Origin of the sequence: Sphingomonas sp. BK069, from assembly GCF_014193405.1 — a bacterium.
In the GTDB taxonomy this organism is placed as follows: domain Bacteria; phylum Pseudomonadota; class Alphaproteobacteria; order Sphingomonadales; family Sphingomonadaceae; genus Sphingomonas.
On record NZ_JACHZH010000008.1, the window covers coordinates 1 to 56,577 of the forward strand.

Genomic DNA, 56,577 nt, shown 5'->3' on the forward strand with positions numbered 1-56,577 from the left:
GATGCTGCCAGGCGGGTTGTGCAACACCGCCCCGAGGGGCACCATAATAGCCCCGGACTCCAGTTATGACTGGTAGAGCTTTGGGGAGCACGTCAATGGGGAAACGGGAATGGTTGGGCTGAACCAATGGCCGATTTCGGGAAAACAGGTTGCCTGCCTGAGCGTCTAAGTTTGGGCGTAACGGTCCCTGGCAGCGGGAATCGCTCGGGTTAGCTGTCGTTCGCGGATAGGTCGGCGTTCGTGGGAACGGGCGGCGAGGCGGGCGATCGGCGAAGCCGCTTCGCTACTCGATCTGAACGGATCGTCGAAAAATAGCCGAGTCCAGCCATTCCGCGGACGTGTATCCAGACCATCAACGCGAGATACGCGAGAAAGCCGGCCAGAAGGAGCGCAGCGCTTGTCCTATAAGACCGCTGCTCCACCAGGGTGGCTGGAATCAGCAAGATCGCCGCAGGCGTGAACGCGATCAGATGATGCCGTAGCGTCGGCCTCCCAGCCCAACCGACCCGGATCCAGTCCCTGTCGATGATCCGGCGCAGACGGTGACCCAGCGTTGCCATCTCACAACCCTGGCGCGCGATCCGAATGTCTGCAAGTAGGCGAAATCAGACGTACGTCTTACCGCTTCGGCAGGCGCAGTCGCAGAAGGCGAGCTGTTCCCATGCTAGCGATGCAAGCAGCGTCCCAGAGGATGGATACGAAAGCGACGAAAATCTCGCCAGCGATGAACGTCCCATAGTAGCGGTCTGTGGCAAGCTCGACCGGCTTACGTGCTCCAGGATCATCGGACCTCATTGCGCTAAGGTGTCACGATGCATCGGTGTCCGCAACTGGCAGGGAAAGCGGACGCTAAAAGCCGAACCAGCTGAACGCTGCGATGCCGAGCGCGACCGTGCCGGCCGTAAGCGCAAGCAAGGCGAAAATACCAGCAAGCCAAGCGGCGACGCGCCCGAAGCGGTCGTCCACCCACTCAATGAGGTGCTCCGCCAATCCTGGAATAAGGGAGTCCATGCGCCAACGCTACAGTAGCCGTTGATGTCTGAGAATGGGCGTCAGCGGTCGCGACGCAGAAAGCGGAGCAAGGCATTGATCGCCGCCCTCGCTGCGACGCCAACGATGCCCGAGATGGCTGCAGCTGCTACAATCATCTTCCAGCCATCAACGCAGGCTGCTCCGGGGGCACAATCGCCTATCGAGGCATAGATGAACGCAGCTGACAGAAGCGGCAGACCGACAACGGTCGCCAAGGCACAGCCAACCTTTCCTCCAACGGTTCCGCCGCCCTGATAGCTGGTATCGTTCTGCACAAGACTAGGCTGAATGACCGGACGCTTTCGAGCAAGCCCATCCGGCTGCGCTGAGGCGGTAAATGGGCGCGTCCGGACGTGGCTGTCGCTTGAAAAGCGCAGATTTTCAGGACCGTCCGTTTGTTGAGGCACTAAGATCCGCGCCAGAGTGCAAGGGGCGGGTTACCGGAAATACAATCCTCGGGAGTGGAGATAGCTAAACACAAATAAGAGCTGCATAAGCGCCCAGTATATGAAGAAGGCCTTGGTCCATCTTGGGTAATTCCGGCCTATTAAGATCCATACAAGAATGATTGGAGCGAGGAGCAAGCCAAGCAGGAACAAGGCGTTCCGCAATCGCCTGCCGACAGTGACCTGCGCCGAAGCGTCCATCCGTGCATCGTACAGGGCAGCTCAGTCGCCGCAAGTGGGCGCTAACGGCCGTCGCAAGCGGGTAGCGCGCGGGTACAGGAGTCGCGCTTGAGGGCGTCTTCAAGGGGCACGAACGGCATCGCGGCGGAGGGCATCTCCGCCGCGATGTCCGCTTCTGGCAGGTTAAGCGGACGGACCGATTTGGAGCGAGTGGCTTGCGAAGTGACCGTTTCAAGCTTGTGTGGTAAATCGCGGATGTTTCAACCGTGGCAGGGGCAACGATGAAGGGTGCTAGCTACAACGATGAGCTAATGCGCGCTTCGGCGCGAGTCGATGCCGCCGATCTTCTCAAAGCGGGGCGCCCAGCGAGGCGATCAGGGCAGAGCGCCAGGCGTTTGCTCCGGTACCGCAGGGTTACTGGATAGTGTAGCCCCCATCGACCAGCAGGTTGGTGCCAGTCGTGCTGCCGGCACCATTGCTAGCAAGATAGAGGACGGCAAGCGCAATCTCCTCGGGCTCGGCGAACCGCCGGGTCGGCAGCTTCGCTTTGAATTGCACGCCCGCTTCGCCTTCAAAGACGCGCCGGCCGAGCTCGGTATTGACTACCGTCGGCGATACCGCATTGACAGTGACGCCGTGGGGGCTCCACTCGAAGGCGAGCGCCTTGGTCATGCCGATGATCGCCGCCTTGGACGCCGTATAGGCGACATGCCCCTGTAGCGCGATGACGCCGGCCTGCGAGGCCATGTTGATGATGCGGCCGCTGCCACGTGCAATCATCTTTCGTCCGACCGCCTGCGCGATCAGGAACGGCGACTTGAGGTTCAAATCCATCTGGAAGTCCCAGCAGTCGACCGGCACGTCCACGGCGTCGTCGATCAGGGCGGTGCCGGCATTGTTGACTAGGATGTCGATCGCGCCGACCGCCGCTTCGATCCGCTCGACCAGCGGGGCGATTGTGTCGAAGGCGACCAGATCGGCGACGATCCCGACATGACCCTCTCCCGGCAGTCGGGCGGCCACGTCCGCGGTGCCCTCCAACCTGTCGACGAGGACGACGCGGGCACCGCTCTCGGCAAGAGCGGTGCCGATCTCCACGCCCAGGCCGCCTGCGCCGCCGGTGACGACCGCGACTTGGCCGGTGAGATCGTAGGCTTGTTTGATGCTCGTCATGGCTGGGCCGCCTCCTTCGCGGCAGAAGTGTCTCACGAGGTGTTTGGCGGACCGGCGGCGACTGAGCGTCAGCCGCGCGCGCGGCCGCCCATTCAGGCGGCGACGGTCTGCTCGAGCGGAGCCATCGGCAACGGCGGCAGGGTGCGCTGCCACGCCGATCCGTAACGCGTGTATTGGGCGGGGACGGGCGCAGGCGTGCGCAGGTCGTCGGCCGCGGTACGCGCCCAGAACGGATCCTTCAGCATCTCGCGACCGACGAGAACGATGTCGGCACGCCCATTGCGGATGATCTCGTCGGCCTGCCGCCCGGTTTCGATCAATCCCACAGCGCCCGTCGGGATGCCGACTTCGCGACGGATGCGCTCGGCAGCGGGCACCTGGTAGTTGGGGAAGCTGTCGACCTTGATCATGGCCATGCCACCCGACGAGCAGTCGATCAGGTCGATCCCCTGCTCTTTCATCCACCGTCCATAGACGACGAAATCGTCGGGCGTATTGCCGCCTTCGAGATAGTCGGTGGAGGAAATGCGCAGGAAAAGGGGGCCGTCCCACTGCGAGCGGACCGCAGCGATCACCTCGCGTACGATGCGGTAGCGGTTCTCGTGGCTGCCCCCATACTCGTCCGTGCGGACGTTCGCCTTGGGAGAGAGGAATTCGTTTAGCAAATACCCGTGCGCGGTATGGAGTTCGATAACGTCGAAGCCGGCTTCGCGCGCGCGGCGCGCGCCCTGCCGGAACGCCTCGACCACTTCGCGGATGCCTTCGATCGTCAGCGCCTCGGGCATCCGCGATTCTGGGGTGAAGGGCACGGCGGAGGGCGCGACCGAGGGCAGGTCCTCGATCGGGTACTGGCGCCCTGCATGCCCGAGCTGGGCGCCGGCCTTGGCACCCATCGTGTGGATGGTCTCTGCAAGCGCAGCCAAGCCCTCGATCTGCCCGTCCTCCCAGATCCCGAGATCGCCCACGCCGATCATGCCGTTGGGCAGGACCGCGGTCGTCTCGAGAAATACGAGACCCGCCCCGCCGAGCGCTCGCGCGCCGTAATGGACGTGGTGGAAGGTGCTGACGCGCGCATCAGGCGTCGCCGAGTGCATGCACATCGGCGACATCGCGATCCTGTTGCGAAACTCGACGCCGCGAATGGTGATCGGGTCGAACAGCTTGGGCATGGCTAAATCCTGTGTCGTTTGGAATTAGCTGCCAAATATTATGCCCGTCTGATCAAACAATACGGGCAAATCTTGTACGTAGTTCGCTATTGTATAGTGCTTGGATGAACCGCCGAGGTCACGCGGCTTCCACCGATCGATCGTCCGCGCGAGTGCGAAGGTTGCGGCGATCGAGCCATCCACGACCCCAGTCGCCGAGTTGAAGCAGGATCGGACCGATGGTCCGACCTTCCTCGGTCAGCGCATATTCCACCTTGGGCGGCACGACGGGATAGACGGTGCGGGTGATGAAGCCGTCTTCCTCCAGTTCGCGGAGCTGGTTGGCGAGGAGGCGGGCGGTCGAGCCCGCGCAGTGCCGCTGGAGCGCATTGAATCGCGTCGTTCCATCCTGCAACAAGTGAAAGAGGATCACACCCTTCCAGCGGCCGTTCAACAGGTTCAGCGAGGCCTCGATGGTGCAGGCTGGGACCGCATCATAGTTCCGGCGCTTGGGCATCGCTCACTCCACACTACGCTATTGGCCAATACGTCCCATGTAGTCCTTCCCACACTTCATTCAAAGTCCCGCATGCCGACTGCCGGTACGGGGCGGTTCGCTAAAGCGAACTATGTACGACCGTTTGCAGTATTGTGGAAATCGGAGGTGCGACCGACCTGATGCTTATCCGGGCAAGGGGCAGTCATGAAACGGAAGGATAAGCGATGAAGGCGGTGGGATACACCAGAGGCGAATATCGGGAAAGCGTCAGCCTTCGCTAAACCCGGCAGCGCCAAGATCGTGATGCGCGATGCTCGCCGCCAAGGCGTCGATAAAGACCCGTACCTTTGCCGAGAGGCTGCGATGGTTGGGATAGACGGCGTGGATCACGGTCGGGTCGCGCCCGATGGTCGGACGCAGTTTGACGAGGCGGCCGTCCGCCACGAAAGAGCGGGCGAGAAAGTCCGGCAGGTGTGCAATCCCGGCACCGGCCAGCACCACGGGGAGCAGGGCAGCGGCGTCAGAGATGGCGATAGCGGGCGGCAACTCGATCCGGCCGGCATCGCCTGGTGCCTCGTCCAGGTACACGGTCGTCCGGTCATGATAGCCGATCAGGTTGTGAACCGGCAGGTCGACAGCGCGGACTGGCGTACCGCGCGCTGCGAGATACTCTGGGCTGGCGCACAACCACGTCTCCGATATCAGCAGCCGACGCGCTATGAGGTCGCTGTCTGCCAAAGGGCCCACCCGGATCATCACGTCGGCCGGCTCGGCCGGCATGTCGATGAAACGATTTTCGATCGCCAGCACGACCCGGACCTGCGGGTAGCTGGCCATGAACGCCGGGAGCATCGGCGCGACCAGCGCGGTCGCGATCGTGAACGGAAGGCTGACCCGGAGCGATCCGGCGGGGACGTTATCGAGGCCGTCGAGCGCGGCTTCGGCTTCATCGACGTCGGCCAGAATGCGTAGCGCGTGAGGGCGGAAATGGGTGCCGGCGTCGGTGAGCCGCAGATGCCGGGTCGAGCGATCGATCAGGATCACACCGACATCGCGCTCCAGCCGGGCAAGCGCTCGGCTGACTCCGGACTTCGGCAGTCCAAGGGCGCGCGCCGCGGCGGATACGCTCATCAGGTCGGTGATGCGCGCGAACGCACGCAGGTCGGAGAATTCCATGCTCGTTTCACTTCCCGCAACACCCTGTCGCGGTCAGACAGTCTAATCATGACGAGGTGCAACGACTATCCTGTCTCTCGTCACGCAGCAGGAGGAGCGAGGGTATGGACAGCGGGCAAATTGGACCGGTGGTGGCCGTCGCAGGTGCTGCGGGCGATTTGGGGTTCCGGATCGTCAAGGCGCTGATCGCGAAAGGTGCTTTCGTGCGCGCACTGGTCCGGCGTCCGGTCGACAAGCTGGCTCTCGGACGTGTCGAGCAGGTTGCGGTCGATTTCGACGACGGCGTGGCGCTCACCGGCGCGCTCACCGGAGCGACGTTGGTGGTGTCCGCGCTGAATGGCACGGCGCCGGTGATCCTGGGTGTCCAGGGGAAGCTCCTCGATGCCGCCGTGGCGGCGCGCGTGCCGCATTTCGTGCCGTCCGACTTCAGCCTCGACTATCGCGCCACACGGCCTGGCGACAATCGCAACATGGACCTGCGTCGCACCTTCGCTGCCCTGGTCGACGCCGCGCCGATCCGGGCCACCTCGATCCTGAACGGACCGTTCGCGGATCTGCTTGAAGGCGAGGCGCCGATCGTGCTGCATAAGCTGCGCCGCGTCCTCTACTGGGGTGACGCCGACCAGGTGTTCGACTTCACGACGAAGGACGACGTCGCGGCCTTCACCGCAGACGCGGCGATGGATGCGACGGCACCACGCTATCTGCGCATCGCCGGCGATCAGATCAGCCCGCGGGGGCTGGCGGCGCTGCTGACCGAGATGGATGACCGGCCCTGGAAGCTGCTGCGTGCCGGTGGCATCAGTCGCCTGAGTGCCGTCATTGCCATCGTGCGTGCACTGACCCCCAACACCGACGCTCCATTCCCGGTCTGGCAGGGGATGCAGTATCTGCGCGACATGTCGACCGGCCGGGGCAAGCTGCACGACCTCGACAATGGGCGCTACGGCAAGACCGACTGGGCGCGCGCCGCAGGCGTCCTTGCCCCCACGCTCTGAGCCTCCGATCTTGGCGAAAGGACAATCACGTCATGACCGATATCATCGCCCCATTCCCGATCCGGGTCACCGATGCCGAACTGACCGACCTCGCCGATCGGCTCGCTCGTACCCGCTGGCCGGACGCCGGCACCGTTACCGATGGCAGCCAGGGTCCGACGCTTCCCGCCATCCGACACCTCGTCGAACGCTGGCAGCAAGGATATGATTGGCGGGTGGCCGAGGCGCTTATCAACGCCTGGGGCAGCAGCCGCACCGTCATCGACGGGACCGGCATCCACTTCCTCCACATCCGCTCGCCCGAACCGGACGCGATGCCGCTGCTCTTGGCCCACGGCTGGCCGGGGTCGATCCTGGAGTTTCGCGATCTGATCGCGCCGCTGACCGACCCAGCTGCGCATGGCGGCGACGCGCGACAGGCGTTCCATCTGGTCATTCCGTCGATGCCGGGGTTCGGCTTTTCCGACAAGCCGGCCGAGCCCGGTTGGACTGTCGGCCGGGTGGCCGGCGCCTATGCCGAACTGATGCAGCGGCTAGGCTATGGCAAGCACTGGGTCGCACAGGGCGGCGACTGGGGCGCGGCGGTCGTGTCGGCGCTGGCGCACATGCGCGCGCCCGGCCTTGCCGGTATCCACCTCAACATGGTCATGTTCCAGCCGACCGACCAGGAAGTGGCGGAGGCGTCGGCAGAGGAGCAGGCGATGCTCGCCGACATGAAGCGGTATGAGGCCGAACAGTCCGGCTACATGAAGCTGCAGAACACCCGCCCGCAGTCCGTCGGCTTCGCACTGGCCGACTCCCCGGTCGGTCTCGCGGCCTGGATCTACGCCCTGTTCCAGGACGTGACCGACAGCGGGGGCAAGCCGGAGCGGGTGATCCCGCTCGATCATATGATCGACGACATCATGCTCTACTGGCTGCCCAATGCCGGGGCCAGCTCGGTAAGGTTCTACTGGGACAATGCGCAGGCGCAGGGAGGTATGCCAAGCGATCCAATCCCGGTGCCATCGGGCGTCAGCATGTTCCCGCGCGAGGCGCTGCGGCTGTCGCGTCGCTGGGCGGAGAAGAGGTTCGCCAAACTGCTTCACTACACCCAGCCCGATCGTGGCGGCCACTTTGCCGCGATGGAAAATCCCGCGGCGCTGATCGGCGACATCCGGGCGACATTCGCTTTGGAAAGGTGATGTCATTCTCGATTGGGAACCCATAGCGGGACGGTCGCCCCGACGATCGCGCCGACAGCCGATCGGGGCATCACCTTTCCCAAAATCTGTTCCCGATTGCTCTGTCCCGAAATGACCTTTCGGAGACGGAGAAACGGGAAAGGTCGCGCTTAGCGAATGGCCGCTATCCGGAGCCCAGATTGCCCGCCTGAACGACCGGGTTTGGGCGGTAGCGACGCATCAGTCCGCCCGGACCAGCGGCACCTCGTCGATCCGCGTGGTCCATGCCGGCGAGCGGTTCGCGGCCCGCATCTTCCAGTCCCGGCGAAAGCCCTGGGCGGCGGGCACCGCTGTGAACTTGCCGAACCTGCCGTTGACCTCGTCCAGGGCGTTCATCAGCCGCTCGCGACGTCCGACATCGCCCTCGAACAGGGTGCGCGGGCGCAGTTCGGCCGCGATCAGGTCGTCAAGCATTACTCCCGCCTTCGTGTAGGCGAAGCCGTCTCGCCACGCGGCCTCTACGCCACGACGCGCCGCCGCGAGCAGCTCGAGCGAGTCCGCGGTCATGGGGTGCAGCGTCATGCGACGCATGCCCTGGTACTGGCCCGCCCCCACCTTGAACCGGTTGGTGTGGAAAAAGACCGTCAGCTGCCCAGCGACGAGGCCATGGCTGCGCAGCTTCTCGCCGGCGCGCATCGTGTACTGGGCGACCGCACCCATCAGCGTCTCGAGGTCGAGGACCGGCGTGCCGAAGCTGCGCGTTACGGCCATGCCCCTGCGCTGAGGCTCGATCACCTCGACCGCGCTTGCCGACACGCCCTGCAGCTCGGCCACCAGCCGCTCGAGCACCACGGTACCGAGGCCACGCGCCTGCTTCAGCTGCATATCCCGGATCTGCCCGGCCGTCGTGATGCCGAGTTCGGCTAGCTTCGTCGCCGTGGCGCGCCCTACGCCCCACACGTCTCTGGCCGGGAAGCGATCGAGGACCCAGGTCCTGAGCGTCGGATCGCGCAGATCGGCGACGCCGTCGAACAACGGGTTCTTCTTGGCCGCCGCGTTGGCGAGCTTGGCAAGCGTCTTCGTCGGCGCGATGCCTACGCACGTCGGTATCGTCGTCCAGCGCCGCACCTGCTCCCGCATCGCGTTGGCGTGATCGACGAGGTCGCGGCCGGCGAACGGCTCGAGGTCGAGGAAGGTCTCGTCGATCGAGTAGATCTCGATCTCGCTGGCGAACTCCTCGACGGCCGCTACGACCCGCCGCTGCATGTCGCCGTAGAGCGTGTAGTTGGACGATCGCACCACGACGCCGTGCTTGGTCAGCCGATCACGTATCAGGTGGATCGGATCGCCCATCTTCACGCCAAGCGCCTTCGCTTCGCTCGATCGCGCGATGGCGCAGCCGTCGTTGTTCGAGGCCACGACGACTGGCACGCCGTTCAGGCTGCTGTCGAACGCGCGCTCGCAGCTTACATAGTAGTTGTTGCAGTCGATCAGCGCGACCGTGCTCATCGGCGATAGCGGCGCGCCAGCGCGACGACCACACCCCAGATCTCGGTGGTCTCGGTGACGGGGATGCGCTGGTATCCCTCGGCTTCCGGCACAAGCCACAGGCGGCCGCCAGCTCGCCGCAGCCGCTTCATCGTTCGGTCGCCATCCACGAGCGCGACGACGATGTCCCCGGGACGGGCCTCGACGGCCCGGCTGACCACTACCAGGTCGCCGTCCGAAACGCCCGCCTCGACCATCGAGTGTCCCGACACCCGCATGACGTAGCTGGCGGCCGGGTGGTCGATCAGCCAGGCGGCTAGATCGATCGGCTCTTCCATGTCGTCCTGTGCCGGTGAGGGGAACCCAGCCGGGGTGGTCTCCACGAGAAGCCGTGCCTCGCTGGGCACCATGTGGAACGGCAGCTCGTGCAATGTCAGGGGCGGCATGATCTCTCCCGGTACGCTCACCCAAGCCGTTGTAGGATGGGGTGAACATTTCGGGAACAGGTCGCGCGAAGAAATTTAGACGGCATGTGCCGGGGCGGTCGGGCCGAAGCGCTCTAATCGTCGGGCTGCCGGTCTCCGGGCAGCGGATGCTCACGCGGGTCAAAGCCGACAACCATGTTACCGTCGTCGCTGACGCGCAGAGGCCATCGCGCCTGATAGCGCTCGCTACCGAACCGCACGTCCTCAATGGCGAGGTGCGGGTCGCAGCTGTCCTCGCCATCGACACCGAGAATGTACGCGGGAAGGGGCACTCGGCGGGCGCGGCCGATCCAAGCGAAGACGAGATCGGGCTCGGTCAGCCCCCAGTCGTTGCACCAGACGTCGTTCGTGTCGTCGTAGTCGAGACAATCCCACGCCCACCCGCACGCCTTCATCTCCGCGCGGTGGTCATCGACCCGCGAGATCGTGAGGTCCTTGTCGATGCGATAGGCGACCATCGTCCCTCCTGCTGGGGCAACCGGATACCGACCAGATCTCACCGATCCGTCAAGCGGCGGGTGGCGAGCACGAGCGCCCGCGCCGGTGCGATCCCAAGCCGTCTCGCTTCCGCGATCCAGCGCCACCCCTTGTGCGGCGAGACGAACGACAATCCAAGCGAAAGGAAAAGAGAAATGGACGGCATCGACCTGTCCGGCGTCGACCCCGTGCGTGTCCCTGAGGCTCGCCGGCGTATAGAGGCAATCCGCACCTATATGGGCATAGGAAATCCGTCGACAGCGGACGCCGTGCGCATAGGTGAGAGCGTCGGACTTAGCCGCTGGCGCTTCGTCAGGCTGGTGGCGGCATGGCGCAAACACCGTGACGCGAAGCTGCTGGTCATGGATCGCCGGAACGACTCGGGGCCGGCGCCTTCCATAAGCCCGGTGGTCGCCGGAATTTTGCGGGAAGTCATGCGCGAGGTCGGCACCGGCGCGACGACTCGATCGATCGCGGAGCGGCTTGAGGCGCGATGCAGCGAAATAGGCCTCGACGCACCCGCTCGACCGACGATCTGGCGAGAGCTGCGGAAGATGCAGGCGGGCGGCAGCAGTCCGGTTTCGGGACCGCCCCGTATCGTAATTGCCAGAATGTGGTTCCAACTGCCCGCGGAAGGCCAGCGCCCCGGCGCCATGCCGGTGGCGCTGATCGCCGTGATGCTACCGGAAAGGTTCATCCTGGCACGGCGCGTCTCTGTTGACCCCGACGCTCCACTCGACGTCGAAGCGCTCGTCGAAGACGTCGCTGGCTGTCAGAAAGCCGAAGGCGAAGCGCGGCCGTTGTTGATCGGATCCGACGACTGGCGTGCTGCCGCCGCGACGCTGGGCAACCTCGGCCTTCCCGACCTGCGACCTTGTCGTCGCTCGCTGCAGATCCAGATTTCGAAAGCCTTCGGCGGCAGGCTCGGTCAGCTCAAGGTCGCCTTCCGGGCTCTCACCGCGTGCTCGGACGCGAGGCCCAAGACTCGACAGGCGCAGCCACTTACCATCTCCGAAGTTATCGAGGCGATCGATACCGCCGTCCAGGCCAACAATGCCGCGGTGCAGTCGACGATCCCACCGTTCGTCATCTCGTAGACGAACGGAAACCGAGTTCGGACGTCAGTCAGCAGCCAGAATGGAAAGGGCGAGCTGTAGATCATCCGGCACCCGTCCGCCGGGTGCGCCAGGCAAAGTGGACAGCACCTCCGCATTGTGCTGCTTAACGATCGCGCCGACGGCGGCCGCCGCGTCCGGACTCGTCCATGGGGTCATGTCGCCCGCGTCCGGCATGGCCAGCCCTTGTTCGGTCCGAGCTGGCGTGATTTCTATCCGACCGACACGGGTGCCGACCACTTCGCGGAAGTACTTGCCGTATCGCTTCGGATTCTGGGTAAGCTGCAACGAGCCGCCAACGCCCGCCTTCAGCATCTTGTCGACCAATGCGATCGAGGCCGGGATGTCCGGGCCCGCCGTGACGAGCAACTGATTCATGCGCAGGGACCATGGGAGACCGGAGAGGTCCGACTCGATGCGGCTGATGGCATCTACCGCGGCAGCGCGGTAACCTGCCGGCGCATCCGGCGTCGGTCGGACCGAATATCCGAGAATCGCCCGCGTACCCTTGTCGATACAGACGAACATGATGTGAGGCCGCCCGCCCTCCTGCGGAAGGTTTATAGCGGTGCAGTCAAACCGCACCTCGCTCCCAGCCTCGCTCATGACTGCGACCCGGCGCACCTCGTCCTCGACGATACGACGTAGCTTCGGCTCGCCCGGCAGACGGGCGCCTTCGGGCAGATCGGCTGCTTCAACCATCTTGCGGACGAGCTGACTTATCTTCGCCCCGTGATTGTAGCGCACCACTTCAGCGACCACGGCCTGCAGCGCGTTTACTGCCTTCGGGTCATGGCGCGACCCTGCCGAACCGGACCCGACGGCGGCCCCCAACGCCTTGAGCCCGGGAGCCGCCCGCCAGTCCGCTGCGAGTCGATAGAAGCGGCTTCGGCTCAGTCCGGACTTCTTGACCGCTTCGTCGATGCCGATCTCGTTATTTTTCCAAAGCTCGAACGCTGCCAGCCTTCGTTCAGCGCGATCGCGTTGTGAGGGAGCCATCAGGTCCCAGTCGATCCTGTCCGCTTCGGGCAGCGACGCAGGGTAGCGAGCATTTCCATCGTTGCCGTCTGATTCGTCCATTAGCGCCGTACCAAGCCAAAGAGGGTGTTGCCTTGTGGCGCCGTCGATACCAGATGCGCGGCCTAGAACAAGTTTTTTCGAGTCTGACGCACTTTTTCCTTGCAACTAACAGCGGCAATGCGCACTTTATCGAGACTAACGCACCATGGAGGTGCGCGAGGGAGGTCTCGATGTCGAAGAAATATGATGATGGGTCGGATTCGGGAGAAACGTCGCAGGAGAATGGCTTGCCAGCGCCGCGGCGGCCGTGGTGCCGGCGTGCTCGGGCACGCACCTCGGAATACCGGCTGCGGACTTGGATGCCCCCGCTCCCGGAGGAGGACAAGTGAGCGGCGGTCGCATGATGGGCGCGACCTGGTCGGCTAGCCCGGCGGCTGGCCGCTGCATGTCGGGCGAGCCGTTCGTCCTCGACGGGCGCGTTGCCAAGGTAGAGGAACGATTTCCGTCGCCTGCCGGGCTGCAGGCCGATGCGCTCCTCATCCGCTTCGACAAAAGCGCGCCTGGCCAGATTGGCCTGCTCGGCACGACGGTGGAGTCGCTCGAGCAGCGCATCGCGCGCGGGAGGGTCCACTTCTTGGAAAGCGCGAGTTCGGTCAATGTCCGGCACGGCTGGATGGGTAACGTGGTGAGCACCACGATGAAGTGTTGTAGCGGCCGCTACGAGCCGCATGCGGAGGTGTTCGCGCATCAGCCGACGTCGCCGAGGCGATTGCCAACGAGCCGGCCGGTCGACTGTGCCGTTGATGGATTGCAGCCAGCCGACTCGAGGCTGACGAGCATGGCACAGGGCATCCATACCGATCGATCCACTCGGCCCGCGGAATGGCGTGTCGAGGTGCTCTCGCTGATCGTTTCAAGGTCGTCGATGTCGTCCAGGGAGGCCTTCCGCCACCTGAGAACAAGGTGGCGGCCGGAATGGGGCGTGCCACCAAGCTACTCGACCGTTCGTCGCTGGGTCGCGGCAAGCCGCCCTCGCGTACTCGCCCGCCCGAGCGTCCGCGACCTCGATGAGCGGCGAGCCTTCAAGTGAAGCTGAAGCCGAAAGAGGAGGCTGACCAGCTTCACCTGCCGATCCGGCGCGTGAACGAAGGTCAGGCGCTCCGTCTCGTGCATTCCGATAGCGTGGGGGCGGAAGGCGTCCGCTTCGCAGCGGTCATGCACGTCGCCGCTGACGGTGGTCCCATCCGGACCATCGTCGGGGGTCGGCACAAGCACTTCGTCGGCGAGGAGCCCTCCCAGAAGACCGGGCTGTCGAACCCCTACGAGGGGCCGACGGAACACGCTCTTATTGTCGATAGCGAGCTTAGGTCCAGAGTACTGGACTTCCGGACGCAGGCCTTCCGCCTGCGGCTGCTCGCTGGCGGCGTGGTGCGCGAATGGATCTGCGACCACCTTCGTTTCCTGCGTGTCGATGGCGTCGACATCGTCGAGGCGATCGAATGCAAGCCAAATATGGCGTTCCTCGACAACGAGGAGCGCATCGTTCAGCGGGCGGCCCGCACCGTGCTAGAAGGCATGGGCTGGCGGCACCGCATCGTCTATCTTCGCGATGTCCTTGGCAGTGGCGAACGCCAGGTCAACTGCGGCGAAATCTATGCGCGTACGACGAGGCGCGTCCCGACGGACGCGCTTGCGCGCTTTGAGAGCATGTGCGCCGCGACGCCGAACACCACCTTTCGCGACCTCCGCCTCGCGTTGGACGACGACCGGCTGCAGGGGACGGCCCATGCCCACGCGATGATCTGTGCGGGCCGGGTCGAAGTCGACCTCGACCGATACCTCTTCGATCCTGCGCCGGTGCGCCTGCTACCGCCGTCCGACTTCCACTCTCCCATCCGGTTCTGACGCTAATGAGCAGCGAGTTCGCCTTCGGCGTCGGTAGCCTGATGTCCTTCCATGGGCACGAATGTGTCTACCGCGGCGTGGCCGTGGACGGGCGTTGTCAGATTTCCGACGATTCGGGGTGGATCCTGGAGATCCCAGACGAATACGGCTTTCCCCAGTGGCCGACGCCCGAGCAGGTGCTCGGCCTTATGGCGGATGGACGCCTCCTACTCAGGGCGGAGCCGCTTGCGGATGCTACGCGGCGCCGCGCCCGTCGTGCGGAACCTACGCGCTCCGAACTCGCCAACGCCAAATGCAAGAGCAAGGGTAAGACCGAGCAGCCTCGTGATCCCTGGTTCTATCTGCGCGAGATGTCGGTGACGGCTTGGGACGATCCCGAGATCGAACGCTGTTCGCTCACCAAGACAGGCGTTCATGGCTGGTATGCCGAGAATTTCGATGTCGACGAACTGATCGCGCGCTTCGGCCGCCTGCCTAGCGACACGACCTTTCGCAAATGGATCCAGACTCGCGGCACCGAAGGCGATCGCCGCCCGCCCGACTGTGCATCCTTCAAGAGCGTCGGGACGCGCCGTCGCAGGGTCCATCCCGTGGTACTCCAGATCATAAAGCTCTGGGTCATCCGCTTCCATTCCAAGGACCGGCAATCGGTCAACGCGTTCTGGAAAAAAGCGAAAGACGATGTCGCGCGCTACATTCGTGGCGACAAGCTCGAGATCCTCGACTTCGAGAGAGCGCTGGAGGTTCCTCGGGATCCGAACAAGGTCAAGATGTGCACGCGGCGCATCTTCGCGATGGAGATCGAACGCGCTCGCGCTGGCAAGGCGCTCAGCATCGCCTTCAACCAGCAGGCGCGCAAGCAGCGCTACGGCGGCGGTGGAGTCGCCCAGGAGCCAGTCCGCTTCCTGCAGTACGTTCAGCTCGACGATACGCCTCTTCCTATGGTGTTCGTCATCGATGCGGTGCGCGGCGTCCCCGTCGGCGTGCCGACCGTGACGATCGCGATCGACGTCTTCACCCGCGTCATCCTTGGATGGGACATCACCTTCGAGCCGCCCAGCTACGCGAGCTACATGCGCGCGATGCTCCACACGGCGCTGCCAAAGCGGGTGCCCAAAGAGCTGAAATGCAATCCGGTGATCGCGCGCGCGCTCATGGAGACCTGCGGCCGCATCGTCGGGCACGTCGTGGTCGACAATGCCAAGGCACTCACGGGGCGGTCGGCACAGGACGGAGCCAGCGACGTCGGACATGGCATCCGCTGGGCCGGCGTCCACGAACCGACGCACAAGCCGCACGTCGAGAGCTGCATCGGAAAGCTGGAGAACCTGATCCGCGACGAGCTTCCCGCGGGCACCTGGGACATCCCGCTGATGCGCGAGTTCCGCTACGATCCCTCCAAGCAGGCGATTGTCACGATCGAACGCTTCCGCGAGATTTTCGCCATCGTCGTGGCGCGGTACAACACCAGCGCGCACGACGGACTTCTGGATCGTTTTCCCATCGACGTCTGGATCGAGCAGCGTGCGCAGCACGGCCTCGACATGGTCCGCGACGTCGATCACCTCCGCCGCGCCATCGGTCAGGTCGTCGAGGTGGAGTTCCGTGGCGAGGGCGCGATCATCGAGGGCCTGCGCTACGGGTCTGACGGTTCCGACGACCGTTGGCCCATTACCAACGAGGATCTGCTGTTCAATCTCGGCATGGCGCGCGGCGTAGCCGCCGACACCAAGAAGCGCACGTTCCACAAGGTCAAGTTCAAGTACGATCCGAACGACATGAGCGTCGCCTGGATGTTCGATGAGCATCGAGGCGAATACGTCGAGATTCCCTGTGCCATGCGTAGATATTCGGAGAACCTGCCGCGGTGGTTGCACCTGCGGCTGAAGGACTATGCCTCCGAGAAGAGGATGAAGTTCGAGACCGAGCACGACATGCTCGAGGTCCACACCGCCTACAGCCAGGCGATGCGTCGTGTGATGCCGGACGCCTTCGTGGCCGAGCGCCGGGCAACCGCTCGCCTCGCGGATTCTTCGCAGGGACGCGCCTACCTCGGCGATGCCATCAAGCTCATGGCCGTCGAGGGATCGCTTACCGGCATGGAGAACGTAGTCGAGCACGACACCCGCGTCGGCACGCGCGGTGATCCCAACCGAATCACGCCCCGAAGTTCCAACCGCAATGCGGGGAAGGGGGCGCGCGATCGGCGTGACGCCCCGGGCGTAACGAAGTCCGCCTCGGCCGAGATGGCCCGGCAGGACGTGGCGCAAACCGCCCGCCGCCTGGATATCGACACAGGCACGGACGGCTACGCCTGATCAACCCGCACGTGGAGTGAACAAGATGCCGAAGACCAACTCGAACCCCAGCGACGATGGTAACAATCCCGCGCGGCGCCCCGCGCCCCCGCGTCACAGGCGCGCGAAGCCCGCATCTTCGCGGCGAGCGGCGCCGAGCGCCCCAATCGTCCCCATTGTGGTGAAGCCCTCCGATCTCGCGGATCGGGTCGGCGAGGGCCTCGCGACCTTCGAGGGCATCATCGTTCCCACCCAGGCGCAGAAGACGGCCGTTCGCCAGATGCATTCCCTGCTCAAGATGGGCGAGAAGCAGCCTGAGGGGCAGCAGCGCCGTGCCTACCGCTACCTTCACCAGTCCGGCGCGGGCAAAAGCACCTGCGCGAAGATCCTCAAGGCGTTCGTCGAGGATCAGCCCGGTTATGATCCGGAAACCAAGCCTGTTCTTCACGTGACCCTGTCGACGACCGGCACGCCCAAGAGTCTCGCCAGCTCGATCCTGGCGGCCATGGGCGACAACTACTCTACGCGGGGCGAGGCCGAGCTGCTCCTGCGCCGCGTCCAGCAGGGGCTGAAGGACTTCAAGGTCAAGCTGCTAATCATCGACGAACTGAACCACTTCAAGCAGAAGAGCCTGGCTACCGACGCGGCCAACACCATCAAGAACGTTCTCTCGCTCGGCTGGGTGCCAATCGTGCTCATGGGCACGACCGACGCGCAGTCGCTGTTCGCCAACAATCGCGAGCTGAAGAACCGCTGTGCCCCGCAGGTCGTGCTCGCCCCCTATGGTGACGACCCCGCCGATCAGGCGGAATGGGCCAAGCTGCTCGCGCGGGTCGACGGAGAACTGGTCAAGCGCAACGTCCTGCGTCGGCACTCGGGGCTGGGCGAAGCAACGCTCGCAGCGAACCTCCGCCTCTGCAGCAACGGCCTAATCGGCGAATGCCACAACATCCTGATGGCGGCGCTCGAGGCAACGCTGCTCGCTGACGAGGACAGCATCAGCCGCCAGCGTCTGGTCGACGCCGTGGATGCGTGGTGCATGGCCGATGGAACGATCGATCGTAACTTCCTGAAGCTCGACGGGTCCCAGGAAAGCTGAGGTGGGACCGGTCCTGTGGGGCGTGACGCCCATCCCGACCGAAGGACTGATGAGCCTCGTTACTCGCACGGTGACGAGGAACATCCTGCCGTCGTCACACGTCCTGCTGAGCCAGGTCGGCGCGGCGCACGCCAACAATCCAACGGCTGCGTTGCTCCCGGACCTCGACGAGGAAGGGCTGGCGCAGATCCTCCGCCAGCCCCTCGCCGAGGTCAACGCACGGCGGCATCTGCCGCGCACCGACGCGGGCTATGTCGATTTTTTCGGCAACGCTGTTCGTGCGGACGAGATCGTGTTCCGGCGCAGACGATTCGGGCCGACCGCCGTCGCCTGCTCCCCGCATGCCCGCGCCCTGTGGTCTCTGAAGACCGTCCCGTGCTGCACCGAGCACTGGGAGTATCTGGTCGACGTCTGCACTTGTGGCGAGCGACAGCGATGGCAGTCCGCCGAGCGGCTGGATCGATGCGATTGCTGTAACGCGCCGCTCGCCCAAGTTCAGGTTGAAACTGTCGATCCGAGCCTCCGAGATGGGCTGGAATTCGTCATCGGCCTCATCGACCCCGATGAGGACCGTCTCAACGCAGCGCGTGCCCAGCTGCCCCCGGAGCTTTCCGAGCTGGACGGTGGGCTGGTCTTCGAACTCGCTCTTGCGGTCATGCCGCTGACGCCGGGCGGGTTCAGGTTGGAAAGAGGCGCGGAGCCGAAAGCCGTCGACTTGCCCCGTTACGCGCAGTCTTTGGCCGAAGCCGCAGATATCGTCCGGCAGTGGCCGGAGGGGTTCATGGTCGCTTTAGGCAGAGCCTTGCGTGAACGCTCCACCTCGAAGCGGAATGTCCGCTATAAGGGAGCGGCCTATTACCTTCCTGCGCTCGACAGTGAGATGCTGCCTAGCGTCGTTCGAGCGACGATCGCCAGCGTCATGTCCCCGATCACATCGACATCGGACGGATTGCCGGAGGGTCAGATCGGCATGCGTGAGGCCGCGCTTTTGACTGGTCAGGAGGAGCGCAATCTGGCGAACGCACGTCGCCTCGGACATCTAGCGATGCGTATTTGCGTGCGTGCCAATCGGATCATTCCCACGCTGGATCGCGGCGAGATCGAGTTGATCGACGATCTGCTGCACAACCGCATCGGACCGGAGAAATTTACGCACTCGCTGCATCTGCCGCAGTATGCGATGGCGCAACTGGTCGACGAGAACCTTGTCACCTGTGTCACTCACCCATACGTCGTCGCTCACCTCGGCCCGCTGCAGGTTCACGAGTCCGAGCTCAAGAAGTTTCGCGACGCTCTCACGCGTGGAGCAACCTCAGCTGACGATATCGACAATCCCGTACCGCTGCATCGTGCAGCGCGAGCCATCGGGGGCGGCGCGAAGCCTTGGGGCAGTATCCTCCGGGACATGCTGGAACGAAATATCCCGTTTTCGATCACCGGGGGATCGACCAATCGAATCATGATCGCCTCCGGCGACGCGGCGAAATTACGAGCCAAGTACGCAAATTTGTCAGATGGCGTCCGCACGCGGTTCGTGTCGCAACGCGACGCCGCCGAGATACTGAACCTTCCCCTGAAGCACAGCCACGTCATTCATGTATCGGCTCGGCGGGGTAAGAGCGCGCACCAAATTTCTTGGGCCCGAGTCCGCAAATTGGCGAGGGACCGTATCACTCTCGCAGAACTAAGCGCACGAAGCGGCATCCACCCGACTAGGTTGGAGGGTATGCTCGAGCGGGACGGTTGCCGGCGGCACGATGCGCTTGGCTGGATGCGCCGGAAGGCGCTGACGAAGATTGCCCAATACGGAGTGGGAGGTAGGGGCGGGGGAAAGCGCGGCAGCGCTGGCCTTCGTCGCTAAGCCGTTCCCTCCTGAGGTTCGCCAAAGTGACAACAGCGAACGTCGTAAGGGACAACGTCAAGAAAAATGGTGCTGCCGGTGAGGATTGAACTCACGACCTCAGCCTTACCAAGGATGCGCTCTACCACTGAGCTACGGCAGCACTTCCGACCTCGTCGGGCGGAGGGCGCCTAAGAGACGAGCCGCCGGTGATTGTCAAGGTGCCTCGCTCGCTCTAGCGCTCTTTTCATGAGCGACCGCGATGAACGGGCGGCCCGTCTGGCCGAGCAGCTCCGCCTCAACCTGCGGCGGCGCAAGGCGCAGGCGCGCGCCGGTCAGGATGCCGACGCCGCCCCATGCCCGCCGGTCAGCCCCCCGCCGCTCGATGACCCAGCGTGAAGGCCAGCGACAGCACCTGCCACACGCTCACCGATGCCGCGCCGAACAGCGCGCCTACCCCCGCCACGATCAGCGCGTGATGCGCGTACACCTTGCCTCTAGCCATATCGCGTCGTCTCCCCCCAGCACCGGCGCGAGCGTCGCCGCGACGCGGTGATGATAGGCATTGATCCACGTCAGCTCGGCGTCGGTCAAGAGAGCGGGGTCGATCAGGTCGCGGTCGATCGGCGCCAGCGTCAGCGTCTCGAAGCCGAGCATCGGGGAATCACCGCCGGGCAGCGCGCGCTCCACCACCAGCAGCAGGTTCTCGATGCGGATGCCGTACGCGCCCGCCTTGTAATAGCCGGGCTCGTTCGAGAGGATCATGCCGGGCAGCAGCGGCTCGGCCGGGCCGCCGCCCGGGTAGCTCGGCTTGGCGATCCGCGCCGGCCCCTCGTGCACCGAGAGATAGCTGCCGACGCCGTGACCGGTGCCGTGCGCATAGTCGAGCCCGGCGTCCCACAGCGGCCGTCGCGCAAGCGAGTCGAGCTGACCGCCGTTGGTGCCGCGCGGGAAGGTCGCGGTGGCGAGAGCGATATGCCCCTTGAGCACGCGCGTGAACCGGTCGCGCATCTCCTCGCTCGGCGGACCGATCGGGACGACGCGGGTGACGTCGGTGGTGCCGTCCTCATACTGGCCGCCCGAGTCGATCAGGTAGAGCTGTCCCGGCTCGATAGGCAGGCTCGACTCGGGCGTGACGCGGTAGTGCGGGATCGCGCCGTGCGGCCCGGTCGCCGAGATCGCGTCGAACGACTGGTCGCGCAGCAGCCCGCCCTCGGCGCGGAAGGCGAGCAACCGCTCGGCGGCGGACAGCTCGGTGACGCCGCCGCGCGGCGCCGCGTCGGCGACCCAGCGCAGGAAGCGGGTCAGCGCCGCGCCGTCGCGCAGCGAGGCGGCGCGATGGCCCGCGATCTCGACCGGGTTCTTGGTGGCGCGCGGCAGCACGGTCGGGTCGCGCAGCGGCAGCACGGTGCCACCGGCGCGCTCGATGCGGTCCGCGATCGCCGCGACCGCGAGCGCGGGATCGATCGCGACGCGCTTGCCCGCGAGCGAGTCGAGCGAGGCGGCGAAAGCGGTGCGGTCGTGCACCCGCACCGCGTTGCCGAGATGCTCGGTGACCTCAGCCGTCATCTTCTCGGGCGCGACATAGAGATCGGCGGTGCCGTCGGCGTGCGCCACCGCATAGGCGAGCGCCACCGGGGTGCGCGCGACGTCGGCGCCGCGCAGGTTGAGCAGCCAGGCGATCGAGTCGAGCGCGGTGATCACGGTGGCGTCCGCGCCGGCGCCGGCGAGCCAGTCGGCCACGTCGGCGCGCTTGGCGGCGGCGGCGCGCCCGGCGAGCCGCTCGGGGTGGACCGCCAGCGGGGCGGGGGAGGGAGCCGGGCGGTCGGCCCAGATCGAGTCGATCGGATTGCGCTCGACCGCGACCAGCTCGGCGCCCGCCCCGGCGAGCGCGGCGCGCGCCTCCTCGACCCACCCGCGGGTGTGGAGCCACGGATCATAGCCGACGCGCCTGCCCGCGCCGGCATGCTCACCGAGCCAGGCGGCAACGTTGCTCTCGGGCACGCTCACGAACGACCAGTCCGCGTCGGAGACCTGCTCCCGCACCTGGATCGTGTAGCGGCCGTCGGTGAAGATCGCGGCCTTCTCCGCCAGCACCACCGCCGTGCCGGCCGAGCCCTCGAAGCCGGTGAGCCACGCCAGCCGCTGCGCGTAGTCGCCGACATATTCGCTCATATGCTCGTCGGTCAGCGGCACGACGAAGCCGTCGAGGCGCTCGCGCACAAGCTGGTCGCGGAGCGCGCGGAGGCGCGCGGAGGGGGTCGGCATGGACGGCATCCGGTGTGGAGAGACGAAGCCGCGTGGCGTGCCACAGCCGCGGTGTGGCGACCAGTCTTGAAGCCGCGGAGTCGGGCTGTCATCATGTCGTCACGCCGCTGCGCGACAGCGCCGGCGCGAGTAAGAGGTAAGGGAGACGTTCAAGCGTGTTCCATCCCGACCTGATCCGGCATCCGGACAGCTGCCCGACGTTGGTGCTGAACGCCGATTACACGCCGCTGTCTTATTATCCCCTCAGCATCTGGCCGTGGCAGACCGCGGTGAAAGCGGTGTTCCTCGATCGCGTCGACATCGTCGCGCATTATGAGCGCGAGGTGCGCAGCCCCAATCACGTGATGCGGCTGCCCTCGGTGATCGCGCTCAAGCAGTTCGTGCGGCCGTCGCAGTTTCCCGCCTTCACGCGCTTCAACCTGTTCCTGCGCGATACGTTCGCCTGCCAATATTGCGGCAGCAACGCGCGCGAGCTGACGTTCGATCACGTCGTGCCGCGCGCGCAGGGCGGACGTACGACCTGGGAGAATGTCGTCACCGCCTGCGCGCCGTGCAACCTGAAGAAGGGCGGCCGCACCCCGCGCCAGGCGCATATGCCGCTGGCGATCGAGCCGATCCGCCCGACCAGCTGGCAGCTGCAGGAGCACGGCCGCCGCTTCCCGCCGAATTATCTGCATGAAAGCTGGCACGACTGGCTCTACTGGGACGTCGAGCTCGAGGCGTGACGCGTCGCGGCTGACACACACGGGAGTTTCGCGGCGCATGCGGTGGCAGATGATGGTGGCGGGGGCCGTGCTGCTCGCCGCCTGCTCGAAGGAGAACGCGGAGGACGCGGCGGATCCCGCGGTGCTGGCGAATTATGTGCCGCCGTTCGTGATGTCGCGGCTCGACTATGGCGGCGTGGTCGAGCGCCGATTCCGCCGGCTCGACGTCAACCACGACGATCATCTGACCCCCAACGAGCTGCCCAAGCGGCTCGCCGATCGATTCGCCGAGATCGATCGCGACAAGGACGGCCGCATCTCCAACGACGAGTGGAGTTCGTGGATGCTGGCGCGCTTCGACCAGCAGGACGCCAACCATGACGGCACCGTCACCAGCGACGAGCGCGAGCGCGCGCGCGAGCAGAAGGAGATGGATTTGCCGACCCCGTCTGAGGAGCCGGAGAACAACATGACGTCGGGCGACCGGCCGAGCTAATCCGCACGCCAGGCCGAGCGACCGCGTTCTGCCGCTACGGCAATGGCGCCGCCCTGCGGCGTGCGAGCAGATGCCGCCGCAACAGCCGCAGCATCGGTCGCTCGACATGATCGAACGCAAGCACCGCGATCAGCACGGCGGCGACGGTGGTGACGATGGTCAGCGCGACGATCCCGCCGGTCGTTCCCCGCAGCAGCGACAAGGGGGTGAGCAACACCATGTCGATCAGCAGGATGTGCGACAGGTAGAGGAAATAGGAGCCGTCTCCGAGATAGGCATAGCGGCCCAGCCGGCGCGGGAACCGGCCGCCGGCCTCATAGCCCACCGCGCCCGCGAGCAAGAGCACACTGGGAGCTCCCCAGGCGATCAGCGTGGGCGCGCGTTCGGGCCCGGTCAGGAGCGTCGCGGCGAAACCGACCAGCGCGAGCAGCAGCAATGCGCGCGCCGGTCGGGCGAGCCAGGCCGGACGTTCGATCGCGACATAGCCGACCCAGGCACCGGCCACGAACTCGAGAAGCAGCGGGTTGCGGATCAACGGCGCGATCGGCGCACCGGGCAACAGCACGCTGCTCGCGACACACAGCAGGAAGAATCCCGTCATCGCCAACAGCCCGGTGCGCAGCCCGAGCGTCATGAACAGGCAGAAGCAAAGATAGAAATACATCTCGAACGCGAGCGTCCACGCCGGCCCGATCACCAGTGACGCGTCATCCGGCGTGAGCAGCAGCGCGCCCGCGAGCTCTCCCGCGCTCAGATGATAGCCGAGGCCCGGCACGATGGCGTGAAAGGCCAGGTAAGCGGCGGCCACCAGCCAATAGATCGGATAGATGCGCAGGAGCCGCTTAACCAGGAAGTCGCTCGCGGAGAACCGTCCGGCATCGCGGCAATAGGACGTGTACACCATCACGAAGCCGCTGATGCAGAAGAAGACGTGCACGCCCGACGCGCCGGCATCGAACAGATAGCTGAGCAGCCACGGATGCCCCGCCGCGTCACGCGCGAAGGTCAGGTGCGCGTGGTACAACACCACCGCCAGCGCCGCGACGAAGCGCAGCAGCTGGATCGAGACGATCGTGCGCCCGAGCTGTGGCTCGGCGGCGTGGGCGGCGTGCGCCCGCACCGCCGAGTCGAGGCTCATTGGCCGATCCCGCAAAACGGAAGCGTCACGCGGCATAGTCGCGGAAATAGTCGATGGTGCGCTGCAGCCCCTCGCGCAGCTGGACCGTCGGCTCCCAGCCGAGCTTCGACTGTGCCAGCGCGATATCGGGCTTGCGCTGCATCGGGTCGTCCTGCGGCAGCGGGCGATAGTCGAGCGTCGAGGACGAGCCGGTCAGCTCGATCACCAGCTCGGCCAGTTCGCGGATGGTGAACTCGTTGGGGTTGCCGATGTTGACCGGGCCGGCGAAGCCCGGCTCGCTGCCCATCAGCCGGAGGAAGCCCTCGATCAGGTCGTCGACGAAGCAGAAGCTTCGCGTCTGCGAGCCGTCCCCGTACAGCGTGATCGGCTCGCCCTTGAGCGCCTGCATGATGAAGTTGGACACAACGCGACCGTCCGCCGGATGCATGCGCGGGCCGTAGGTGTTGAAGATGCGCACCACCTTCACGTCCAAGTTCATCTGGCGGTGATAGTCGAAGAACAGCGTCTCGGCGCAGCGCTTGCCCTCGTCATAGCAGGAGCGAATGCCGATCGGGTTGACGTTGCCCCAATAGTCCTCCTTCTGCGGATGGACGTGCGGATCGCCGTAGACTTCACTGGTCGATGCCTGAAATACCTTGCACTTCAATCGCTTGGCGAGGCCCAGCATGTTGATCGCGCCGATCACCGAGGTCTTGGTGGTCTGCACCGGATCATATTGATAGTGGATCGGCGAGGCGGGGCAGGCGAGATTGTAGATCTCATCCACCTCGACGTACAGCGGGAAGCACACGTCGTGGCGCAGGAACTCGAAGCGCGGGTTGCCGTGCAGATGGTCGATGTTGCGCTTGGCACCGGTGAAGAGATTGTCGACGCACACCACTTCGTCGCCGCGGTCGAGCAGGCGATCGATCAGGTGCGAGCCGAGGAAGCCGGCGCCGCCGGTGACGAGCACGCGCTTCCGCGACTGATAGTTGCGCGACATAGACGGTGAAACTCCTTGATAGCGCCGGCCGGCGCCCGGCCGACCGCCGGGCGCGTGCTTGTGCCAATGATCCCGCGCGCCGACAAGGAAGCTTTCAGACAAAGCCGTCATCACGTCGTCGACGCTGGCCAAGCATGGCGGCGAATGACTAAGGGATCATTGATGCAGTGCCTTCCGATCCTCGACGGCTGGCGCGCGCTGAGCATCCTGCTGGTGATCGCGAGGCATCTGCTGCCGGCCGATGATCGAGCTCGGCAAGCGGGTCGAGCGCCGCTGGCTTAGCGCGCGCGCAGCCAGGAGGTCGGGCGGCCGCCGAGCAGCTTGAGGTAGAGCGGGATTTTCCACAGCACGTAGAGGGGCAGCCGCGCCGCCGCTCCGGCCGAGAGAAACGGCCGTCCGACACGCCGCCACGCGACCCACAAGGCTATCGCGGCGGCGGTCAGCGCGGCGGCGAGCAGCAGCGCCGGCCAGGGCGAAGCGCCGGCGAGCACGAGCAGCCCGGTTACCAGCAGAGCCGCGAGATCGAACATCAGCAGCAGCGTCAGCGGCGGAATGGCGAGGCTCAGCCCGGCCCATAGAGCGCGCGCGTCGCCGCGGCGCAGCGCGGCGCCCATCGCCGGAAGCGCGCGGGTCAGCGAGGTCGCGAGAAAGCCGCCTTCCCAGCGCTGGCGCTGCTGCAACGTGCCCTCGGCACTGCTCGCCGCGCTCCACACCGTCGCCTCGGGGACGTAGCGCGGCAACTTGCCGCGCCGTGCGAGGTCGAGCCCGAGCGCGAGGTCCTCGACGATGTCGGAGGTGGCAAGTGGTGCGTCGCGGAAGATCGGCCAGGGGAACGCCATGCCCGTGCCGGTGAGATTGGCACGCCCGGCCAACCGCGCAAGTCCGCCCTGCCGCACCAGATTCTTGATGACGAACGCGAAGTTCGAGACCTGCACCATCGGCGCGGCGGTCAGGTCGGGGGCGAGCAGGTTGGTCGCCTGCACCGGTCGCTCGGTCGCGCGCGCCGCCATCGCGAGCAGCGAGGCCCGGTCGGTGGCGCCGTCCGCGTCGAGCACCATCACCACCGCGGGCTGATCCTCGAGAGCGCGTGCCGCGATCTGGTCGCGCGCGTGCGCCAGGGCATAGCCCTTCCCGCGGCGCGACGGATCGTCGCGGCGGGTCACGCGCGCGCCGGCCGCGGCGGCGATGGCGGCAGTGTCGTCGCGGCAATTGTCGGCCACCACCAGCAGTTCGAACCCGGGCGGCAGCTCAGGGAGCAGGCGCGTCACCGTCGCGGCGATGATCGGGCCCTCATCGTGCGCGGGCATGACGATCACCGCGCGCGGGGTGACGTCGGTCGGCGCAGGGGAGGCGGGCGAGCGCAGCCCCGCGCTTACCTCGATCACGAAGGCCGCGGTGAGCGCCAGTAGCGGCGCCGCGACGAGGGCGGCGACGACGGTCGCGATCACTGCCACTGCTGTCACTCGCTTCTTCCCCTGAACGCCGCTCATCCGAGCGCGGCCGCGGCTGTAGCGCAGCGGTGCGCGCGCTGGCCACTAGCTTGTCGCTGGTGAGTGTCCGGTAAATGCCGCGTTAGCCCTATACCGTGCCACTTTCGTCAATCAGCGCCAGCGCATGGTCGCCTCGGTCAGTTGCGAGCGGGTGGTTTGATGTTTATGCCCAGGTCCGCCGGAAGGGGTCGCCGGTGCCGCGTCGGTATGTGCCCGCTCGTCGAGTTCGATAAAGGTGAATAGTCAGCATAGTGCGACCTTGTCGACCGCAGCCGAGCTGGAACGGCCGCGCGGCCGGCCCGCGCCGCGTCTTCCCTCGCTGTCGCTGTCGGCCTGGCTGCTGCTGATCGGCTGCGTCGCGCTGGCGCTCCCGACGATGATCACGGTGGCGCGCTTCAGCTGGTCGACCGAGCAGGGCGGCCACGGTCCGCTGGTGCTCGCCACCGGGCTGTGGCTGCTGTGGCGCGAAGTGCCCGGCGTGTGGCCGATGCGGCGGCCCGGCTCGGGGATGGTGGTGGCGCTGCTGCTGCCGATCTGCCTGCTGCTCTATCTAGTGGCGCATATCACCGGCATCATCGAGATCGAGGGCTTCGCGCTCTACGGCGCGCTGCTCGTGGCGGCCTATGCGCTCTTGGGTGGCGCGGTGCTGCGCGAGCTGTGGTTCCCCATCGTCTATCTCGGCTTCGTCTTCCCGCCCCCCGATCAGGTGGTGGCGGTGATCACCCAGCCGCTCAAGATCGCGATCTCGGAGCAGGCGGTGAACCTGCTCTATGCGCTCGGCTACCCGATCGGCAGCTCGGGGGTGACGATCCAGATCGCGCAATATGACCTGCTGGTGGCGGCGGCCTGCGCTGGGCTGAACTCGATCATCAGCCTCACCGCGATCTGCCTCTTCTACATCTACGTGCGGCACCAGGCGAACTGGCGCTACGCCGCGCTGCTGATGCTGACGATCGTGCCGATCGCGATCTTCGCCAACTTCATCCGTGTGATCCTGCTGATCCTCATCACCTATTACTTCGGTGACGCGGCGGCGCAGGGCTTCGCGCACGATTTCGCCGGGCTGGTGATGTTCCTGGTCTCGGTGCTCACCATCTTCGCGATCGACGCGTTGGCGACTCCGCTGCGCCGCGCGCTGGGGAACGGCCATGACTGAGGCGAGCGGCTTCGCGCTGCCCGAGACGCGCCTGCTCGACCGGCGCCGCGCGCTGCTGGGCGGCGCCTTCCTGCTCACCGCGGGCGTCGCCGCGGCGCGGGTGCCGGGCAACCACATCGACCTGCTCGGCAAGCGCAAGCTCGACGCGTTGATCCCGGCGCACGTGGGTCCCTGGTCCTTCTTCTCGAAGAGCGGGCTGGTGACGCCACCGCCCGACCAGCTCTCAGACCTGCTCTACTCGCAGTTGCTCACGCGGGTGTACCTGGCGCCGGACCAGCTGCCGGTCATGCTGCTGATGGCGCAGAGCAGCGGCCAGACCGGCGTGCTCCAGGTCCACCGTCCCGAATATTGCTACCCCGCGGGCGGCTTCACGCTGACGGACAAGGCGGTCCGCTCGGTACCGCTGCCCGGCGGCGAGCTCGACGCGACCGTGATGACCGCCAGCGCCGACAATCGTGTCGAGCAGCTGATGTACTGGACGCGTGTCGGCCGTGACATGCCGCTCAGCTGGGCGCAGCAGCGCTGGTCGGTCGCGCGCGCCAACCTGCGCGGCGACGTGCCCGACGCGATGCTGGTGCGGATATCGACGCTGACTCACGATCGCGACGCCGGTCTGGCGACGCTGGCGGCGTTCACGCGCGCGCTCTTCGCCGCGGTGCCCGCCGACGTGCGCCGGGTGCTCGACAGCGCCGCCGGCTGAGCCGCCTCACGAGCGGCGGCTGGGCAGGTCGATCGGCTTCAGGACGAGGAGGATGAAGATCAGGTTGGCGACGATCAGCGCGACTGCGAGCAGATGCTGACCCGAATTCCCAAAATAATTGGCGAGCGCGCAGATCACCGCGCCCGCCAGATAGGCAAGCATCGAGTCCTGCCGGTCGCTGGAAACAGATCGTTGCAGAAACAGCACGACAAGGCCGGCGAAAATGGCCAAAGTCACCCAATCGTAAGCAGTTTCCATCCGGCGGTCCAATCCTTGACGCGGTAGCGGTACAGCAAATCCGCAGCTTGTGCTAGGTAGGCCATCAACAGTGAAAAGGGGATTGAGATGTTCAGGCGTGGGACTTTGATCGCGGCGAGCTCGCTCGCGCTGCTCGCGGCGGGGTGCGACCGCAAGCCCACCGGGCAGTCGGTCGCGGTGGTGAACGGGGACGAGATCTCGATCGGCGAGCTCAACGCCGAGCTGCAGCAGGCCAACGTGCCGCAGGGCGCCGACCAGAAGGCGGTGCGCGCACAGCTGCTGCAGAATATCATCAGCCGCCGCCTGCTCGCGCAGGACGCGCGCAAGAACGGCGTCGACAAGACACCCGAGTTCCTCAGCCGCCAGCGTCGCCTCACCGACGAGTTGCTGATCGCGATGAACGCCGAGCGCCAGAACGGCAGCCAGAAGCTGCCCGACCAGAAGGCGGTCGACCAGTTCATTGCCGCCAACCCGCAGGCCTTCGCGCAGCGCCAGGTGCTCGCGCTGCAACAGATCGCGATCGATCCGCCGAGCGATCCCAAGGCGCTGGAGCCGCTCAAGGACGCGCACTCGCTCGACGCGGTGGCGGCGGCGCTGACCAAGCTCAACATCCCGTTCACGCGTACGAGCGGCCGGCTCGACACGGCCAGCGTGCCGCCCGAGGTGCTCAAGCGCATCCTCGCGCTACCGTCGACCGAGCCGTTCGTGCTGCCAGCGGGCGGCAAGCTGTTCGCCAACGTGATCGTCGGGCGCGAGCCGGTGGCGATGTCGGCGGACGACATGCGCAAGGCCGCGCTCGGCGCGCTGCGCAAGCAGAATGAGGAGAAGAGCCTGAACGATCAGGTGAAGCAGCTCCGCTCGACCGCGAAGATCGAGTATCAGCCGGGCTATGCCCCCGCGCCGACCGGCGCGGCCGCGCCGGCCGCGGCCGCCAAGTAAGGTGGGGGCGGCGGCGTCAGGTGGCGCCGCCGCTCGTCCGTAGTTCTGCGGCCCTGAGTGTGGGTGCGTGTAGCGCCTATGGCATCGGGCCGCGGCGTTCGAAGGAGCGCGCCGGACCGCCACATTCTTGTCGTTATGACGCCGTCGTCATCCCGGCCTTGAGCCGGGGTCATGGTTCCGCAAGAACGACGGTTCGTTCGAGCGCGGTTCGACGGATCCCGGCTCAAGGCCGATGACGAGGTGTTTCGACCGACGCAGGACGCCGCCGGCGGCGATCGGTCAGATCGCCGATACCAGCCCTGCCGCTTACTTATAATAGTCCGCGTAGCCGGCGCCGTAGCCATAACCGTAGCTGTCGGCGAGCAGCCCGCCGTCGAAGCGGTTGAGCACCACGCCGGCGCAGGGCGCCTGGTCGAGCACGTGGAGCGCGTCCTTGACCTGCTTCTTGGTCGTGCGACCTTCCTCGACTACCATGATGAAGGCGTCGAGCTTGGTCGTCACGATCGTCGCGTCGTCGTTGGCGAAGACGGGCGGCAGGTCGCACAGGAAGATCGAGGGCGCGGTGACCGCACGCATCGACGCGATCGCGCGCTCCATCCGCGACGAGGCGAGCAGCTCGGCCGAATGCGCCGGGGCGCGGTCGGTCGGCAGGATCATCAGCCGCTCACCCTGCGGGTGGCAGGCGATCGCACCCAGCGAGTCGACGTCGCCCTCGAGATAGTCGCGCATGCCGCGCTCGACCGGGATGCCGAAGTTATAAGCGATCGAGCCGCGGCGCAGGTCGAGGTCGACGAGATAGGTGTCGAGCCCCGGGGTACGCGAGAGCGCCGCCGCCAAGTTGGTGGCGCAGAACGACTTGCCCACCGCCGGGGTCGCCGAGACGATGCCGAACAGCCGCCAGCCCTTGTGCCGCTGCAGCTTGAGCAAGCGCGAGCGCAGCATGTTGAACGGGCGGGAGCGCACGTCGCGGCTGTCGAAGCCGTAGATGCCGCGCTGCTTCGCCTCCGCCGTGGACCAGGCGAACTCGGCGCTTTGGTCCAGCGCGGGGAAGGTCTCGCCCGCGAACGGTGCGAACTCGGGCTTGGTCATGGGAATGGCCTTGAGCATGTCGGTCATCTTCACAGCGCTCCGCCGGACTCGGCGGCAAGACGGGGTTTGCGGCGGAACGGCAGCCCGGGCAGCCAGCGGCGGCGCTTCTGCCCCGGCGCGAGGTCCGGCGTGAAGGTGGGCACCACCGTCAGCGTCTCGAGCCCGAGCGCCTTGAGCTGGTCGACGCCGCGGATCGGGCGCATCAGGAACTCGAGTGCCAGTGCGAGCACCAGGCCGAGGCCAAGGCCGCCCGCGACGCCGCCGCCGATCAGCATCAGGCGGTTGGGCGAGACCGGGTGGTCGGGTGCCGCAGGGGGATCGACCACGGTGAGCCGCTCGCCCTTCTGCTCCTGCGCCATGCGCGCCGAGTTCTGCGCGCGCAGCACGTTGCCGGTAATGTCCTTCAGCTGGTCGCGCAGGCCGCTGGCGCGTGCCTCGAGCTGGTTGACCTGCTCCAACACGACCGGCGCGCGCGACGAATTGGCGAGGCTGGCCGAGGCGCGCGCGTTGTCGCTGGCGCGATAGGATTCGAGCTGCGCGATCTGCGCGTTGTTGGCCTGGATCTGGCTCTGCACCAGCGCGGTGTCGGACGTGTCGCCCTGCGACTTGGCGATCTCCTGCGCCTGCGCCAGCCGCGCCCTGGCGCGGATCACGTCAGGGTGGCCCTCGTTATACACCGCCCGGGCGGCGATCAGCGCCTGCTCGGCCTGCTGCACCAGCGGGTCCTTGCCGCCGGACTTGCGCGATTGCGCCAGCAGCGCGCGATTCTCGCTCTGCAACTGCGCTATCTGCGCGCTGTAGCCGCTGCTGTTCGAGGGCATGACAATGCCGCCCGACGACAGCGCGAGGCCGTTGCGCGCCTTGAGCTGGGTGATCTGACCCTCGATCTGGCCGATCTGGTCCTGTAGCTTGCGCGACTGGTCCTGGAGGAAGTCGACCGTGTTGGTCGCCTGCGCCGCCATGGTGGTCGCGTCGATCTCGAGGAAGCGGCTGACGATGCTCTGCATCACTGCCTGCGCCTTGGCGGGATCGGCGTAGTCGAAGCTCATCGTGAAGGCGATCGTGCTGGTGCCGCCGTTCTGCGCCTGCTGGCCCTGGCCGATGTCGCCGCTCACCGCCTGCACCGCGGTGGCCTTCTGCATCGTCTCGACGATCTCGGACAGCGGCTTGGAGCGCCGCTCCTTCTCGTACAGATTGTTCTGCTCGATCAGCGCGATCAGGTCGCCGCGGCTGAGCACCTGCTCGCGGATCTTGGCGATGCGCTGGTCGATGATCGTCGTCAAAGGCGAGCTCACCAGCGTCGAGGGCAGCTCCTGCGACTCGACCAGCAGTGTCGCCGACGAGCGGTACATCGGCGGCAGCAGCAGCGCGAGCGCCACCCCGATCGTGGAGAGCACCACGAAGGGGACGATGATCAGCCAGCGGCGCTGCCACAGGATCGTGGGGATATAACCGAAGAAGCCGCCGCCGCCCTCTTCCTCGTTCGTGTCGACGTCACTCACTGCGTATCGCCCCATCTCGCTCGCACGAATACCTTGACGTTCAGGTCCGACGGCCAGTCTCGCCCGCCGCCGGTTGCCCGTCGATAGCCGCCCGTAACGCCGCCGAAGAGGCGCCGCGAGAAGCCATGCTCGTAACTTGCACCACCAGTGATGAAGGAGGCGTTGCGCGCCTGCAGAAGATTCGACGTTTCCTGCACGCGCGAGTAATCGACCGACGCACGCACCACGTCATTCTCACGGACCTGGTACGAATAGTCCAAGCCGGCGCCCTGGCGCTTGGAGATGTCACCGAAGCCGGTCGGCTGCGCGTCCGAATAGGCGCGGAAGCAGGTGTTGCTGCGCTGCCCCGCCTTGCACGCGAAGACATTGCCCGAGACGCCGGTCGAGTGCGTCGTTCCCAGCGGCGTGCGCGAGGTGATGAACAGCGCGCCGAGCGCGGCCGTCACCGTGACCGAGGAGCTGAACTGGTGGGTCAGCGTCACCTGCGGCTGGTAGAAAGCGCCCGAGGTGCGCTGGCGCTCGAAGCTGGTCCACGACCCCGAGCCCTGGAGCCCGACGCTGGTGCGCGCCGACACCGCGTGCGACCAGCCGAGCGTCGCCGACTTGCTGGTGGACGAGGTCAGGAGGCTGCTGTCGGCATAGCTGATCCGGCTGGCGCGCAGCTCGCCGTTGACCGTGTCGCGCGTGCTGATTCGCAGGTCGGCGCCGACCGCGGCGACCAGGCTCTTCTGGCGCTGACGCAGGCCGAGCAGCGCGATATCGGGCGTGCCGAGATCGGGCGGCAGCGACGGATCGAGCACGCCGACGAGGCCATAGCTGCTCTGGCCGATGATCGAGCTGTCATAGCTCACCACCGCATGCGCGTTGAAGGTCTGGCTGAGCTGACGCCGCGCGCGCGCCTCGACGCCATAGCTGTCGGCCGAGTCGTACCGCGTGAAATAATCGGTGCGGCGGTAGTAGGCGCTCAGCGCGGCCTCGCCCTTCTCGTCGAGGCGGACGAGCTGGGGCGTGATCGACAGTTCGGTGAAGGCGCTGCCCGTGTCATTGTCGTCGATCACGAACGGGTTGGTGGAGTATCCGACCCCCGCCTGACCGTCGACGATGAAACGCGTGGTCTGCGCGTCGGCCAGCGCCGACGGCAGCACCGCCAGCGCGGCGCCGAGCGGCAGCGCCACGCCGGCGCGAAGACGACGGGTCATGCTACTCACGGGACGATCACCGTGTCACCGCCGCGCACCAGCGGCAGCGACTCGTTCGACAGATTGTCGGTCGAGCCGCGCATCAGGTCGCTGAGCCGCACGCGCACCGCCTGTGCGCCCGTCGGCGTCTTGCGCAGGATCACGACGTTGCCGAGCGACGCGAACTCGGTCGGGCCGCCGGCGAAGCTGAGCGCCTCGAGCACGTTGACGTAGCGGCCGGGGTTGAAGGAGCCCGGCGAGCGGACCTTGCCCAGCACCGAGAATTGCATGCCCTGCGGCGTCTTCACCGAGACGGTCACCTGCGGCACGGCGGTGCGATACTGGCCCTCCAGCCCCTTGGTGATGCGCGCCTCGATCTCGCTGGGTAGCGCGTTGAGCGCGTCGACCTTGCCGACGAGCGGGAAGGAGAAGGTGCCGTCGGGCAGGACTCGGACGGTGCGCTGGAGACGCTCCTCGCCCCACACGAAGATGTCGAGCTCGTCGCCCGGGTTGATGCGATAGGCCGCGAGCGCCGCGGCCGAGCCGCCGGTGCCCGACTGCGCCGTCGCGGGCACGGCCCCGATCAGCGCCAAGGCCATCACTGCCCCGGACAGTAGCTTATTCACCATTCCCTTGACCCCCTAACTACTAAGGCCTGATCCACAAATCGATCGGCGCGCGCCACGAGTTTATTTGATCGCTCGTCCCATATCGAGTAACGGGCGCAGCGTCAGCCGCCTTACCGCATTTTCCTTTCCATGTACGCACGAGATTGTTGAGTATGTGCAGCATTCTGGTGCGTCGAACGAAGCGGTCGGGCCGCGTGGCGCTGTTGTTAACGCTGATCACCCTGGCCGCCTGCCGCGCGCCGGAGGAACGCGCCGCGCGCTATGCCGGCATGTACGAGGCGGCGCTGGCGGGAAACGATCCCTGGACCGCCCGGCTGGCGATGCAGCGCGCGGTCGCGATCGATGATTCGAACCCGCAATATTGGGCGGCGCTCGGTCGCGTGCAGCTGACCTTGGGCGACTATGCCGGTGCCTTCGCCGCGTTCGTCCGCTCCAACGAGCTCGATCGCTCCAACGCCAACGTGATCCAGACGCTCGCCGACCTCGCCGCGCTGAGCGGGCGGGTGGAGGACGCGCGGCGCTACGCCAATCAGGTGTTGCTGCTGCTGCCGAGCGACCCGGCGCCGCAGGCCACGCTCGGCTTCGTCGCGTTGCACGACCGCGATTTCGACTCCGCGCTCAAGCGCGCCGACACGGTGCTCGCCAGCCGCCCCGAGGACTCGAACGCCACCATCCTGAAGGCGCGCGCGCTGGCCTCGAGCGGCGATCCCGACGCATCGCTGAAGCTGCTGACCGCTTTCACCGCCGCGCATCCCCGCGACGGTGCCGCGCTCGACACGATGGTGACGGTGGCCCGGCGCTTCAATCGGCTGCCGTCGCTCGCCGCGGCGCGCGAGAAGCTCGTCGCGCTGCGCCCGCACGATGCGGCGGGGCGCGTCGCCTATGCCGAGACGCTCTACGCGCTGGGTCAGCACGACCGGGCGCGGGCGCTGACCGAGCGGCTGGTCCGCGGCGGCGACTATGGCGACTCACTGGTCGACGTGCTCGCGCTGTGGCGCCGCTACGAGCCGCGCGATTGGAGCGTGCCGACCGTGCGCACGCTGGCCGCGGCGGCGACGCCGCGCGACCGGCTGCGCTACGCCTATTTGCTGATGCTGATCGGCGCGGCCGACACCGCCGAGTCGCTGGTGGCGCCGCTGGCGAAGCCGCCGGTGACCGCCGCCAACGCGTCGGTGCTGGCCTTGCTGGCGCAGATCCGCGCGACTCGGGGACGTGACAGCGAGGCCGAGTCGCTGCTCAACCAGGTGCTCGCCTTCGATCAGAGCAACGTGGTCGCGCTGCGCGCGCGCGCCGATCTGTACCTGCGCACCGGGCGCGGGCGGCAGGCGGTGTTCGACGCGCAGAAGCTGGTGGCGGAGAAGACTCGCGCGCCCGACGATCGGGTGCGACTCGCCCGCGCCTACCGCCAGGCGGGGCAGCCGCAGCTCGCCGAGAACGCGTTGCGTGGCGGCCTGCAGGACATTCCCGCCGATCCGCTGCTCTATGGTGAGCTGCGAGATTTTCTGGTCGCGACGGGGCGCAGCGACGAACTCGACGGATTGGGTCAACAATTTGTAGAGCAGCAGCGACTAGCACGGTTGCAGTGGTGAGATATTCTCGCGCGGGAAGGGAACGGCGAGGCGTGAGCGAGTGGCGACGGTAGTGCGGCCCACCAGGGTAAGGCGGTTCACGTCCAACGTGATTCCGTCGCTGATCTTCGTCGTCGATCTGCTCTGCCTGCTGTTCAGCATGCCGGCGGCGTTGCTGCTGTATGAATTCTCCGTCGGCTTGGCGGTGGTGCCCGGCGTCCACACGGCGGCGGCGTTCATCGCCGGGGTGGCGTTCTTCCTGATCCGGCAGTCGCGCGGCGTGTACAGCCAGTCGCTCGCGATGCTGCGCTCGAGCGACGCCGCGGTGGCGCTCGACTATGTCTTCGCCGCACTGCTGAGCAGCGCGATCGTGTGGCAGTTCGGTCTGGTCGATGAATTCTCGCGCGGGCTGACGCTCTGGTACGTCGGCTCCTGCGTCGGCTCGCTGCTGGTCAGTCGCTTCGTGCTTCGCGCGCTGCTGCACCGGCTCGCGGTCGGCGGGCGCATTCGCCAGCGCGTGGTGCTGTACGGCGCCGACACCGAGATCGTCGAGCGGACCTGCCGCATGCTCGATCTCCAGGCGCTGCCGCAGCTGCTGCTGGTCGGCGTGGCGGACGATTACGCGCGACGCTCGCGCGACGAGACGGTAGGGGATCTGCCCTTCATCGGCGGCTTCTCCGAGCTGCTGGCGATGGCGCGCGACGGCGAGGTGGACCAGGTGCTGATCGCGCTGGCTGACCTCACGCGTGACCGGCTCGACCTGATCCTCGACAAGCTCAGCGAGGTCGCGATCGACATCTCCCTGATCCCGCGCGAGGCGATCGCGCTGGCGCCGGACTATCGGGTGAATTTCGTCGGTGCGATCCCGGTACTGACCTTGTGGCAGCGCCCGATGCGCGACGGCGACACCTTGCTGAAAGACGCCGAGGACCTCTTCATCGCCGCGGTGGCGCTGGTGTTCCTGTCACCGCTGCTGCTGGTCACCGCGCTGGCGATCAAGGCCACCAGTCGCGGGCCGGTGTTGTTCAAGCAGCCCCGCTTCGGCTTCAACAACCGCGAGATCATGGTCTACAAGTTCCGCTCGATGTACGTCGACCGGCAGGACGTGTCGGGCGCCGAGCGGACGCGCAAGGGCGACCCGCGAATCACACCCGTCGGGCGGCTGATCCGCAAGCTCAGCATCGACGAGCTGCCGCAGATCTGGAACGTGCTGCGCGGCGAGATGTCGATCGTCGGCCCCCGTCCGCACGCCACGCACATGAAGGTGGGCGACCATTATTATTTCGACGCGGTGAAGGGCTATGCCGCGCGCCACCGCGTCAAGCCGGGGATCACCGGGCTGGCGCAGGTGCGCGGGTTGCGCGGCGAGATCCAGACGATCGAGCGCGCCAAGCGCCGCGTCGAACTGGACCGCTATTATATCGATCACTGGTCGCTCACGCTCGATCTCAAGATCATCGTCCAGACCGTCGCCAACATCCTGTTCGACAAGAATGCGTACTGAGCCCGACGCGGCGCGCGGCTTTCTCGGGCTGCGCTTCGACCCGCTCGACACCGACGCGGCGGTCGCCTGGCTGCGGGAGGCGAGCGCGGCGGCTTCGTTCGCTTATGTGGTGACGCCCAACGTCGACCATATCGTCCGGCTCGACGCCGCGGGGCGCGACGAACCCACCGGGCTGGCGCTGTGGCATGCATATGAGGGCGCGGCGCTCACCCTGTGCGACAGCCGCGTGCTCGCCCGACTGGCGCGCTGGTGCGGCGTGACGCTGCCGGTCGCGCCGGGGAGCGATCTGACGGTACGGCTGTTCGACGAGGTGGCACAGCCCGGCGATCGGGTCGCGATCATCGGCGGTGATCCGACGCTGCTCGAGGCGCTGCGGCAGAAGTATCCGGGCCTCGACATCGTCCAGCACGTGCCGCCGATGGGGCTGTTGCGCGACCCGGCGGCGCTGGCGGCAGCGGCGGCGTTCGGGCGCGACTCGCGCGCGCGCTTCCTCCTGCTCGCAGTCGGTTCGCCGCAGCAGGAGATCGTCGCCGCGCGGATCGCGGCACTGCCCGGTGCGCACGGCGTGGCGCTGTGCGTCGGCGCGTCGCTCGACTTCATCGTCGGGCGTCAACGCCGCGCCCCGCGGCTGGTGCAGCGACTCGGACTCGAATGGGCGCACCGGCTCGCCTCGCAGCCGCGGCGGCTGTGGCGGCGCTATCTGGTCGAGGGGCCGCGCATCTTCCGCCTGGCGCGATCGTGGCGCGCCGGGCGCGGCTCGTTCGCCCCGGACTGAGCGCGTGGACGATCGCTGGCATCCGGGCATCGGCGACCCGACCGCAATCGGCTGGATCACCGTCCTGACCTATTTCATCGCCGCGCTGCTGTGCGCCGCGGCGCAGCGGCGCGAACCGGCCGGGCCGCGGCCGCGGCGCTACTGGCTGGCGGTGACCGTGCTGCTCGTCTTGCTCGGGATCAACAAACAGCTCGATCTGCAATCGCTCTTCACGCAAGTTCTGCGTGACCGGGCCAAAGCGCATGGCTGGTACGAGCAGCGACGCGAGTTCCAGGCGCTGTTCATCTTCGTCATCGCGGCGATCGGCGCGGCGTTTTTTGCTGCACTGCCATATGTCATGCGGCACCAGCCGCGTGCCCGAAACATCACGCTGGCGGGTCTCGTCTTTCTCTATTGCTTCATCCTGGTGCGCGCTTCGTCGTTCCACCACGTCGACTGGGCGCTCAGCCGCACCTTCTTCTGCATCCGTCTCAATTGGGTACTTGAATTGGGCGGGATTGTCATCGCCGCGGCGGGGGCGCTACTCGTCCTTCGGCGACCGCAAGCCGGCCGTTAACTATAAACATCAAGTCGAGTGCTCGCCCCTGTTGCGGCGGATGCATTCCACCGAAGCGGATCGGTCACGATCCGGCCATATCAAGAAGTGACCTGCTCGTCCCGATCCAGGAAACGCCGAGCATTGCGGTGCGCCACGTCCTGCGCTCTTAAGTGTGCAGGACGACATGAGGCGGCTCTTCCCATGCTGCCAATTTGTTACACTGAGGACGTGTCCCGAAACAGTCCGCAGTGCCTCAAATCGGCGATGGTTTAGTTTCCGTAAATCAGTATCAGCCCGGTCATCGGGTGGTGAACCAGCCTCGTCATTCAACCGTCCGGGTCGTGGTGTTTTCAGGGATCTAAGGGAGTTATCCGCATGAAGAAGTTTGTTGCATCCGCACTCGTCGCCGCCGCGTTCAGCGCCGCGACTCCCGCCATGGCGACCGAGCTGGCGCTCGAGCAGTCCGCCGACGGCACCTATTCGGCCACCACCGGCTTCGTCTCGAAGACCCCGGGCGGCTTCACCGACACCTATACGTTCAACGTGCCGTCGGTCGGCAAGGTGGGCGCGAGCGTGATCTCGCTGTCGATCACCGGCGCGATCCAGCTGCTCTCGGGCACGCTCAACGGCACCGCGCTGATCATGCAGCAGCTCGGCACCGACTCCTACGTGCTCCGCTCGGCCGATGGCGGCCAGCTGACGATCGACAACCCGCAGAAGCTGATCATCAACGGCACCTCGCAGGGTGGCGGCAGCTACACCGCCAACGTGACCTTCGCCGCGGTGCCGGAGCCCGCGACCTGGGCGCTGATGATCCTCGGCTTCGGCGTGGTCGGTTACTCGATGCGCCGTCGTCCGGCGGTGCGCTTCTCGCAGGCGATCTGATCCGACGCGGGGCGCTTAGTCCCGCCGATCCGATGATGCGATCAAGCAAGCGGCGGTCGCCCCAGCGGGCGGCCGCCGTTTTCGCGTTGCCTCATCCTTGGCTTCGGCGCAGGGCAGGGGCTCGCCGCGGGGAGAGGGTGAAGGATGAGTCCGCAGATCGGTTTCGTGATCCTGTCGCATCGCGAACCGCGCCAGCTGCTGCGGTTGGTGCGCACGCTCAATCGGCTTTATGGCGACCCGCCGATCGCATGCCATCACGACATGGCGCAGTGCCCGATCGATACCGCGCCTTTTCCCGACAACGTCCGCTTCGTCTCACCGAGCATCCGCACCGGCTGGGCGAAATGGTCGGTGGTGCGCGCCTTTCTCGCCGCGCTCGAGCTGCTGTACCGCGACGCTGACCCCGACTGGTTCGTGCTGCTCAGCGGCGCCGATTACCCGATCAAGCGCGCCGAGACGGTCCGTGCCGAGCTGGCCGCGACGGCGGCCGACGCGCTGATCGACTATCGCCAGGTCGGCGACACATCGCGGAGCGCGCTAGAGCGGTTCGGGCCGCGCAACCCGGAGCTCGACCAATTCGAGTCGGACGGCAACCGCCGGCTCAAGTGGAGCCACTATCAGGGCGCCGAGCTGTGGTTCCCGATGCTGCGCTTCAACGACGGCGGCCGGCGCGTCCGGCCGGGGCGGTTCACCTGGCATCTACCGTTCGCCTCGCCTTTCGCGCCGTTCTCGCGCGATTTCCCATGCTTCTACGGCGACCACTGGATCACCGCCGACCGCCGCGCGGCGCGGCTGCTGCTGACGCCGAGCCGGCGCCACCTCCGCCTTCAGCGCCACCTCCATCGCCGCGCCATCCCGGAGGAATGCTATTACCAGACGGTGCTGTGCAACGAGCCCGGGCTGACGCTCGACCGTGACAATCGCCGCTACGCGCAGTGGAACGGCGGCGGGGCGCATCCGCAGCAGCTCGGCGTCGCGGACCTGCCCGCGATCATGGCGTCCAACGCTCATTTCGCCCGCAAATTCGACCATGACGATCCCGTGCTTGACCGGATCGATGCGCTGCTGTTCGACGGCGACTGACCGCGCCGCCGGGGCACGACGGAACATGTGAGAGGCAGCGATGCGGTGATGATCGGGCGTTGGCTGGGCCGTGACCGCGAGCGGCGCTACTGCCTGCCCGAGGGCGTGCGTGCCTATGCCGTCGGCGACGTCCACGGCCGCGCCGACCTGCTCGCGCCGATGCTCGACTGGATCCGCGCAGACAGCGACTCGCGCGGTGGCTATCCCGAGGTCCACGTCGTCTTCCTCGGCGACCTGATCGACCGCGGCCCGGCCTCCGCCTCGGTGGTGAGCATGCTCGCGAGCGGGCGTGCCGCTTTCGGTCAGCGCCACTTCATCCGCGGCAACCACGAGCAGGTGCTGCTCGACATTCTCGACGGCGCATGGGAACGGCTCGACGACTGGCTCGCGGTCGGCGGGGTGGAAACGCTGGTGAGCTACGGCGTCGACCCGGCACTGCACCTGCGTGACCCCGAGGCGTTCCGCCGCGCGATGCGCGACTCGATCCCGTCGCTGCACGTCGGTTTCCTGCGGCGGATGGTGCCGATGGTGCGACTCGGCGACTATGTCTTCGTCCATGCCGGCATCCGCCCGCGCGTGCCGCTCGAGGAGCAGAGCGAGCGCGATCTGCGTTGGATCCGGCGCGATTTCCTCGACAGCCGCGTGGATCACGGCGTGATGGTGGTGCACGGCCACACCGTCAGCGACAAGGTGGACGTCCGCCGTAACCGCATCGGCGTGGACACGGGAGCCTATGCCTCGGACCGACTGTCGGTGCTGGGGCTGGAGGCGGACCGCCGCTGGGTGCTCACCAGCCGGCTCGGGTGAGGGGAGGCGGCCGCTCGATAGCGGTCCCCTTCAGCGCCTCAGAAGGGCCGTTCGCCCAGGTAATTGCCCGCGTTCTTGTAGCGACACACCAGCACGTCTTCCTCGCCGCCGCGCGCCACCGCGCAGCCGACCTCGTCGGTGTCGCGCCACATCAGCTGGGTGTAGTGGCCGACATCGTCGACGCGGCCGGTCACGCTGTTGTACGGGAACACGCCGGGGCGGAAGTAGCGCTTCTCGCGGATCCAGCCGTTGACCATCGCCTCGGGCGTGAAATAGCCGCGTGTGCCGGCCCAGAGGTTCTCGCCCTCGGGATCATAATGGCGCTCGGGCGCGTGCTCGAAGCGGCCGGTGCTGGCGAGATAGTCGGCCCAGCGCTGCGCCGACTGGACCAGCTCGCGGTTCCACCGCAGCGGGGCGAGGCCGACCGAGGCGCGCTCGTGATTGTGCGCCGCGAGCACGCGGGCGTCGAACGTTTGCGAGAAGCTTGCCGCGCCGCTCAGCAGCGGGGCGGCGAGCAGGGTGGCAAGGGCGGCGATGAGCCGCCGGGGCGCGTGGGCGCGCGGCATGTCCGGAACCCTTCCTGATGCTCGATCCAGGAGGGCGATGTACCGGCCGGCCACTTGCCAACCGGTCGCCAAACACGGTTAGCGGCGGCTAAGCTATGTTTACGCGGTGATCGTGACCAGGTCGCCGCGCGCGCTGGCGGTGAACACGCGGCGCGCGAAATCCTCGGGAATGCCGACGCAGCCGTGCGTGGCATAGCCGCGCCGCACCGCGCTGGCGTGGATCGCGACCCCGTCATTCGTGAGCCGCAGCATGTAGGGCATCTCGGCGTCGTAGAGCGTCGACTGGTGCAGTCGCGCGCGCGCGAGGATCGGGAAGGTGCCCGTCGGCGTCGGTTTGTGATCGGTGCCGTAGAGGATCACCGCGGTGCCGATCTCGTGCCCGCCGCGGAACACCGACATGAGCTGGCGCGACAGATCGACGCGGATGCGCGTGTCGCCTCCGGCGGGAACGCCGCTCTCGTTCCAGACATAGTCGCCGAAATGCATCGGGCGGTCGACGCGGAGCAGGCTGTGCACGAGCAGCGGCGTGCCGTCGGGTGCGGGAAGCGACGGCTCGCGCCCGGCCGGGTAGCTCACCCGCGTACCATAGCTGCCGATCGTGGTCGCTGGCACGGCCGGGCGCGCGCTGGGCGAAGGCGAGGGTGACGTCGCCGGCCGGCTCCACCACGCCATGCCGAGCGCGCCGACGCCGGCCGCGGCGAGCGCGACCGCCACGCCGGCGAGTCGGCTCATGCGGCCGCGTCGGCCTCCGCCGCGCGGCGGCGCGCGACGCGGCGCAACGCGCCGCCGACCATCAGGAAGCCGAGAATCATCGTCGCCCAGGTGGCGGGCTCAGGCACTGCAGGGGGTGGCACGACATCGTCGCCACCGCCGCCGCCCCCACCGCCGCCACCCCCACCGCCGGTGCCACCGCCCGGTATGAACGGCGTCGTCGGGGTGAAGCCGCCGCCCGGCGGCAGCGGCCCGAGCACGGCCGGGGTGAGCGGCACGTCACCCACCGGCACGCCCGGCCCGAACGCGAGCGGCGTCGCGGGCAGCTCGACATAGGGGGGCGCCCAGCCGATGCTCGGCCGCTCGCGCACGTTGCTCAGCACGCGCTCGCGCGGCGCACCCGGCACCGGCACGCGCGGACGCGACGCCAGCCGCTGCTTGGCGGGTTTGGTGGTGAACATCGCGCCCGCATCGCGGCCGCCGGGTGAGCGCGCGCCGAGGATCGCAGCAGGATCGGGCAGGTCGACCAGGCGCGCGACCTTGGCCGAGGCCTCGGCGATGCCGAGCCCGCCGATCGTGCCGCCCAGAGCGCCATAGCTGCCGACCGCGGCCACGCCGACCAGCCCGCCGACCGCGACGCGCGCGATCGTGAGGTGCCACATCAGGGTGAGCGGGCGACGCCAGCTAATCATCGATCAGACCTATCCCTGTTTCCGAACCGACCAACGGTCAAGGAAGCGCGATGCTCCCTCTCTACGTAGACAGCCGCGTGAGTCCAGAAAAATGTCCGGTATTAACAGTTTATCATGGGACAGTGTTGCACGTCGGCAGCAGTCGATCACGCTGCTGATCGATCAATTGTGTTAACCAATGACGGAACGCGCGGACCCGCCGCAACTGTCGTGTGTCACGGTGTGTGACCAGCCAGAAGCCGCGCGTGATCGCCACATCAGGGATCACCCGCAGCAGCGACTCATCGTTGCCGCCGATGAAGTGTGGCAAAACCCCCACACCGGCACCCGCCGCGATGAGCCGGGCCTGTGCGTTGATGCTCGAACTGCGCAGCGTCGGCGCGAGCGCCGAATCGATCTCGTGCAGGTATCGCAGCTCGGGCGCGTACAACAGATCGGGGATGTAGCCGACCAGCCGATGGCGCTTTCCCAGCGTCGCCAAGGTCGGCACGCCGTCACGCTCCACCAGCGAACGCGCCGCATAGAGGTGCAGCGCATAGTCGGACAGCTTGCTTGCCACGACCGGTCCGTGGCGCGGCCGCGCCAGCAACACGGCGACGTCGGCCTCGCGCCGCGATGGGCTGAGAAAGCCGGAGTTCGCCACCAGATCGATCGTCAGCGCCGGATGCGCCGCCGCGAACGAGTCGAGGTGCTGCGCCACCAGCCAGATGCCAAAACCCTCGGACACGCTCACCCGCAGCGTGCCGGTGAGCGCGCCGGGCGGATCGGCGCCCTCGCCGATACGCTCCGCCGCGCTCGCCATCTGCTCGACCTGCGCGAGCAGCGACTCGCCCGCCTCGGTGAGCACCTGCCCCTCGCGGGTCTGCTCGAACAGGGTCCGGCCCAGCCGCGCCTCGAGCCGGCGCAGTCGCCGACCGACGGTGGTGGCGTCGACGCCGAGCAGCGCGGCGGCGCGCGCGATCTGACCGGTGCGCGCCACCGCGAGGAAATCCTGCAGGTCGTTCCAGGCGATCGGCTGCATCAACGCAGGCCGAGGTTGCATAATTGCCGCTTGCCTGCAACCGCGCCGGGTCGCACACCGGAGGGAAGAGATAGAGGAGAGGCGATGCGCACCATCGACCATCACATCGCCGGTGCGGCAGCGTCCGCGGGCGGCGGTGGCGCTGCGAGGGAAGGCGCGCGCGGCGGGGACGTCTACGACCCCAATACCGGGCAGGTGCAGGCGCGCGTGACGCTCGGCACCGCCGCCGACCTCGACCGCGCGGTAGCGGCGGCGCAGGCGGCGCAGCCCGGCTGGTCCGCGACCAACCCGCAGCGCCGCGCGCGCGTGATGTTCCGCTTCAAGGAGCTGGTCGAGCGCGAGATGGAGCCGCTGGCACGGCTGCTCTCGTCCGAGCACGGCAAGGTGATCGCTGACTCCAAAGGCGACATCCAGCGCGGGCTGGAAGTGATCGAGTTCGCCTGCGGCATCCCCCACCTGCTCAAGGGCGAGTATACACACGGCGCCGGCCCTGGGATCGACGTTTACTCGATGCGCCAGCCGCTCGGCATCGGCGCGGGCATCACCCCGTTCAATTTCCCGGCGATGATCCCGATGTGGATGTTCGGCGTCGCCATCGCCTGCGGCAATGCTTTCCTGCTCAAACCGTCCGAGCGCGACCCGAGCGTGCCGGTGCGGCTCGCCGAGCTGATGCTCGAGGCGGGCGCGCCGGAGGGCATCCTCCAGGTCGTTCACGGCGACAAGGAGATGGTCGACGCGATCCTCGACCATCCCGCGATCTCGGCGGTGAGCTTCGTCGGCTCGTCCGACATCGCGCATTACGTCTACCGCCGCGGCGTGGACGCAGGGAAGCGCGTCCAGGCGATGGGCGGCGCCAAGAACCACGGCATCGTCATGCCCGACGCCGACCTCGACCAGGTCGTCGCCGATCTCGCCGGCGCCGCCTTCGGTTCGGCGGGTGAGCGCTGCATGGCGCTGCCCGTGGTGGTGCCGATCGGCGAGCAGACCGCGGAGCGCCTGCGCGACAAGCTGATCCCCGCGATCCGCGGCCTGCGCGTCGGGGTCTCGACAGATGCCGAGGCGCATTACGGCCCGGTGGTCAACGCCGCGCACAAGCAGCGCGTCGAGCAATGGATCGGCACCGCGGTCGAGGAAGGCGCGGAGCTGGTCGTCGATGGCCGCGGCTTCACGCTCCAGGGGCATGAGAACGGCTTCTTTGTCGGTCCGACCCTGCTCGACCGGGTCACGCCACAGATGCGCTCCTACCAAGAGGAGATCTTCGGGCCGGTGCTCCAGATCGTCCGCGCGCCCGACTTCAAGACAGCGCTGCGCCTGCCGAGCGAGCATCAGTACGGCAACGGCGTCGCGATCTTCACGCGCAACGGCCATGCCGCGCGCGAGTTCGCCGCGCGTGTCAACGTCGGCATGGTGGGCATCAACGTGCCGATTCCGGTGCCCGTGGCCTATCACAGCTTCGGCGGCTGGAAGCGCAGCGCGTTCGGCGACGTCAACCAGCACGGCACCGAGGGCGTGCGCTTCTGGACCAAGGTCAAGACCGTGACGCAGCGCTGGCCCGACGGGTCCGCGCTCCCTAGCGGTAGCGAGGACGGTGGACCCTCGCGCGTGCAGGACGCGTTCGTGATCCCGACGATGGGGTGACGATATGCGGTGGAGCGGACGGATGGCGATGACGGCGGGGCTGGCGGCGATGCTCGCCGCGTGCTCGCCTCAAACGGCGGACTACAACCGCCACGAGGTGCCCGAGGACGAGGCGCGCGCCCAGGCCGCGATCGAGCGCGCCGCGGCGCAGAACGGCGTCGCCACCACCGCGCGCGCCGGCGTGCCGATCGCCGCACCGGCCGAGACCGCGGCGCGATCGCGCGCCTTCCCGACCGACTTCCTCGGTTACTGGGGCATCAGCTACGACGACTGCCAGCTCGCCAACACCAATGCGACCGGCCGGATCAACGTCGACGCCGACACGATCCGCCTCCACGAGGCGAAGGCGCGCGTGCAGCGGCTCGAACAGCGCTCGCCCTATGAAGTGGTGGCGGACCTCCGCTTCGACGGCGCGGGCAACTCGTCGTGGGAGCGGCGCGACCGCTTCACGCTCGAGCAGGGCGGCACCATCCTCGTCCGCACCGAGGCACCCAACGTCCAGCGCTATCGGCGCTGCTGACCGCAAGGCAGGACATGACCGACCAGTTCGACCTCACCCCCCAGTTTGATCTCACAGGCGACCAGCGCGAGATCCAGGAACTCGCGCGCCGCTTCACCGCCGATCGCATCACGCCGCACGCGGCCGAGTGGGACGAGACGCATCACTATCCCGTCGACGTGTGGAAGGCGGCGGGCGAGCTCGGCTTCGGCGCCATCTACGTCAGCGAGGCGTCAGGCGGGATCGCGCTCGGCCGGCTCGAGGCGGCACTGGTGATGGAGGCGATGGCCTATGGCTGCCCCGCGACCAGCGCGTTCATCTCGATCCACAATATGATGGCCTGGATGATCGACCGCTTCGGCTCGGCCGAGATCAAGGATCGCTTCCTGCCCGGCCTCGTCACGATGGAGACGATCGGCAGCTATTGCTTGACCGAGCCGGGCTCGGGCTCGGATGCGGCGGCGTTGAAGACGAGCGCGCGACGCGACGGTGACGATTACGTGCTCAACGGCACCAAGCAGTTCATCTCGGGCGCGGGCTACAACGACGTGTACGTCTGCATGGTGCGCACCGGTGAGGAGAAGGCCCGCGGCATCAGCGCGATCGTGGTCGAGAAGGGCACGCCCGGCCTGTCCTTCGGCGCGCCCGAGCGCAAGCTCGGGTGGAACGCCTCGCCGACCGCGCAGGTGATCTTCGAGGACTGTCGCGTGCCCGCCGCCAATCTGGTCGGCGCCGAGGGCGAGGGGTTCCGCATCGCGATGGCGGGGCTCGACGGCGGCCGGCTCAACATCGGCGCCTGCTCGCTCGGGGGGGCGCAGCGCTGCCTCGACGAGTCGATCCGCTACGCGCGCGAGCGCCAGCAGTTCGGCCAGCCGATTGCCGACTTCCAGAACACGCAGTTCACGCTGGCGGACATGGCGACCGACCTTGAGGCGGCGCGGGCGCTGCTCTATCTCGCCGCCGCCAAGGTGACTGCGGACGCGCCCGACAAGTCGCGCTTCTCGGCGATGGCGAAGCGGCTGGCGACCGACAACGGCTCGTCGATCGTCGACCGCGCGCTGCAGCTCCACGGCGGCTACGGCTATCTCAAGGACTATCCGATCGAGCGGTTCTGGCGCGACCTGCGCGTCCACTCGATCCTGGAGGGGACCAATCAGGTGATGCGCATGATCATCGGCCGCGAGCTGACCCGACAATGAGGGGGGCGACTCAAATCCTCCCCGCAGGCGGGGAGGGGGACCGCCAGCCGCAGGCTGGTGGTGGAGGGGGGCTTCCGCCTGCGCGACGCTCGGGGTTCCTGCTCCACCGCCAGCAGCGCTTGCGGAAAGCCCCCTCCACCATGCTCCGCATGGTTCCCCTCCCCGCAAGCGGGGAGGATTGAGTGGCTGACCTCATCGCCGAGACGGAGGGCGGCGTCGCGCGGCTGCGGCTCAACCGGCCGCAGGCGCTCCACGCGCTCACCGCGGAGATGTGCGCCGCCGTGCTCGACTCGCTCGAGCGGTGGCGCGGCGACGATACGATCCGCTGCGTCACGATCGACCATGCCGAGGGGCGCGGCTTCTGCGCCGGCGGCGACATTCGCCTGCTCGCCGAGAGCGGCGCGGGTGACGGCAGCGCCGCGCGCGCCTTCTTCTACGTCGAATATCGCATGAACCACCGGCTGTTCACCTACGCCAAGGACGTGGTCGCGTTCATGGACGGGGTGACGATGGGCGGCGGCGTCGGCCTGTCGCAGCCCTGCCGCTACCGCGTCGCCACCGAGAACACCAAGCTGGCGATGCCCGAGACCGGCATCGGCCTCTTCCCCGACGTCGGCGGCGGCTGGTATCTCTCGCGCCTGCCGGGGCGGATGGGCCAGTATCTCGCGCTCACCGGCGCGCGCGCCGATGGCGCGGCGTGCCACGCGCTCGGGCTGGCGACGCACTATGTCGAGAGCGCGCGGCTCGACGCACTCAAGCGCGACATCGCGGCGCGCCCGGGCGAGCTGCGCGCGCTGCTGGACGCCGCGCATGTCGATCCCGGCCATGCCGTGCTGCTCGACCAGCGCGAGGCGATCGACCGGCTGTTCGCCTCCGACGAGGTCGAGGCGGTGTTCGCCGCGCTGGAGGCGGACGACAGCGAGTTCGCGCGCGCCACGCTGGCGACGCTGCGCACCAAGTCGCCGCAGACGATGAAGGTCTCGCTCAAGCTGCTCAAGGACGGCGCGCGCATGGCCGACTTCGCCGATGAGATGCGGCAGGAATATGCGGTCGCCACGCGCGTGGTGCAGCGACACGACTTCCTCGAGGGCGTGCGCGCGGTGATCGTCGACAAGGACAACGCGCCGCGCTGGGAGCCCGCCACGCCCGAGGGCGTCAGCGACCATGTCATCGACCAGATCTTCGCCCCGCTGCCCGAGGCCGAAGCCTGGACTCCGCACGATTGAGGGACCGACCGATGGCCGACTATGAGACGATCCTGGTCGAGCGACGCGGCGCGGTGACGCTGCTGACACTCAACCGGCCCAAGGCGCTCAACGCGCTCAACACGCAGGTGCTCGCTGAGCTGCTGCGCGCGCTCGCCGACTATGACGCCGACGCCGCGCAGCGCTGCGCCGTGCTCACCGGCAGCGAGCGCGCCTTCGCCGCCGGCGCCGACATCAAGGAGATGGCGGGGCAGGGCTTCGCCGACATGTACGCGGGCAATTTCTTCGCCGGCTACGAGCAGCTGACGCGCACGCGCAAGCCGCTGATCGCGGCGGTGGCGGGCTATGCGCTGGGCGGCGGCTGCGAGCTGGCGATGATGTGCGACGTCATCCTCGCGGCGGATAGCGCCAAATTCGGCCAGCCCGAGATCAAGCTCGGCGTGTCGCCGGGCATGGGCGGCTCGCAGCGGCTGGCACGCGCGGTGGGCAAGGCCAAGGCGATGGAGATGGTGCTCACCGGCCGGATGATCGACGCCGAGGAGGCCGAGCGCGCCGGGCTGGTCAGCCGGGTCGTGCCCGCCGCCGAGCTGCTCGACGAGGCGCTGCGCACCGCCGCGACGATCGCCGAGATGGCGCCGCTCGCCGCGATCGCGAACAAGGAGATGGTCAATGCCGCGTTCGAGACGACGCTGGCGCAGGGCGTCCAGTTCGAGCGCCGGCTGTTCCATGCGCTGTTCGGCACCGCCGACCAGAAAGAGGGGATGGCAGCGTTCGTGGAGAAGCGCGCCGGGCAGTGGAGCGGGCGGTGAGGCGGTGACGCGGCGTGTGATCTCTCTCCGTTCGTGCTGAGGAGTCGCTGAGCTCGTCCAAGCGGCGTCTCGAAGCATCCGGCGCCGCGGTCGTGCCAGCGCTTCGAGACGAGGCTTCGACGGGCTCAGCCTCTCCTCAGCGCGAACGAAGGAGGGGCGAGCGCTGTAAGGATAAAGAGGAGAGGCAACATGGCACGCGTCGCGTTCATCGGGCTGGGCAACATGGGCGGTGGGATGGCCGCCAACCTGGCGAAGCACGGCCATGACGTGCGCGCCTACGATCTCTCCGCCGAGGCGCTGGCGCGCGCCGAGGGCGCCGGCTGCCTCGCCGCGGAGAGCGCCGCGGCGGCGGTCGATGGCGCCGAGGCGGTCTTTACCATGCTGCCCGCGGGGCGCCACGTCGCGCAGGTCTATGACGAGATCCTGCCGCTGGTCGACGCCGCGGCGACCCTGATCGACTGCTCAACGATCGACGTCGCCACCGCGCGCGCCGTCGCCGAGCAGGCGCGCACGCGCGGGGTCGCCGCGGTCGACTCGCCGGTGTCGGGCGGGATCGCGGCGGCGACCGCGGGCACGCTCACCTTCATGGTCGGCGGTCCGGCGGAAGCGTTCGAGCGCGCGCGGCCGTTTCTCGAGTTGATGGGCAAGGCGGTGATCCACGCCGGGGCGAGCGGCACCGGCCAGGCCGCCAAGCTGTGCAACAACCTGATCCTCGGCGCGACGATGATCGCGACCTGCGAGGGGTTCGTGCTCGCCGAGCGGCTCGGGCTCGACCCGCAGGTGTTCTACGACATCGCTAGCAAGGCCACCGCGCAGAGCTGGTCGATGACGAGCTACTGCCCGGTACCGGGCGTCGGCCCGACCTCGCCCGCGGACAACGATTATCGCGGCGGCTTCGCGGGGGCGCTGATGCTCAAGGACTTGGAGTTGGCGATGGCCGCAGCGACAGACGGCGGCGCGACCCTGCCGCTCGGCGGCCACGCGCGCGACTTGTACCGTGCGTTCGGCGAGGGCGGGCATGGCGGGGAGGATTTCTCCGGCATCATCCGGATGCTGCGGGGGGCGTAGAGGCCATTATCCACAAAGGACAACGTCATCCCGGACTTGTTCCGGGATCCACTAAGCCGCACGCTCGACAGAGGTAATGCACGCGGAGCCGTGGACCCCGGAACAAGTCCGGGGTGACGTTTTGTGGAGTGGTACACGGTGCTTGCCCGGGCGATCCCCTCACCGCAGCGCCGCCTCCACCTCCGCGCGCTTGGCCGCGCGCAGCGCGACGCACTGGCGGATCGCGCCGAGCGCCTGGCTCAGCTCCAGCGCGCCGCCGCCAAGGGTCGCCAGCCGCGGGCGGAACAGCGCCTCGACCGCGGCGGCCTTGTCCGCGCTGCAATAGCCGCCGAACAGCGTCGGGATACGCGCGCGCGCGAACGCGGGCACCCCCGCGATCGCGCCGTCGAAGTCGCGCGTAAACAGCGCCAGCAGCGCGTCGCGCCCGAGCGGCTGGTAGGCGAGCCGCGTCATCAGCGTCAGCCGCTCGGTCGATTGCAGCGCCGGGTCGCGCGTCAGCTCGAGCGCGCGCGGCACCTCGGCCGCGCTGGTGGCGTGGCCCAGCGCGCGAACCGCGTGCGAGCGGAACAGCGGATCACCGCTCGTCGCCAGCGCGTCGCGCAGCCGATTCATGAAGGCCATGCCACGGTCCTCCACCGCGACCGCGAACGCCAGCTCGCGATAGGACGGGTCGATCGCCCGCGGCGTCGCCGCCAGCGCGCCCTCGGCCGCCTCGGCGAGCTGCGAACGGAGCGCCGCATCCCGCGCGGTCTGCGCGGCATAGTCGACGAGGTTCTGCCGCAGCAGCGCTTGCCCGGTCTCCTCGCCGGCATAGGCGCCGGGCGCGAAGGACACCGCGCCGAGCGCGCGCAGCCGCGGCAGCGACAGCTCGCTCGCGAGCCGGCGCAGCCCCGCGGTCGCGGCGGGCGACAGGTCGAGCTGCTCGACCTCGGCGATCGCCTGCGGCAGCTGCAGCGTCGCGCTGCGCTCGCGATGCGCGGCGAAGGCGCGCGCCCCCGCGATCACGCGCGCGAAGCTGGCATTGCCCGCGAGGAAGTCGGCCCACAGGCTGTCCGCCACCGCCATCGCCTCGCGCGCGGGCAGCGTGTCGGCGCCCCGCAGCAGCCCGGCCCAGCCGGCGTCGTCGAGGCTGTAGCGCCAATATCCCGCGCCGTCGGCGTTAGGCACCGCTAGGCCGCTGCCGCGCAGCGCGAGCGTGCCGGTCGCGCTGCCGAGCAGGGTGCAGCTGCGCGTCTTGCCCTGGCGCGCGCACACCGGCACCGTCCATGTCTGTGGCGCGGGCTGCGCGGCGACGCCGATCGGGCGATAGCGCTGCTGGCTTAGCTGCCACCGCCCGGCACCGTCGGCGCGGATGCGGATCACCGGCACGCCGGTCTGCGTCACGAAGCTGCGGAACACCGGGACGATGCCGGGATCGCCCGACCCGGTCGCCATCGACTCGAAGAAGTCGTCCGCGGCGGCGTTGCCGTAGCGGAAGCGATTCAGATGGAACTGCACGCCGCGGCGGAACTTCTCCGCGCCGAGATAGCGCTCCACCATGGTCAGCACCTGACCGCCCTTCTGATAGGTGATCGAATCGAAGGCGCTGGCGATCTGGTCGTTGCGCGTGATCTCCTGGCGGATCGGGCGGCCGACCGCGCGGCTGTCGGTGTCCATCGCCGCGAACGCCTCGGCGAGCTGGGCGACGTCGGTGCCGAGCCCGGGCTGCCAGATCTCGCCGACGCGATTGCCGGCCCATTCGGCGAAGCTCTCGTTGAGCCAGATGTCGGTCCACCATCTCGGCGTGACGAGGTCGCCGAACCATTGGTGCGCCAGCTCGTGCGCCACCACCGTACCGAAGCCGCGCCGCTGCGACGCGGGCGCGTCGGGGTCGAGCAGCAGCAACGTGTCGTTGTAGCTGACAAGACCGGCATTCTCCATCGCGCCGCTCATCACCGGGCCGGCGATCTGGTCGAGCTTCTCGTACGGATAGGGGATGCTGAAATATTGCTCATGCAGCGCGAGGATCTTCGGCCCCTCGGTGGCGGCGAGCCGGAGCCGCTCGGCCTGGCCCTTGGTGGCGATCGCGCGATACGGCAGCGCGGTCGTGCGCACCGCATTGGCGGGCGCGTCGCCGGGGACGACGTCGAACGGTCCCACCGCGATCGCGACGAGATAGGTCGGCAGCGGCTTGGAGGGGGCGAAGACGTGGCGGGTCAGCCCCGCGCCCGCGGGGGTGGCGGCGGTCTCGGGCGTGTTGGCGAAGACCTTCTGCCCGCTCGCCGCGGTGACGCTGAGCGTGAAGGGCGTCTTGAAGCCGGGCTCGTCGAAGCCCGGGAACATGCGCCGCGCGTCGATCGGCTCCATCTGCGTCCAGGCGTACCAGTCATCGCCGACCTTGGCGCGGTACAGCCCCTCGGCGCCGATCATGAACGGCGCGTCATAGTCGAAGGCGAGCGTGACGCGGCCGGCGGGGAGCGGCGTCGCGAAATCGAGCCGCGCCACCCCCGAGGCGTCGACCTGGGTGTAGCGCGCGGTGACGGTGCGGCCGTCGACGCGGGCGACGGCCGTGGCCACGGCGAGGCCGTTGCCGTGGAGGTAGAGCGAGGAAGCGGCACGCCGGAGCTCGGCGTCGACCTCGGCGTGGCCGGTGAAGCGCTCCCGCTCGGGGCGGACGGTCAGGTCGATGCGATAGGCGGTGGGGCGTGCGGTACCGGGGAGTTGGCCGAGCGGGACGGGGCCGGGAGCCGTAGTGATGGGATCGGGGACCTGCTGCGCCAGCGAGGGCGCGGCGAGGAAGAGGGCGGTGGAGGCGAGCAGGGAGAGTCTCATAGGCGCGACCTTCGTTTTAATTGCCGTCGGCGTAGGATGGAAACGACTGGAGCGCATCCCCCGCGACGGCGCTTGCCCGGTCTGCTCCTCAGCCCGCTCCTTTTACCACCCCGGCGAACGCCGGCGTCCATGCGGGAAGGCGGTCGTGGGTCTCACCGGCGTTCCCCAACTGGACCCCCTGGCGTTCGCCGGGGTGGAGAGGAGCCGGGGTGGTAGCAGAAGTGGCGAGGCACGCCTTACAGCCGCGTGCGCACCTGCCACAGCTCGGGGAACAGCTCGACCTCGAGCATCTTGCGCAGGTAGGAGACGCCCGCGGTGCCGCCCGTGCCGCGCTTGAGCCCGATCACGCGCTCCACCGTGGTGACGTGGTTGAAGCGCCAGCGCCGGAAATAATCCTCCAGGTCGACGAGCTTCTCCGCCAGTTCGTAGAGCGGCCAGTGCGTCTCGGGCGCGCAGTACACCTGTTCCCACGCGGCCTGTACCGCCTCGCCCGCGACATGCGGCGCGCGCCAGTCGCGCGCCGGGTCGGCGAGCAGCCCGGCGGCGTGGAGGCGGACCAGCGCGGCGTCGTAGATGCTCGGCGCGGCGAGGATCGCTTCCAGCCGCGTCAGCGTCGGGGCGCGGTGGCGGTGCGGCCCGAGCGTCGCCGAGACGCGGTTGCCGCACAGATATTCCACCGCGCGATACTGCCACGACTGGAACCCCGACGACTGGCCGAGCGCGTTCCGGAACGTGGTGTAGTCGGACGGCGTCATCGTGCGCAGCACGTCCCAGGCGCCGTTGAGCTGCTCCAGGATCCGCGCCACCCGTGCGAGCAGCTTGAACGCCTGCGGCAGGCGATCGGCCAGGATCGAGTCGCGCGCGCTCTCCAGCTCGTGCACCGCCAGCTTCATCCACAATTCGCTGGTCTGGTGCTGGATGATGAACAGCAGCTCGTCGTGCGCGTCGCTCAGCGGGTGCTGCGCGTCGAGCAGGCGGTCGAGCGCGAGATAATCGCCGTAGCTCATGCGCTCGGCGAAGTTCAGCTCGGCGTCGTGATGCTCGCCCATCACGTCACCGCGGCGCGGGCGTGATGCTCGGGGCGGTCCCAGGCGTCGGTGGCGAGGATGGCCGCGAGAGTGTCGACCGCGTGCACCACCTCCTCCTCACTAAGGTACAAAGGCGTGAAGCCGAAGCGGAGCAGGTCGGGCGCGCGCACGTCGCCGATCACGCCGCGCGCGATCAGCGCCTGCATCACCGCATAGGCGTTGGGGTGCGCGAAACTCACCTGGCTGCCCCGCGCGTGCGGGTCGCGCGGCGAGGCGAGCGCGAGCTGGGGGCAGCGCGCCTCCACCTCGGCGATGAAGCGCTGCGACAGGCGGATCGAGGCGGCGCGCACGTCGACCATGTCGACGCCGTCCCAGGCGTCGAGGGCGGCGTCGAGTACCGAGAGCGCGATCACCGGCGGCGTGCCGACGCGCATCCGCTCGACCCCCGGCGCGGGGGCGTAGTCGCGCTCGAACGCGAACGGCGCGCGATGGCCGAGCCAGCCGCTCAGGATCGGCCGGGCGGTCTCGGCGTGGCGCGGTGCGAGGTAGAGGAAGGCGGGGGCGCCGGGGCCGCCGTTGAGATATTTGTAGGTGCAGCCGACGGCGAAGTCGGCGTCGGCGCCGGCGACGTTAACCGGCAGCGCGCCCGCCGAATGCGCCAGGTCCCACAGCGCGATCGCGCCAGCGGCGTGGGCGCGGGCGGTGAGCGCGCGCATGTCGTGGAGGCGGCCGGTGCGATAGTCGACCTCGGTCAGCATCGTCACCGCGACGTCCTCGTCGACGGCGTCCGCCACCTCCTCGGGGGCGACGACGCGCAGTTCATGCCCCTGGCCGAGCGAGTCGAGCAGCGACTGCGCGATGTAGAGGTCGCTCGGGAAGTTGCCGCTGTCGCTCAGCACCACGCGGCGGTCGGGGCGCAGCGCGAGCGCGGCGGCGAGCGCCTGGAACAGCTTGATCGAGAGCGTGTCGCCGGTGATCACGCTGCCCGCGGGCGCGCCGACCAGCCGCGCGATGCGGTCGCCGACGCGCGTCGGCAGCGCCATCCACTCGCAGTCGTTCCAGCCGCGGATCAGCCGCTCGCCCCATTGCTCGCGGATCACCGCGGCGGCGCGCGCCTCGGCCGCGCGCGGCAGCGGGCCGAGCGAGTTGCCGTCGAGGTAGATCACGCCCGGCGGCAGATGGAACAGCGCGCGGGTGGCGGCGAAGTCGGTCATGTCCGCGTCTTAGCGCGTGGGGAGGGACGGGCCAATCGCGACAGGCTCAGCACCGCTCCGCTATCGCCATCGCTCCGTATCACCACCTCTCCGGGCCCGCTACCGCCCCGGCTGACGCCAGGGTCCAGTAGGGAGACGATGGTGGGCCACACGACCGCTTTCCCAACTGGACCTCGGCGTCCTCCGGGGTGGTGATGGCAAAGAGGGAGGGCCGATCTCAGCATGCCCCGCGCCCCATCAATGCCCGACGAAGGTAAGTCCTTCGCAGAACCTCCGTCATCCCGGACTTGGTCCGGGATCCACCGTGCCGCAAACTCACGGCGCATTACTCTCGCGGAAGCGTGGATCCCGGAACAAGTCCGGGATGACGGGAGATAGAGGAGCCTTGCGCGACTCTCACAGTTGTCACGCGACGGCCGGTGCACTGTCGGGCGACACTGGTGAGACTCACTCCCGCCCTCCCACCTGCGCCCCGGCCTCCGCCGGGGCACCTGCGCTCCTCAATCCGCCGCGACCGGCCCCGACGGCGCGCTCGGCCGGCGGCAGGTCCACACCAGCAGAATCAGCCCCGCCGCGAGCCACGCCGACAAGCGGAACAGGTCCACCGAGGCGAGCAGGTACGCCTGCCCCACCATCTGCCGCGTCACCGCGGCGGCGGCCTGCTGCGCGCTCATCCCCATGCGCTGCATCTGCTCGGCCGCCATCTGGTACGGCATATTGTTGCCGATCGCCTCCGCGAGCCGGCTCTGATGGAGCGCCTCGCGCCGGTCCCACGCGGTCGAGATCAGCGACGCGGCGAACCCGCCCGCGGTGATGCGGCAGAAGTTCGAGATGCCGGTCGCCGACGGCAGCCGCTGCGGCGGGATCTTGTCGAGCGAGATGGTCA

Annotated in this window: 54 protein-coding genes and 1 tRNA gene (1 of these 55 only partly in view); 26 read left to right on the top strand and 29 right to left on the bottom strand. The window is 67.8% G+C overall.

The features are described 5' to 3' along the window. Positions 1-849 precede the first annotated feature (849 nt). From FHY02_RS18500 to FHY02_RS18525, 6 genes are all read right to left on the bottom strand, one after another. The gene (locus FHY02_RS18500; protein ID WP_183925015.1) at positions 850-1,011 is read right to left on the bottom strand and encodes a hypothetical protein; all 162 of its coding nucleotides are present in this window, start codon (positions 1,009-1,011) and stop codon (positions 850-852) included. 41 nt (positions 1,012-1,052) lie between these two features. Further along, the gene (locus FHY02_RS18505; protein ID WP_183925017.1) at positions 1,053-1,307 is read right to left on the bottom strand and encodes a hypothetical protein; all 255 of its coding nucleotides are present in this window, start codon (positions 1,305-1,307) and stop codon (positions 1,053-1,055) included. Positions 1,308-2,072: 765 nt separating this feature from the next. After that, positions 2,073-2,831: a GolD/DthD family dehydrogenase gene (locus tag FHY02_RS18510; RefSeq protein ID WP_183925019.1), complete on the bottom strand. Its 759-nt coding sequence runs from the start codon at positions 2,829-2,831 to the stop codon at positions 2,073-2,075. 92 nt (positions 2,832-2,923) lie between these two features. Next, the gene (gene namA / locus FHY02_RS18515; protein WP_183925021.1) at positions 2,924-4,000 is read right to left on the bottom strand and encodes an NADPH dehydrogenase NamA; all 1,077 of its coding nucleotides are present in this window, start codon (positions 3,998-4,000) and stop codon (positions 2,924-2,926) included. Between the two features lie 118 nt (positions 4,001-4,118). Then, complete coding sequence (locus tag FHY02_RS18520) at positions 4,119-4,496, bottom strand: helix-turn-helix domain-containing protein (RefSeq protein ID WP_183925023.1); 378 nt, start codon at positions 4,494-4,496, stop codon at positions 4,119-4,121. Positions 4,497-4,745: 249 nt separating this feature from the next. After that, a complete protein-coding gene (locus tag FHY02_RS18525) occupies positions 4,746-5,654 on the bottom strand; it encodes a LysR family transcriptional regulator (protein ID WP_183925025.1) in 909 nt (302 codons plus the stop codon). Positions 5,655-5,758: 104 nt separating this feature from the next. Between FHY02_RS18525 and FHY02_RS18530 the strand changes: the two genes are divergently transcribed. Beyond that, positions 5,759-6,652: an NmrA family NAD(P)-binding protein gene (locus tag FHY02_RS18530; RefSeq protein ID WP_183925027.1), complete on the top strand. Its 894-nt coding sequence runs from the start codon at positions 5,759-5,761 to the stop codon at positions 6,650-6,652. A gap of 32 nt (positions 6,653-6,684) precedes the next feature. Continuing rightward, positions 6,685-7,836: an epoxide hydrolase family protein gene (locus FHY02_RS18535; protein WP_183925029.1), complete on the top strand. Its 1,152-nt coding sequence runs from the start codon at positions 6,685-6,687 to the stop codon at positions 7,834-7,836. Positions 7,837-8,055: 219 nt separating this feature from the next. Here the strand turns inward: FHY02_RS18535 and FHY02_RS18540 are convergent, their stop codons facing one another. The 3 genes from FHY02_RS18540 to FHY02_RS18550 form a co-directional block, all read right to left on the bottom strand. After that, on the bottom strand, positions 8,056-9,324 hold the full coding sequence (locus FHY02_RS18540) for a Y-family DNA polymerase (protein ID WP_183925030.1): 1,269 nt from the start codon (positions 9,322-9,324) through the stop codon (positions 8,056-8,058). Further along, positions 9,321-9,749 (bottom strand): LexA family transcriptional regulator, encoded by a 429-nt coding sequence (locus FHY02_RS18545; protein WP_221198731.1) that lies wholly within the window; start codon positions 9,747-9,749, stop codon positions 9,321-9,323. The genes FHY02_RS18540 and FHY02_RS18545 overlap by 4 nt, the downstream gene beginning before the upstream one ends. Positions 9,750-9,862: 113 nt before the next feature. After that, entirely contained in the window at positions 9,863-10,246 is a 384-nt protein-coding gene (locus FHY02_RS18550; protein ID WP_183925032.1) for a hypothetical protein, read from the bottom strand. 174 nt (positions 10,247-10,420) lie between these two features. Here FHY02_RS18550 and FHY02_RS18555 point away from each other — a divergent pair, with 174 nt between their 5' ends. Beyond that, a complete protein-coding gene (locus FHY02_RS18555) occupies positions 10,421-11,362 on the top strand; it encodes a hypothetical protein (RefSeq protein WP_183925035.1) in 942 nt (313 codons plus the stop codon). Between the two features lie 24 nt (positions 11,363-11,386). Here FHY02_RS18555 and FHY02_RS18560 read toward each other — a convergent pair whose 3' ends face one another. Further along, positions 11,387-12,460 (bottom strand): hypothetical protein, encoded by a 1,074-nt coding sequence (locus tag FHY02_RS18560; RefSeq protein ID WP_183925037.1) that lies wholly within the window; start codon positions 12,458-12,460, stop codon positions 11,387-11,389. A gap of 325 nt (positions 12,461-12,785) precedes the next feature. Here FHY02_RS18560 and FHY02_RS18565 point away from each other — a divergent pair, with 325 nt between their 5' ends. From FHY02_RS18565 to FHY02_RS18585, 5 genes are read left to right on the top strand one after another with little or no spacing between them, the layout of a single operon-like run. Then, on the top strand, positions 12,786-13,490 hold the full coding sequence (locus FHY02_RS18565) for a hypothetical protein (protein ID WP_183925039.1): 705 nt from the start codon (positions 12,786-12,788) through the stop codon (positions 13,488-13,490). Continuing rightward, positions 13,487-14,305 carry a hypothetical protein gene (locus tag FHY02_RS18570; protein ID WP_183925041.1) on the top strand — a complete coding sequence of 273 codons (819 nt, stop codon included), beginning with the start codon at positions 13,487-13,489 and terminating at the stop codon, positions 14,303-14,305. The genes FHY02_RS18565 and FHY02_RS18570 overlap by 4 nt, the downstream gene beginning before the upstream one ends. A gap of 5 nt (positions 14,306-14,310) precedes the next feature. Then, positions 14,311-16,623: a DDE-type integrase/transposase/recombinase gene (locus FHY02_RS18575; protein WP_183925043.1), complete on the top strand. Its 2,313-nt coding sequence runs from the start codon at positions 14,311-14,313 to the stop codon at positions 16,621-16,623. A 25-nt stretch (positions 16,624-16,648) separates the two neighbouring features. Further along, positions 16,649-17,701 carry an ATP-binding protein gene (locus FHY02_RS18580; RefSeq protein WP_183925045.1) on the top strand — a complete coding sequence of 351 codons (1,053 nt, stop codon included), beginning with the start codon at positions 16,649-16,651 and terminating at the stop codon, positions 17,699-17,701. Between the two features lies 1 nt (position 17,702). Then, positions 17,703-19,562 carry a TniQ family protein gene (locus tag FHY02_RS18585; protein ID WP_183925047.1) on the top strand — a complete coding sequence of 620 codons (1,860 nt, stop codon included), beginning with the start codon at positions 17,703-17,705 and terminating at the stop codon, positions 19,560-19,562. Between the two features lie 67 nt (positions 19,563-19,629). On the opposite strand, the gene FHY02_RS18590 is transcribed toward FHY02_RS18585, so the two are convergent. The 3 genes from FHY02_RS18590 to FHY02_RS18595 form a co-directional block, all read right to left on the bottom strand. Then, positions 19,630-19,704, bottom strand: a tRNA-Thr gene (locus FHY02_RS18590). A gap of 204 nt (positions 19,705-19,908) precedes the next feature. Beyond that, entirely contained in the window at positions 19,909-20,031 is a 123-nt protein-coding gene (locus FHY02_RS23125; protein ID WP_260172996.1) for a hypothetical protein, read from the bottom strand. Further along, complete coding sequence (locus FHY02_RS18595; RefSeq protein WP_183925049.1) at positions 20,010-21,809, bottom strand: aminopeptidase P family protein; 1,800 nt, start codon at positions 21,807-21,809, stop codon at positions 20,010-20,012. The genes FHY02_RS23125 and FHY02_RS18595 overlap by 22 nt, the downstream gene beginning before the upstream one ends. Positions 21,810-21,964: 155 nt before the next feature. On the opposite strand from FHY02_RS18595, the gene FHY02_RS18600 reads away from it, so the two are divergent. Together FHY02_RS18600 and FHY02_RS18605 are read left to right on the top strand one after the other, a co-directional pair. Then, positions 21,965-22,534: an HNH endonuclease gene (locus FHY02_RS18600; protein WP_183925051.1), complete on the top strand. Its 570-nt coding sequence runs from the start codon at positions 21,965-21,967 to the stop codon at positions 22,532-22,534. 37 nt (positions 22,535-22,571) lie between these two features. Beyond that, on the top strand, positions 22,572-23,009 hold the full coding sequence (locus FHY02_RS18605; RefSeq protein ID WP_183925053.1) for a hypothetical protein: 438 nt from the start codon (positions 22,572-22,574) through the stop codon (positions 23,007-23,009). 34 nt (positions 23,010-23,043) lie between these two features. Here FHY02_RS18605 and FHY02_RS18610 read toward each other — a convergent pair whose 3' ends face one another. From FHY02_RS18610 to FHY02_RS18620, 3 genes are all read right to left on the bottom strand, one after another. Further along, positions 23,044-24,147, bottom strand: a complete 1,104-nt coding sequence (locus FHY02_RS18610; RefSeq protein WP_183925055.1) for an acyltransferase — start codon at positions 24,145-24,147, stop codon at positions 23,044-23,046. 25 nt (positions 24,148-24,172) lie between these two features. Next, on the bottom strand, positions 24,173-25,129 hold the full coding sequence (locus FHY02_RS18615) for a UDP-glucuronic acid decarboxylase family protein (RefSeq protein ID WP_183925057.1): 957 nt from the start codon (positions 25,127-25,129) through the stop codon (positions 24,173-24,175). A gap of 278 nt (positions 25,130-25,407) precedes the next feature. Then, positions 25,408-26,592: a glycosyltransferase gene (locus FHY02_RS18620; RefSeq protein ID WP_311731885.1), complete on the bottom strand. Its 1,185-nt coding sequence runs from the start codon at positions 26,590-26,592 to the stop codon at positions 25,408-25,410. A gap of 286 nt (positions 26,593-26,878) precedes the next feature. Between FHY02_RS18620 and xrtV the strand changes: the two genes are divergently transcribed. Beyond that, entirely contained in the window at positions 26,879-27,775 is an 897-nt protein-coding gene (gene xrtV / locus FHY02_RS18625) for an exosortase V (RefSeq protein ID WP_260159331.1), read from the top strand. Further along, positions 27,768-28,475, top strand: coding sequence for an exosortase-associated protein EpsI, V-type (gene epsI / locus FHY02_RS18630; RefSeq protein ID WP_183925059.1), 708 nt, complete (start codon positions 27,768-27,770; stop codon positions 28,473-28,475). Before xrtV ends, epsI begins: the two co-directional genes overlap by 8 nt. A 6-nt stretch (positions 28,476-28,481) precedes the next feature. On the opposite strand, the gene FHY02_RS18635 is transcribed toward epsI, so the two are convergent. Further along, positions 28,482-28,745: an XrtV sorting system accessory protein gene (locus tag FHY02_RS18635; RefSeq protein ID WP_311731886.1), complete on the bottom strand. Its 264-nt coding sequence runs from the start codon at positions 28,743-28,745 to the stop codon at positions 28,482-28,484. A gap of 75 nt (positions 28,746-28,820) precedes the next feature. Between FHY02_RS18635 and FHY02_RS18640 the strand changes: the two genes are divergently transcribed. Then, the gene (locus tag FHY02_RS18640; RefSeq protein WP_183925061.1) at positions 28,821-29,672 is read left to right on the top strand and encodes a SurA N-terminal domain-containing protein; all 852 of its coding nucleotides are present in this window, start codon (positions 28,821-28,823) and stop codon (positions 29,670-29,672) included. A 306-nt stretch (positions 29,673-29,978) separates the two neighbouring features. On the opposite strand, the gene FHY02_RS18645 is transcribed toward FHY02_RS18640, so the two are convergent. From FHY02_RS18645 to FHY02_RS18660, 4 genes are read right to left on the bottom strand one after another with little or no spacing between them, the layout of a single operon-like run. Next, positions 29,979-30,788 carry a CpsD/CapB family tyrosine-protein kinase gene (locus FHY02_RS18645; protein ID WP_183925063.1) on the bottom strand — a complete coding sequence of 270 codons (810 nt, stop codon included), beginning with the start codon at positions 30,786-30,788 and terminating at the stop codon, positions 29,979-29,981. Positions 30,789-30,790: 2 nt separating this feature from the next. Then, complete coding sequence (locus FHY02_RS18650; RefSeq protein WP_183925066.1) at positions 30,791-32,263, bottom strand: GumC family protein; 1,473 nt, start codon at positions 32,261-32,263, stop codon at positions 30,791-30,793. Then, positions 32,260-33,462, bottom strand: a complete 1,203-nt coding sequence (locus FHY02_RS18655) for a hypothetical protein (protein WP_183925068.1) — start codon at positions 33,460-33,462, stop codon at positions 32,260-32,262. Before FHY02_RS18655 ends, FHY02_RS18650 begins: the two co-directional genes overlap by 4 nt. Positions 33,463-33,467: 5 nt before the next feature. Next, positions 33,468-34,070, bottom strand: coding sequence for a polysaccharide biosynthesis/export family protein (locus FHY02_RS18660; RefSeq protein ID WP_260159333.1), 603 nt, complete (start codon positions 34,068-34,070; stop codon positions 33,468-33,470). 194 nt (positions 34,071-34,264) lie between these two features. On the opposite strand from FHY02_RS18660, the gene FHY02_RS18665 reads away from it, so the two are divergent. From FHY02_RS18665 to FHY02_RS18695, 7 genes are all read left to right on the top strand, one after another. After that, positions 34,265-35,659 (top strand): tetratricopeptide repeat protein, encoded by a 1,395-nt coding sequence (locus FHY02_RS18665; protein WP_183925070.1) that lies wholly within the window; start codon positions 34,265-34,267, stop codon positions 35,657-35,659. A gap of 88 nt (positions 35,660-35,747) precedes the next feature. Further along, entirely contained in the window at positions 35,748-37,142 is a 1,395-nt protein-coding gene (locus FHY02_RS18670) for an undecaprenyl-phosphate glucose phosphotransferase (protein WP_311722024.1), read from the top strand. Beyond that, positions 37,132-37,917, top strand: a complete 786-nt coding sequence (locus FHY02_RS18675; RefSeq protein WP_183925072.1) for a WecB/TagA/CpsF family glycosyltransferase — start codon at positions 37,132-37,134, stop codon at positions 37,915-37,917. The genes FHY02_RS18670 and FHY02_RS18675 overlap by 11 nt, the downstream gene beginning before the upstream one ends. Before the next feature lie 4 nt (positions 37,918-37,921). Beyond that, positions 37,922-38,473: a hypothetical protein gene (locus FHY02_RS18680; RefSeq protein ID WP_183925074.1), complete on the top strand. Its 552-nt coding sequence runs from the start codon at positions 37,922-37,924 to the stop codon at positions 38,471-38,473. 357 nt (positions 38,474-38,830) lie between these two features. Next, the gene (locus FHY02_RS18685; protein ID WP_183925076.1) at positions 38,831-39,340 is read left to right on the top strand and encodes an FxDxF family PEP-CTERM protein; all 510 of its coding nucleotides are present in this window, start codon (positions 38,831-38,833) and stop codon (positions 39,338-39,340) included. A gap of 144 nt (positions 39,341-39,484) precedes the next feature. Continuing rightward, positions 39,485-40,423, top strand: coding sequence for a beta-1,6-N-acetylglucosaminyltransferase (locus FHY02_RS18690; RefSeq protein WP_183925078.1), 939 nt, complete (start codon positions 39,485-39,487; stop codon positions 40,421-40,423). 48 nt (positions 40,424-40,471) lie between these two features. Next, complete coding sequence (locus FHY02_RS18695; protein WP_183925080.1) at positions 40,472-41,230, top strand: metallophosphoesterase; 759 nt, start codon at positions 40,472-40,474, stop codon at positions 41,228-41,230. A gap of 38 nt (positions 41,231-41,268) precedes the next feature. Here FHY02_RS18695 and FHY02_RS18700 read toward each other — a convergent pair whose 3' ends face one another. The 4 genes from FHY02_RS18700 to FHY02_RS18715 form a co-directional block, all read right to left on the bottom strand. Further along, positions 41,269-41,796: a CAP domain-containing protein gene (locus tag FHY02_RS18700; protein ID WP_183925082.1), complete on the bottom strand. Its 528-nt coding sequence runs from the start codon at positions 41,794-41,796 to the stop codon at positions 41,269-41,271. Positions 41,797-41,895: 99 nt separating this feature from the next. After that, positions 41,896-42,528, bottom strand: a complete 633-nt coding sequence (locus tag FHY02_RS18705; protein ID WP_260172997.1) for a L,D-transpeptidase family protein — start codon at positions 42,526-42,528, stop codon at positions 41,896-41,898. Then, positions 42,525-43,199, bottom strand: a complete 675-nt coding sequence (locus FHY02_RS18710; protein ID WP_260172998.1) for a PEPxxWA-CTERM sorting domain-containing protein — start codon at positions 43,197-43,199, stop codon at positions 42,525-42,527. The genes FHY02_RS18705 and FHY02_RS18710 overlap by 4 nt, the downstream gene beginning before the upstream one ends. Positions 43,200-43,311: 112 nt before the next feature. Beyond that, positions 43,312-44,220, bottom strand: coding sequence for a LysR family transcriptional regulator (locus tag FHY02_RS18715; RefSeq protein WP_183925254.1), 909 nt, complete (start codon positions 44,218-44,220; stop codon positions 43,312-43,314). Between the two features lie 84 nt (positions 44,221-44,304). Between FHY02_RS18715 and FHY02_RS18720 the strand changes: the two genes are divergently transcribed. The 6 genes from FHY02_RS18720 to mmsB all read left to right on the top strand — a co-directional run bounded on the left by FHY02_RS18720 (position 44,305) and on the right by mmsB (position 50,638). Next, a complete protein-coding gene (locus FHY02_RS18720) occupies positions 44,305-45,858 on the top strand; it encodes a CoA-acylating methylmalonate-semialdehyde dehydrogenase (protein ID WP_183925084.1) in 1,554 nt (517 codons plus the stop codon). Between the two features lie 22 nt (positions 45,859-45,880). Continuing rightward, positions 45,881-46,378 carry a hypothetical protein gene (locus FHY02_RS18725; RefSeq protein WP_183925086.1) on the top strand — a complete coding sequence of 166 codons (498 nt, stop codon included), beginning with the start codon at positions 45,881-45,883 and terminating at the stop codon, positions 46,376-46,378. A gap of 14 nt (positions 46,379-46,392) precedes the next feature. Continuing rightward, entirely contained in the window at positions 46,393-47,556 is a 1,164-nt protein-coding gene (locus FHY02_RS18730; protein WP_183925088.1) for an acyl-CoA dehydrogenase family protein, read from the top strand. A 182-nt stretch (positions 47,557-47,738) separates the two neighbouring features. After that, positions 47,739-48,782, top strand: a complete 1,044-nt coding sequence (locus FHY02_RS18735; RefSeq protein ID WP_183925090.1) for an enoyl-CoA hydratase/isomerase family protein — start codon at positions 47,739-47,741, stop codon at positions 48,780-48,782. An 11-nt stretch (positions 48,783-48,793) separates the two neighbouring features. Next, positions 48,794-49,570 carry an enoyl-CoA hydratase gene (locus FHY02_RS18740; protein WP_183925092.1) on the top strand — a complete coding sequence of 259 codons (777 nt, stop codon included), beginning with the start codon at positions 48,794-48,796 and terminating at the stop codon, positions 49,568-49,570. 189 nt (positions 49,571-49,759) lie between these two features. Then, positions 49,760-50,638, top strand: coding sequence for a 3-hydroxyisobutyrate dehydrogenase (gene mmsB / locus FHY02_RS18745; RefSeq protein ID WP_183925094.1), 879 nt, complete (start codon positions 49,760-49,762; stop codon positions 50,636-50,638). A 159-nt stretch (positions 50,639-50,797) separates the two neighbouring features. Here the strand turns inward: mmsB and FHY02_RS18750 are convergent, their stop codons facing one another. The 4 genes from FHY02_RS18750 to FHY02_RS18765 all read right to left on the bottom strand — a co-directional run. Beyond that, complete coding sequence (locus tag FHY02_RS18750) at positions 50,798-53,449, bottom strand: M1 family metallopeptidase (RefSeq protein ID WP_183925096.1); 2,652 nt, start codon at positions 53,447-53,449, stop codon at positions 50,798-50,800. Between the two features lie 236 nt (positions 53,450-53,685). Then, positions 53,686-54,498, bottom strand: a complete 813-nt coding sequence (gene kynA / locus FHY02_RS18755; protein ID WP_183925098.1) for a tryptophan 2,3-dioxygenase — start codon at positions 54,496-54,498, stop codon at positions 53,686-53,688. After that, positions 54,498-55,691, bottom strand: coding sequence for a kynureninase (gene kynU / locus FHY02_RS18760; protein WP_183925100.1), 1,194 nt, complete (start codon positions 55,689-55,691; stop codon positions 54,498-54,500). The genes kynA and kynU overlap by 1 nt, the downstream gene beginning before the upstream one ends. 500 nt (positions 55,692-56,191) lie before the next feature. Continuing rightward, positions 56,192-56,577, bottom strand: partial view of a DHA2 family efflux MFS transporter permease subunit gene (locus FHY02_RS18765; RefSeq protein ID WP_183925102.1) — the end only. Its footprint extends 1,159 nt past the window's final position; only the last 386 of its 1,545 coding nucleotides appear in the window; the start codon falls outside the window, past its right edge; its stop codon occupies positions 56,192-56,194.

What these genes read in the sequence shown, in the direction of transcription:
- FHY02_RS18500 (WP_183925015.1), bottom strand. Translation starts at nt 1,011, where the DNA reads ATGGACTCCCTTATTCCAGGATTGGCGGAGCACCTCATTGAGTGGGTG.
- FHY02_RS18510 (WP_183925019.1), bottom strand. Translation starts at nt 2,831, where the DNA reads ATGACGAGCATCAAACAAGCCTACGATCTCACCGGCCAAGTCGCGGTC.
- namA (WP_183925021.1), bottom strand. Translation starts at nt 4,000, where the DNA reads ATGCCCAAGCTGTTCGACCCGATCACCATTCGCGGCGTCGAGTTTCGC.
- FHY02_RS18520 (WP_183925023.1), bottom strand. Translation starts at nt 4,496, where the DNA reads ATGCCCAAGCGCCGGAACTATGATGCGGTCCCAGCCTGCACCATCGAG.
- FHY02_RS18525 (WP_183925025.1), bottom strand. Translation starts at nt 5,654, where the DNA reads ATGGAATTCTCCGACCTGCGTGCGTTCGCGCGCATCACCGACCTGATG.
- FHY02_RS18530 (WP_183925027.1), top strand. Translation starts at nt 5,759, where the DNA reads ATGGACAGCGGGCAAATTGGACCGGTGGTGGCCGTCGCAGGTGCTGCG.
- FHY02_RS18535 (WP_183925029.1), top strand. Translation starts at nt 6,685, where the DNA reads ATGACCGATATCATCGCCCCATTCCCGATCCGGGTCACCGATGCCGAA.
- FHY02_RS18540 (WP_183925030.1), bottom strand. Translation starts at nt 9,324, where the DNA reads ATGAGCACGGTCGCGCTGATCGACTGCAACAACTACTATGTAAGCTGC.
- FHY02_RS18545 (WP_221198731.1), bottom strand. Translation starts at nt 9,749, where the DNA reads ATGCCGCCCCTGACATTGCACGAGCTGCCGTTCCACATGGTGCCCAGC.
- FHY02_RS18550 (WP_183925032.1), bottom strand. Translation starts at nt 10,246, where the DNA reads ATGGTCGCCTATCGCATCGACAAGGACCTCACGATCTCGCGGGTCGAT.
- FHY02_RS18555 (WP_183925035.1), top strand. Translation starts at nt 10,421, where the DNA reads ATGGACGGCATCGACCTGTCCGGCGTCGACCCCGTGCGTGTCCCTGAG.
- FHY02_RS18560 (WP_183925037.1), bottom strand. Translation starts at nt 12,460, where the DNA reads ATGGACGAATCAGACGGCAACGATGGAAATGCTCGCTACCCTGCGTCG.
- FHY02_RS18575 (WP_183925043.1), top strand. Translation starts at nt 14,311, where the DNA reads ATGAGCAGCGAGTTCGCCTTCGGCGTCGGTAGCCTGATGTCCTTCCAT.
- FHY02_RS18580 (WP_183925045.1), top strand. Translation starts at nt 16,649, where the DNA reads ATGCCGAAGACCAACTCGAACCCCAGCGACGATGGTAACAATCCCGCG.
- FHY02_RS18595 (WP_183925049.1), bottom strand. Translation starts at nt 21,809, where the DNA reads ATGCCGACCCCCTCCGCGCGCCTCCGCGCGCTCCGCGACCAGCTTGTG.
- FHY02_RS18605 (WP_183925053.1), top strand. Translation starts at nt 22,572, where the DNA reads ATGCGGTGGCAGATGATGGTGGCGGGGGCCGTGCTGCTCGCCGCCTGC.
- FHY02_RS18610 (WP_183925055.1), bottom strand. Translation starts at nt 24,147, where the DNA reads ATGAGCCTCGACTCGGCGGTGCGGGCGCACGCCGCCCACGCCGCCGAG.
- FHY02_RS18615 (WP_183925057.1), bottom strand. Translation starts at nt 25,129, where the DNA reads ATGTCGCGCAACTATCAGTCGCGGAAGCGCGTGCTCGTCACCGGCGGC.
- epsI (WP_183925059.1), top strand. Translation starts at nt 27,768, where the DNA reads ATGACTGAGGCGAGCGGCTTCGCGCTGCCCGAGACGCGCCTGCTCGAC.
- FHY02_RS18640 (WP_183925061.1), top strand. Translation starts at nt 28,821, where the DNA reads ATGTTCAGGCGTGGGACTTTGATCGCGGCGAGCTCGCTCGCGCTGCTC.
- FHY02_RS18645 (WP_183925063.1), bottom strand. Translation starts at nt 30,788, where the DNA reads ATGACCGACATGCTCAAGGCCATTCCCATGACCAAGCCCGAGTTCGCA.
- FHY02_RS18655 (WP_183925068.1), bottom strand. Translation starts at nt 33,462, where the DNA reads ATGACCCGTCGTCTTCGCGCCGGCGTGGCGCTGCCGCTCGGCGCCGCG.
- FHY02_RS18660 (WP_260159333.1), bottom strand. Translation starts at nt 34,070, where the DNA reads ATGGTGAATAAGCTACTGTCCGGGGCAGTGATGGCCTTGGCGCTGATC.
- FHY02_RS18675 (WP_183925072.1), top strand. Translation starts at nt 37,132, where the DNA reads ATGCGTACTGAGCCCGACGCGGCGCGCGGCTTTCTCGGGCTGCGCTTC.
- FHY02_RS18685 (WP_183925076.1), top strand. Translation starts at nt 38,831, where the DNA reads ATGAAGAAGTTTGTTGCATCCGCACTCGTCGCCGCCGCGTTCAGCGCC.
- FHY02_RS18690 (WP_183925078.1), top strand. Translation starts at nt 39,485, where the DNA reads ATGAGTCCGCAGATCGGTTTCGTGATCCTGTCGCATCGCGAACCGCGC.
- FHY02_RS18695 (WP_183925080.1), top strand. Translation starts at nt 40,472, where the DNA reads ATGATCGGGCGTTGGCTGGGCCGTGACCGCGAGCGGCGCTACTGCCTG.
- FHY02_RS18700 (WP_183925082.1), bottom strand. Translation starts at nt 41,796, where the DNA reads ATGCCGCGCGCCCACGCGCCCCGGCGGCTCATCGCCGCCCTTGCCACC.
- FHY02_RS18705 (WP_260172997.1), bottom strand. Translation starts at nt 42,528, where the DNA reads ATGAGCCGACTCGCCGGCGTGGCGGTCGCGCTCGCCGCGGCCGGCGTC.
- FHY02_RS18710 (WP_260172998.1), bottom strand. Translation starts at nt 43,199, where the DNA reads ATGATTAGCTGGCGTCGCCCGCTCACCCTGATGTGGCACCTCACGATC.
- FHY02_RS18715 (WP_183925254.1), bottom strand. Translation starts at nt 44,220, where the DNA reads ATGCAGCCGATCGCCTGGAACGACCTGCAGGATTTCCTCGCGGTGGCG.
- FHY02_RS18720 (WP_183925084.1), top strand. Translation starts at nt 44,305, where the DNA reads ATGCGCACCATCGACCATCACATCGCCGGTGCGGCAGCGTCCGCGGGC.
- FHY02_RS18725 (WP_183925086.1), top strand. Translation starts at nt 45,881, where the DNA reads ATGGCGATGACGGCGGGGCTGGCGGCGATGCTCGCCGCGTGCTCGCCT.
- FHY02_RS18730 (WP_183925088.1), top strand. Translation starts at nt 46,393, where the DNA reads ATGACCGACCAGTTCGACCTCACCCCCCAGTTTGATCTCACAGGCGAC.
- FHY02_RS18740 (WP_183925092.1), top strand. Translation starts at nt 48,794, where the DNA reads ATGGCCGACTATGAGACGATCCTGGTCGAGCGACGCGGCGCGGTGACG.
- mmsB (WP_183925094.1), top strand. Translation starts at nt 49,760, where the DNA reads ATGGCACGCGTCGCGTTCATCGGGCTGGGCAACATGGGCGGTGGGATG.
- FHY02_RS18750 (WP_183925096.1), bottom strand. Translation starts at nt 53,449, where the DNA reads ATGAGACTCTCCCTGCTCGCCTCCACCGCCCTCTTCCTCGCCGCGCCC.
- kynA (WP_183925098.1), bottom strand. Translation starts at nt 54,498, where the DNA reads ATGGGCGAGCATCACGACGCCGAGCTGAACTTCGCCGAGCGCATGAGC.
- kynU (WP_183925100.1), bottom strand. Translation starts at nt 55,691, where the DNA reads ATGACCGACTTCGCCGCCACCCGCGCGCTGTTCCATCTGCCGCCGGGC.